The organism is Flavobacterium chuncheonense (genome assembly GCF_042686145.1).
Lineage (GTDB): Bacteria > Bacteroidota > Bacteroidia > Flavobacteriales > Flavobacteriaceae > Flavobacterium > Flavobacterium chuncheonense.
Genome location: NZ_JBHUPC010000013.1, coordinates 115,343 through 173,013, shown reverse-complemented (window position 1 = coordinate 173,013; position 57,671 = coordinate 115,343). Strand labels below are relative to the sequence as shown.

Annotated in this window: 52 protein-coding genes and 1 tRNA gene (1 of these 53 cut by a window edge); 30 read left to right on the top strand and 23 right to left on the bottom strand. The window is 33.0% G+C overall.

The features are described from left to right. Positions 1-46: 46 nt before the first annotated feature. Entirely contained in the window at positions 47-499 is a 453-nt protein-coding gene (locus ACFS5J_RS08345) for a 6-pyruvoyl trahydropterin synthase family protein (RefSeq protein ID WP_379811640.1), read from the bottom strand. 99 nt (positions 500-598) lie between these two features. Between ACFS5J_RS08345 and ACFS5J_RS08340 the strand changes: the two genes are divergently transcribed. Continuing rightward, positions 599-1,216 carry a 2OG-Fe(II) oxygenase gene (locus tag ACFS5J_RS08340; protein ID WP_379811639.1) on the top strand — a complete coding sequence of 206 codons (618 nt, stop codon included), beginning with the start codon at positions 599-601 and terminating at the stop codon, positions 1,214-1,216. On the opposite strand, the gene ACFS5J_RS08335 is transcribed toward ACFS5J_RS08340, so the two are convergent. The 4 genes from ACFS5J_RS08335 to ACFS5J_RS08320 all read right to left on the bottom strand — a co-directional run bounded on the left by ACFS5J_RS08335 (position 1,217) and on the right by ACFS5J_RS08320 (position 9,093). After that, positions 1,217-1,384, bottom strand: a complete 168-nt coding sequence (locus ACFS5J_RS08335; RefSeq protein ID WP_379811638.1) for a hypothetical protein — start codon at positions 1,382-1,384, stop codon at positions 1,217-1,219. Continuing rightward, positions 1,385-2,140 carry an enoyl-CoA hydratase/isomerase family protein gene (locus tag ACFS5J_RS08330; protein ID WP_379811637.1) on the bottom strand — a complete coding sequence of 252 codons (756 nt, stop codon included), beginning with the start codon at positions 2,138-2,140 and terminating at the stop codon, positions 1,385-1,387. After that, positions 2,140-5,628 carry a T9SS type B sorting domain-containing protein gene (locus tag ACFS5J_RS08325; protein WP_379811636.1) on the bottom strand — a complete coding sequence of 1,163 codons (3,489 nt, stop codon included), beginning with the start codon at positions 5,626-5,628 and terminating at the stop codon, positions 2,140-2,142. The genes ACFS5J_RS08330 and ACFS5J_RS08325 overlap by 1 nt, the downstream gene beginning before the upstream one ends. Before the next feature lie 66 nt (positions 5,629-5,694). Further along, positions 5,695-9,093: a hypothetical protein gene (locus ACFS5J_RS08320; RefSeq protein ID WP_379812256.1), complete on the bottom strand. Its 3,399-nt coding sequence runs from the start codon at positions 9,091-9,093 to the stop codon at positions 5,695-5,697. 193 nt (positions 9,094-9,286) lie between these two features. Here ACFS5J_RS08320 and ACFS5J_RS08315 point away from each other — a divergent pair, with 193 nt between their 5' ends. From ACFS5J_RS08315 to ACFS5J_RS08285, 7 genes are all read left to right on the top strand, one after another. Next, on the top strand, positions 9,287-9,961 hold the full coding sequence (locus ACFS5J_RS08315) for a response regulator (protein WP_379811635.1): 675 nt from the start codon (positions 9,287-9,289) through the stop codon (positions 9,959-9,961). Between the two features lie 134 nt (positions 9,962-10,095). After that, complete coding sequence (locus ACFS5J_RS08310; RefSeq protein ID WP_379811634.1) at positions 10,096-10,359, top strand: hypothetical protein; 264 nt, start codon at positions 10,096-10,098, stop codon at positions 10,357-10,359. 100 nt (positions 10,360-10,459) lie between these two features. Further along, positions 10,460-12,202, top strand: a complete 1,743-nt coding sequence (locus ACFS5J_RS08305) for a hypothetical protein (RefSeq protein WP_379811633.1) — start codon at positions 10,460-10,462, stop codon at positions 12,200-12,202. Between the two features lie 5 nt (positions 12,203-12,207). After that, positions 12,208-13,146, top strand: a complete 939-nt coding sequence (locus ACFS5J_RS08300) for a hypothetical protein (protein WP_379811632.1) — start codon at positions 12,208-12,210, stop codon at positions 13,144-13,146. A 146-nt stretch (positions 13,147-13,292) separates the two neighbouring features. Continuing rightward, positions 13,293-14,396 (top strand): grasp-with-spasm system SPASM domain peptide maturase, encoded by a 1,104-nt coding sequence (gwsS, locus tag ACFS5J_RS08295; RefSeq protein WP_379811631.1) that lies wholly within the window; start codon positions 13,293-13,295, stop codon positions 14,394-14,396. Further along, positions 14,389-16,587, top strand: coding sequence for a peptidase domain-containing ABC transporter (locus ACFS5J_RS08290; RefSeq protein WP_379811630.1), 2,199 nt, complete (start codon positions 14,389-14,391; stop codon positions 16,585-16,587). The genes gwsS and ACFS5J_RS08290 overlap by 8 nt, the downstream gene beginning before the upstream one ends. A 1-nt stretch (position 16,588) precedes the next feature. Beyond that, a complete protein-coding gene (locus ACFS5J_RS08285) occupies positions 16,589-17,872 on the top strand; it encodes an HlyD family secretion protein (protein WP_379811629.1) in 1,284 nt (427 codons plus the stop codon). Between the two features lie 31 nt (positions 17,873-17,903). Here ACFS5J_RS08285 and ACFS5J_RS08280 read toward each other — a convergent pair whose 3' ends face one another. Together ACFS5J_RS08280 and ACFS5J_RS08275 are read right to left on the bottom strand one after the other, a co-directional pair. Further along, complete coding sequence (locus ACFS5J_RS08280; protein ID WP_379811628.1) at positions 17,904-19,157, bottom strand: aspartate kinase; 1,254 nt, start codon at positions 19,155-19,157, stop codon at positions 17,904-17,906. Position 19,158: 1 nt separating this feature from the next. Further along, complete coding sequence (locus ACFS5J_RS08275) at positions 19,159-19,638, bottom strand: GNAT family N-acetyltransferase (RefSeq protein WP_379811626.1); 480 nt, start codon at positions 19,636-19,638, stop codon at positions 19,159-19,161. Between the two features lie 125 nt (positions 19,639-19,763). On the opposite strand from ACFS5J_RS08275, the gene fbp reads away from it, so the two are divergent. Next, on the top strand, positions 19,764-20,768 hold the full coding sequence (gene fbp / locus ACFS5J_RS08270) for a class 1 fructose-bisphosphatase (RefSeq protein ID WP_379811625.1): 1,005 nt from the start codon (positions 19,764-19,766) through the stop codon (positions 20,766-20,768). A gap of 47 nt (positions 20,769-20,815) precedes the next feature. Here the strand turns inward: fbp and ACFS5J_RS08265 are convergent, their stop codons facing one another. Continuing rightward, a complete protein-coding gene (locus ACFS5J_RS08265) occupies positions 20,816-21,247 on the bottom strand; it encodes a tellurite resistance TerB family protein (protein ID WP_379811624.1) in 432 nt (143 codons plus the stop codon). 137 nt (positions 21,248-21,384) lie between these two features. Between ACFS5J_RS08265 and ACFS5J_RS08260 the strand changes: the two genes are divergently transcribed. From ACFS5J_RS08260 to ACFS5J_RS08250, 3 genes are read left to right on the top strand one after another with little or no spacing between them, the layout of a single operon-like run. Continuing rightward, positions 21,385-21,978: a HupE/UreJ family protein gene (locus ACFS5J_RS08260; protein WP_379811623.1), complete on the top strand. Its 594-nt coding sequence runs from the start codon at positions 21,385-21,387 to the stop codon at positions 21,976-21,978. A 1-nt stretch (position 21,979) separates the two neighbouring features. Further along, the gene (locus ACFS5J_RS08255) at positions 21,980-22,405 is read left to right on the top strand and encodes a deoxycytidylate deaminase (protein WP_379811622.1); all 426 of its coding nucleotides are present in this window, start codon (positions 21,980-21,982) and stop codon (positions 22,403-22,405) included. Between the two features lie 4 nt (positions 22,406-22,409). Then, positions 22,410-23,972 carry a S41 family peptidase gene (locus tag ACFS5J_RS08250; RefSeq protein ID WP_379811621.1) on the top strand — a complete coding sequence of 521 codons (1,563 nt, stop codon included), beginning with the start codon at positions 22,410-22,412 and terminating at the stop codon, positions 23,970-23,972. On the opposite strand, the gene ACFS5J_RS08245 is transcribed toward ACFS5J_RS08250, so the two are convergent. Genes ACFS5J_RS08245 through ACFS5J_RS08235 form a run of 3 tightly spaced genes read right to left on the bottom strand, consistent with a single transcriptional unit; the run spans position 23,969 to position 25,365 of the window. Beyond that, entirely contained in the window at positions 23,969-24,580 is a 612-nt protein-coding gene (locus tag ACFS5J_RS08245; protein ID WP_379811620.1) for an FAD-dependent oxidoreductase, read from the bottom strand. The two genes, ACFS5J_RS08250 and ACFS5J_RS08245, sit on opposite strands and share 4 nt — an antisense overlap. A gap of 4 nt (positions 24,581-24,584) precedes the next feature. Further along, positions 24,585-24,782, bottom strand: coding sequence for a hypothetical protein (locus ACFS5J_RS08240; RefSeq protein WP_379811619.1), 198 nt, complete (start codon positions 24,780-24,782; stop codon positions 24,585-24,587). Between the two features lie 10 nt (positions 24,783-24,792). Continuing rightward, positions 24,793-25,365 (bottom strand): MarC family protein, encoded by a 573-nt coding sequence (locus ACFS5J_RS08235; protein ID WP_379811618.1) that lies wholly within the window; start codon positions 25,363-25,365, stop codon positions 24,793-24,795. 212 nt (positions 25,366-25,577) lie between these two features. Here ACFS5J_RS08235 and ACFS5J_RS08230 point away from each other — a divergent pair, with 212 nt between their 5' ends. From ACFS5J_RS08230 to dgt, 5 genes are all read left to right on the top strand, one after another. Further along, the gene (locus ACFS5J_RS08230; protein WP_379811617.1) at positions 25,578-26,144 is read left to right on the top strand and encodes a DUF3109 family protein; all 567 of its coding nucleotides are present in this window, start codon (positions 25,578-25,580) and stop codon (positions 26,142-26,144) included. A gap of 268 nt (positions 26,145-26,412) precedes the next feature. After that, the gene (locus ACFS5J_RS08225) at positions 26,413-27,390 is read left to right on the top strand and encodes a ribonucleotide-diphosphate reductase subunit beta (RefSeq protein WP_379811615.1); all 978 of its coding nucleotides are present in this window, start codon (positions 26,413-26,415) and stop codon (positions 27,388-27,390) included. 222 nt (positions 27,391-27,612) lie between these two features. Beyond that, positions 27,613-30,003, top strand: a complete 2,391-nt coding sequence (locus tag ACFS5J_RS08220; RefSeq protein WP_379811613.1) for a ribonucleoside-diphosphate reductase subunit alpha — start codon at positions 27,613-27,615, stop codon at positions 30,001-30,003. Positions 30,004-30,113: 110 nt separating this feature from the next. Next, a complete protein-coding gene (locus ACFS5J_RS08215) occupies positions 30,114-30,347 on the top strand; it encodes a hypothetical protein (RefSeq protein WP_379811612.1) in 234 nt (77 codons plus the stop codon). A 4-nt stretch (positions 30,348-30,351) separates the two neighbouring features. After that, the gene (gene dgt / locus ACFS5J_RS08210; RefSeq protein ID WP_379812255.1) at positions 30,352-31,695 is read left to right on the top strand and encodes a dGTP triphosphohydrolase; all 1,344 of its coding nucleotides are present in this window, start codon (positions 30,352-30,354) and stop codon (positions 31,693-31,695) included. Positions 31,696-31,725: 30 nt separating this feature from the next. Here the strand turns inward: dgt and ACFS5J_RS08205 are convergent, their stop codons facing one another. Together ACFS5J_RS08205 and ACFS5J_RS08200 are read right to left on the bottom strand one after the other, a co-directional pair. Then, positions 31,726-32,679 carry a DUF3078 domain-containing protein gene (locus ACFS5J_RS08205; protein WP_379811611.1) on the bottom strand — a complete coding sequence of 318 codons (954 nt, stop codon included), beginning with the start codon at positions 32,677-32,679 and terminating at the stop codon, positions 31,726-31,728. Between the two features lie 40 nt (positions 32,680-32,719). Next, a complete protein-coding gene (locus ACFS5J_RS08200) occupies positions 32,720-34,477 on the bottom strand; it encodes a 1-deoxy-D-xylulose-5-phosphate synthase (RefSeq protein ID WP_379811610.1) in 1,758 nt (585 codons plus the stop codon). Between the two features lie 39 nt (positions 34,478-34,516). Here ACFS5J_RS08200 and ACFS5J_RS08195 point away from each other — a divergent pair, with 39 nt between their 5' ends. Together ACFS5J_RS08195 and ACFS5J_RS08190 are read left to right on the top strand one after the other, a co-directional pair. Next, entirely contained in the window at positions 34,517-34,957 is a 441-nt protein-coding gene (locus ACFS5J_RS08195) for a nucleoside deaminase (protein WP_379811609.1), read from the top strand. Positions 34,958-35,036: 79 nt separating this feature from the next. Next, positions 35,037-35,807: an SIMPL domain-containing protein gene (locus ACFS5J_RS08190; RefSeq protein WP_379811608.1), complete on the top strand. Its 771-nt coding sequence runs from the start codon at positions 35,037-35,039 to the stop codon at positions 35,805-35,807. Between the two features lie 67 nt (positions 35,808-35,874). Here the strand turns inward: ACFS5J_RS08190 and ACFS5J_RS08185 are convergent, their stop codons facing one another. Then, complete coding sequence (locus ACFS5J_RS08185) at positions 35,875-37,422, bottom strand: Rne/Rng family ribonuclease (protein WP_379811607.1); 1,548 nt, start codon at positions 37,420-37,422, stop codon at positions 35,875-35,877. A 314-nt stretch (positions 37,423-37,736) separates the two neighbouring features. Next, on the bottom strand, positions 37,737-38,048 hold the full coding sequence (locus ACFS5J_RS08180) for an HU family DNA-binding protein (protein ID WP_379812253.1): 312 nt from the start codon (positions 38,046-38,048) through the stop codon (positions 37,737-37,739). Between the two features lie 114 nt (positions 38,049-38,162). Between ACFS5J_RS08180 and mutY the strand changes: the two genes are divergently transcribed. The 4 genes from mutY to gldD are packed head-to-tail and all read left to right on the top strand — an operon-like array spanning position 38,163 to position 41,571. Then, entirely contained in the window at positions 38,163-39,206 is a 1,044-nt protein-coding gene (mutY, locus tag ACFS5J_RS08175; protein WP_379811606.1) for an A/G-specific adenine glycosylase, read from the top strand. A 40-nt stretch (positions 39,207-39,246) separates the two neighbouring features. After that, complete coding sequence (locus ACFS5J_RS08170; protein ID WP_379811605.1) at positions 39,247-39,690, top strand: single-stranded DNA-binding protein; 444 nt, start codon at positions 39,247-39,249, stop codon at positions 39,688-39,690. 24 nt (positions 39,691-39,714) lie between these two features. Then, positions 39,715-41,007: a gliding motility-associated protein GldE gene (locus ACFS5J_RS08165; RefSeq protein ID WP_379811604.1), complete on the top strand. Its 1,293-nt coding sequence runs from the start codon at positions 39,715-39,717 to the stop codon at positions 41,005-41,007. A 15-nt stretch (positions 41,008-41,022) separates the two neighbouring features. Continuing rightward, on the top strand, positions 41,023-41,571 hold the full coding sequence (gene gldD / locus ACFS5J_RS08160) for a gliding motility lipoprotein GldD (RefSeq protein ID WP_379811602.1): 549 nt from the start codon (positions 41,023-41,025) through the stop codon (positions 41,569-41,571). A gap of 54 nt (positions 41,572-41,625) precedes the next feature. On the opposite strand, the gene ACFS5J_RS08155 is transcribed toward gldD, so the two are convergent. Beyond that, positions 41,626-42,141 (bottom strand): heavy-metal-associated domain-containing protein, encoded by a 516-nt coding sequence (locus ACFS5J_RS08155; RefSeq protein ID WP_379811601.1) that lies wholly within the window; start codon positions 42,139-42,141, stop codon positions 41,626-41,628. Positions 42,142-42,245: 104 nt separating this feature from the next. Between ACFS5J_RS08155 and ACFS5J_RS08150 the strand changes: the two genes are divergently transcribed. After that, positions 42,246-43,115, top strand: coding sequence for a DMT family transporter (locus ACFS5J_RS08150; protein ID WP_379811600.1), 870 nt, complete (start codon positions 42,246-42,248; stop codon positions 43,113-43,115). 61 nt (positions 43,116-43,176) lie between these two features. Here ACFS5J_RS08150 and ACFS5J_RS08145 read toward each other — a convergent pair whose 3' ends face one another. Together ACFS5J_RS08145 and ACFS5J_RS08140 are read right to left on the bottom strand one after the other, a co-directional pair. Then, positions 43,177-45,228: a M16 family metallopeptidase gene (locus tag ACFS5J_RS08145; protein WP_379811599.1), complete on the bottom strand. Its 2,052-nt coding sequence runs from the start codon at positions 45,226-45,228 to the stop codon at positions 43,177-43,179. 9 nt (positions 45,229-45,237) lie between these two features. Further along, positions 45,238-46,563 (bottom strand): M16 family metallopeptidase, encoded by a 1,326-nt coding sequence (locus ACFS5J_RS08140; protein WP_379811597.1) that lies wholly within the window; start codon positions 46,561-46,563, stop codon positions 45,238-45,240. A 178-nt stretch (positions 46,564-46,741) separates the two neighbouring features. Between ACFS5J_RS08140 and rplU the strand changes: the two genes are divergently transcribed. The 3 genes from rplU to ACFS5J_RS08125 all read left to right on the top strand — a co-directional run bounded on the left by rplU (position 46,742) and on the right by ACFS5J_RS08125 (position 47,862). After that, on the top strand, positions 46,742-47,362 hold the full coding sequence (rplU, locus tag ACFS5J_RS08135) for a 50S ribosomal protein L21 (protein WP_379811596.1): 621 nt from the start codon (positions 46,742-46,744) through the stop codon (positions 47,360-47,362). Positions 47,363-47,394: 32 nt separating this feature from the next. Next, positions 47,395-47,655: a 50S ribosomal protein L27 gene (rpmA, locus tag ACFS5J_RS08130; protein ID WP_379811595.1), complete on the top strand. Its 261-nt coding sequence runs from the start codon at positions 47,395-47,397 to the stop codon at positions 47,653-47,655. A 125-nt stretch (positions 47,656-47,780) separates the two neighbouring features. After that, a tRNA-Leu gene (locus ACFS5J_RS08125) sits at positions 47,781-47,862 on the top strand. Between the two features lie 75 nt (positions 47,863-47,937). Here the strand turns inward: ACFS5J_RS08125 and ACFS5J_RS08120 are convergent. The 5 genes from ACFS5J_RS08120 to ACFS5J_RS08100 form a co-directional block, all read right to left on the bottom strand. Further along, the gene (locus tag ACFS5J_RS08120; protein ID WP_379811594.1) at positions 47,938-48,375 is read right to left on the bottom strand and encodes a LexA family protein; all 438 of its coding nucleotides are present in this window, start codon (positions 48,373-48,375) and stop codon (positions 47,938-47,940) included. After that, complete coding sequence (locus tag ACFS5J_RS08115; RefSeq protein WP_379811593.1) at positions 48,369-49,625, bottom strand: Y-family DNA polymerase; 1,257 nt, start codon at positions 49,623-49,625, stop codon at positions 48,369-48,371. Before ACFS5J_RS08115 ends, ACFS5J_RS08120 begins: the two co-directional genes overlap by 7 nt. A gap of 88 nt (positions 49,626-49,713) precedes the next feature. Beyond that, a complete protein-coding gene (locus ACFS5J_RS08110; RefSeq protein ID WP_379811592.1) occupies positions 49,714-53,949 on the bottom strand; it encodes a T9SS type B sorting domain-containing protein in 4,236 nt (1,411 codons plus the stop codon). A gap of 122 nt (positions 53,950-54,071) precedes the next feature. Beyond that, on the bottom strand, positions 54,072-55,868 hold the full coding sequence (gene lepA, locus ACFS5J_RS08105) for a translation elongation factor 4 (protein ID WP_379811591.1): 1,797 nt from the start codon (positions 55,866-55,868) through the stop codon (positions 54,072-54,074). 150 nt (positions 55,869-56,018) lie between these two features. After that, positions 56,019-56,150: a hypothetical protein gene (locus tag ACFS5J_RS08100; protein ID WP_379811590.1), complete on the bottom strand. Its 132-nt coding sequence runs from the start codon at positions 56,148-56,150 to the stop codon at positions 56,019-56,021. Between the two features lie 169 nt (positions 56,151-56,319). Between ACFS5J_RS08100 and ACFS5J_RS08095 the strand changes: the two genes are divergently transcribed. The 3 genes from ACFS5J_RS08095 to dusB all read left to right on the top strand — a co-directional run. Then, positions 56,320-56,658 (top strand): hypothetical protein, encoded by a 339-nt coding sequence (locus ACFS5J_RS08095; protein WP_379811589.1) that lies wholly within the window; start codon positions 56,320-56,322, stop codon positions 56,656-56,658. Between the two features lie 52 nt (positions 56,659-56,710). After that, on the top strand, positions 56,711-57,085 hold the full coding sequence (locus ACFS5J_RS08090; RefSeq protein ID WP_379811588.1) for a hypothetical protein: 375 nt from the start codon (positions 56,711-56,713) through the stop codon (positions 57,083-57,085). 80 nt (positions 57,086-57,165) lie between these two features. Beyond that, positions 57,166-57,671 carry the 5' portion of a tRNA dihydrouridine synthase DusB gene (dusB, locus tag ACFS5J_RS08085; protein ID WP_379811587.1) on the top strand. The gene runs 490 nt beyond the window's last position, so 506 of the gene's 996 nt are visible here — the first part of the coding sequence; it begins with the start codon at positions 57,166-57,168; its stop codon lies off the right edge, out of view.

The window sequence follows — 57,671 nt, the reverse complement described above, 5'->3', positions numbered from 1 at the left end:
ACAAACAATAAAGAAAAAGCCCTAAAACTAAGTTTTAGGGCTTTTTTTATAGGTTATCAGAAGCGAACCATTCTGCAAACGAAGATTCGGTTTCTTGTAATCGTAAAGAGTGTAATTTAATGTGTTTTGGGAGCCTGTTTTTAATTTTAGATGCAAAATCAATAACCATATTTTCACTGGTTGGTTGATAGTCAACTAAAATCACATGATGTCCTCTGTTTTTTAATTCTTCTGCTAGTTCTACATGAGGGGTGTTTTGATTGAAAACAGTTGCATGATCAAAAAGATCAACAATTTCTTCCTTTACAATTTTTTTCAAATCACTAAAATCAATTACCATTCCGTATTTTACATTAGAGGTATCGGTAATAGGTTTTCCAATAACGGTTACCGATAGTTTGTAACTATGTCCGTGTACATTTTTACACTTTCCATCATACCCGTATAAGGCATGTCCAGTTTCAAAAGTAAATTGTTTGGTGATTCTTATATTGCTCATTTTTCGAAGTTGTATTTTATACAAATGTAATAAAATTAATAAAGCGATTTTTGTATTGTCTTTAAGTGTATATTTGCGCACTTTTTTCACGGATAATTTATGAGCGATTTTTTTTTAAATCCTAAGTATGAAAAGGTTATAGATGATCTTTTAGTGCAACAGTATAGTGTAGTTGATGATTTTTTTTTACCAGAAGAAGTAGAAGCTTTGCGCGAAAGCTTGTTGGTAAAATATGAAGAAGATGAATTTAAAAAATCGGCCATAGGTAATCAGTTTACAGAGAAAGTAGTAAAGACTATTAGAGGCGATTTTATTTCTTGGTTGGATGAATCAAATTTGAATGAAGCAGAAAATTTTTTCTTTTTAAAAATTGATGACTTTACTAATTATTTGAACCGAACTTGTTTTTTAGGAATTCAAGATCGTGAATTTCATTATGCACTGTATCCCATAGGTACATTTTACAAAAGGCATTTGGATACTTTTCAAAATGACGACAGTAGAAAACTCTCTATTGTTTGCTACTTGAATGATGAAGATTGGTCTCCAGAATACGGAGGTGAACTTGCTATTTATAAAGATGATGAAACAATCAATATTTACCCTTTAAAGGGGCGAATGGTAGTTTTTGAGAGTCAGGTGCTCGAACATGAAGTTAAGCCTGTAAAACGCGAGCGTTTGAGTATTACAGGCTGGTTGAAGACGCGTAAGATTTAGTTAATTGCGTTTCTTATTCTTTTTGGCAAAGTAATAAAGCAAATATGCAACTATGACTAAAATCACAAAGGGTAAATAGCTACCAATTAGTAATCCTATTTGGTAGCCATTATCAGGTGCGTTTTTTACTTTTTCTTCAATGTCGAGTTGTTGTAAAGTTAAAAACATTTATTTGGTTTTAAATTGATTTAAGGCATTAATTGTAAAATCAGATAAAACTAATTTTCCGGAAATTGCTGCTCTTTCGTAAAGTAGTTGTTCCCAATGTTCCGTTCCTTCCCATATCACTTTTTTAATTTCATTCAATGCTTCAGGGTTATAACTTGAAAGATTTTCTGTAAATGAATTTAAAGCTTCGTCTAGTTCGGTTGTAGTTTCAAAAGTTTTGGTAAATAATCCATTTTCTTGTGACCATTCTGCACTTTTCCATTCCGTTGCAGCTAATGTCATGCCTGTCATAGCTGTTTTTCCAATTTTGCGTGAAACTGCTGGTTCGATAACAAAAGGACCTATTCCAATTGCTAATTCAGATAATTTTGTAGCCGCATTGTTGGTTGCGAAAGTATAATCACAAGCTGCAACAATTCCGACACCACCCCCTACAGCTTTTCCATGAATACGTCCTACAATTAATTTGGGACAGTTTCGCATGGCATTGATCACATTGGCAAAACCCGAAAAGAACAGTTTGCCTTCTTCTAAATTGGATACGGCTAATAATTCGTCAAATGAAGCTCCTGCACAAAAGGCGCCATTACCTTCACTTTTTAGAACAATGATGCTTACTTGTTCATTTTCTCCTGCTAAGCGAATAGCATCGGTTAATTTTTGTAGTTGTGTACTAGGAAACGAATTACTTGCTGGGTGATAGAATGCTATAGTTGCAATTTTATTTTCAATTGTTGTATTGATTGTTCCTTCCATTATCTTAATAAACTGAAATGTGATTTGAATATTTTGTTTTCGCCTTTTTCTGTATAACTAATTGTAAACCAATAATCGGTTGCTGGTAATTGTACACCATTATAAGTGCCGTCCCATCCACTTCTGTTGGGTGTAATTTGTTGTATTAATTTACCATAACGATCGTAAATCGTAACTAGTGCATTATAGCTTTTGTCTAAATCTGTAATGTTCCAAGTATCATGGAAACCATCACCGTTTGGAGTAAAATATTTTGGATAGGTTACCGTAAACAAATCAGCTACATATTTTACGCCACATTTGTTTTGATCCCTTACATAAATGGTGTACGTGCCAAGAGGTAAACCTTCAAATTGGTTACTAGTTTGCCAATTACTACCGTTAATACTATATTCGTATTCACCATAACCTCCCTCAGCTATACCTAATATCGCTGTAGTATTTGATGAAAAAGCAGGGCTAGTTACTTCAGCTGTAAAATTAGCGGGTTCTGACGAAAAAGATACTGTGATACTATCGGTATTTTGGCAGTTTGTAATGTCGTTTGTAACTGTTACATAATAAGTCCCTTCATTAGAAACGAGATAAGTTGCATTAGTTTGATTGCTTAAGTCTAAACTAGCAATGTTTGTTGACCATTGGTAACTGTAATTGCCATTAGTTGATGGACTAGCGTTAATTACTTGTGAACCAACTCCCGTTACAGGGTTAACACAAATGGAAAAATCTGCACCAAGTTCAACATCTGGTATAGGATTCACTTTTAAAGTCAAATAGGCACCTAAGCCTACACACTCGTTGTTAATATCACTATCGATGCGTACCCAAATCGTTTGAGTGTTTGGAATTGTATTGGTAAAACTTTGTGGATTTGAAATAGCATTTTGTTCAGCTAACGCATCTGTAGCATTTTCATAATAACTAAAGGTATACGATTGCCCACTTGGAAAATTAGAATTTGACAGAATATAGTTTTCAATTTCCGTTAAATCGAATGTGTCAATGCCATCTGTATCTGTATTTGTTGCATTTAAGTAATTATCACATGTGTTTAAAATAAGCGGGTAGCTTCCTGCTACTACTGTCGTTGAAACTACAAGATCTACTTTTACGACTCTGAGACAACCTGTTGTCGTGTTTTCAATCCTTGCCCAAACGATTGATCCATTTGCAGCGGTATGATTTGTGATGTCATTTACAAAATCAGTTAAAGTCAAAGCTCCATTTTGTGAGTTATGGTAGGTTAAATTGATATTTGTTTCTGAAGAAATCAGTAGGGTTGCTTCTGTTAAATTGAAACTTGTAATAGCATCATTATCAGTGTCACATTGTTTTAGTATAACATCATTTGCAACTGGCAATGGATTTACAATTAATTCAAATGAGCCTATGGTATGACATCCGTTTTCATCCGTAATTCTGAAGTAAATTATTTCTCCTGTAACAGCACGTATTGTGTTGATATTGTTTACAGCATTATTTTCAGCATCAGTTATTAATTCGTAATATTTGATATTTAGAATATTACTACTGTTGCCAACAATCTCTAAATCTTTATTCGTAAGTATAAATAACGATTCACCACTAGTATCCCCATCAATACTGTCATCACATGTTTCTAGAGGAGTTATGGTATTAATTGTTGGGCTTTGATTTACTGTAACACTAACTGTAACTGAAACCTCTTGACAAATACCATTTGTAAATATAGTGTATACATAATCTCCGGAATTATCTGATGCAGGGTTTAATATTCCATTAGGCCTTGTTGTCCCATTGTGGCTCCATATCCCGGTTGTGTTTGTGGTATTAAGCAATGAGAATAAATCAACAGCTGTATCAGTTGTACAAAAAGAAATTGTTGCATCTGAACCAACATCAGGTGCTTGTTCGAAAGTTACAGTAATATCAACACTTTCAGACACTGTAATTCCATCGCAGGTAATATTATAATTATAAATATAGGTTCCTTCCATGTCAACACTTGGGTCAAACATGTTTGTGCCACTAATTAGAGCAGGTGACCAAGTTCCGCCATCGGAAGGATTTCCCTCTATTGCTTCAAGAAGATCAATTGTAGTATTGGAACAAATGGTTATGTTAGTATCTTCAGGTTCACTACCAAATCCAGAAAAATAGCCTCCAAAACCTGCGGCATCCCCATCGGTACCAAAAACACCAACAGCAAGTGCACCCGTAGATTCAACAGCTATATTGCCATTTAATCCTGATACTTTATAGGTCTCCCATCCAAGATTTCCTTGAACAGCTTGGGGTGTGGCTGTTATTGGACTGTTATTAATAGTAACTTGTGAATTTACTTCGGTTACAATGATAATTCTGCTTTGGTTGTATAATACGTTCCCAATCTTGTTAAAATCAGGTATTAAATCAACATTTCTCTGCCAATAACAACTTAATGGAGGGATGAAATTTAATCCTGAAGTTGCATCATTTGTATTACCAGCTAGAATTTGGTAAACATAGATTGGTTTAGAGCTTTCAATGTACATGTTTGGATTGGGAAAACCTTGATAGTTTAGACTAGGTATCAAAAAGTAATCTCCAGCATTTAAAGTTGCAATTGGACTTGGATTTCCGTTGGTATAAACGTCCGTATTATCTTCTGTAGCAATAATTAAAGGCTTTTCTGAATTTGCACTACCATTTCCTTTTACAACAATATATTTTGTACCAATTTGATTAAAAGGGACTATCTGGTCTAAGTTAAAGTCTTGTCCAGAATTTCCATCTCCTGGGTCTGGACCTGCCCCACCTGTTGCATTTCCACTATTAACCACTATTGGTTTGTTAGAAGTTAATAAGGCACCAATAAAACCGGTAAAGTTAGCAGCTACATCTGTGTATCCTGAAACGACTACACTTTGTCCAGCATTTAATGTGAAAGTTTGACTGTTTAGTGTAATGTTTCCACTTCCAGATACAAACACTACACTTGGGTTGTAATCAGTTAAATTTACAGTTGTATTGTCTTCTGTTGCCATGAAACTTGATACAAAGTTTCGGATACTGCTGTCATATAGTTGTGGGACACTTCCTAAGCGGAAATTAGTTCCTTTAGCAGTCTTTCCTTTAGATACTAATATCTCAGCATGATTTGCAGAACGAATCCTAAAACTTACATAAAAATCTTTTGAACCTTCTAAAATTAGTCCTTTATCTGATTCAACAGTGTTTACATCATTAACATCGAGAAACATTGGTGATGGTTGTGTGTTTCCAATGAAAACACGAACTGGGTTTCCCTGTGATATTGTGAAAGGAGAACCAGCTATAGGTGTGCCGTTTCCTGTTGTGATTGTTACAGCAAAAGCAGTAGGTGAAGGGGTTGATAAATAAACATAATGATCTGCAACAACATCACCATTTCTGGCGTGTAAGGGTGGAATCCAGTGTTTGTTACTTAATTGAGAGAATGAAAATATCGAGAAAAGTAATAAGGTTAATGCAAGTAAAGCTTTCTTCATGGTTTTGAGGCTGAGAAATTTGAGTCGTAAAAGTAGCTATTTGATGTTATAAATCTAAAAAATTAACTAAAAAAACGCTCTTAATTGAACATTACCTGTGTGAATTATTTTACTAGTTTCGGATTTACGGCCTTGATAATTAATGTTGATATCTAAATATTGAGTAATGTTTTTCTGTAGTAGCAGATGCCATACGCTATTTTTACCCGCTTGTAATCCCTGTAGCATTTGAAAGGCTACTGGGGAAAGTTGGTCACCCGAAAAGGCATTGTTGAAAAATGAATATTCAGCATTAAGTGAAAAACCTTTTTCACTGTTTAATGTAAATGAGGTGCCTAGCTTATTTTGTTTAAGCACTTCTAGATTATTGATGGTGTTTTCTTGATTTTGGAATTCATAGAAGATGTCCCAACTCGTATTTTTTGAAAACAGATAGGATAATTTTGGATTTACACTATACGTATCAATGTTGTAATTTCTAGTAGCATAATTCTCCGATTCACTTGTTGTTTTTGCAATACTTGTTTCAAAATGGAATAACCAACTCTTTTTAAGCAAGTGACTGTATTGTAATTGGTGCGATTGTATTTTGTTTTCTTGTGAACCTACATTTAGCAGTGTTTGTACTTGATTGTTTAAAAAAGTATAGGTTGTGCTATTCTTTTGTTTGCCTCGGTTGTAAAACAAACTATTTCTAAAACTATTGTTTAAGCCCACAATGTCCTCGTTGTTTGAAAACGGATTTAAGTCAAAATTATCTTCATTACGTAATATTTTTCTCTCTACCAATAAAGATGTTTGGTTGTAAAAATGGGAGATGAACTTTTTAAAACCTATTTCATTTTGCCAAATCGAACCATTAAAATTTAATGCTTGTGAAAATTTATTTTGATGGGTTCTTAAGAATACTTGGTTCGGTAAAAACACACGTACATACTTGGCTTGATCGGGGTAGGGTGCAATTTCAAATTCTTGTAATTCCTGAATGCCGTTACCGTTATAATCGTTCCAAGTGTAAACTCCTTGACCTGCTTCAACTTCCAAATAGGTAAATTCTTGTTGTGCAATGGTACCCGAAGAAGTTTCGTAAGTAGTAGTGCTTTGTAATAATCGGTTAAAAAAATTATCACTATACAGAATTCTCGAATTCAATGAAGGTTCATCTTTTTTCAAGTCATCCTCATATCTCAAATTTCTATAATTAATAAAAACGCTTAAATTCGATTTTTCGGTTTTAACCAATTGTGATTTTAAATAATACGAATCCGATTGGTTTACACGAGTTAGTAATTGATTTTGAATACTATCGTTTACACGGTTGAGATAACCAATTTCTACAAAAACTTTGGTAGAATCACCTCGTCCAACAAATGCACCAAATTCAGAAAAACGTTGACTCAAGTTGCTTAATGCTTGGGTTTCATTTAAGGTTTCTTGATTGTTTTCGTGACGAAAACTACCGCCCACCCAGTTTTTAGAAAAGTGATGTTTTAGTTGGGTTTGATTTCTTGTAAATTTTGAATCGGCATAATCTCCCGAACTTTTCAAAGCACTAAAATTGTTTGAAAAAGTAGTGTTATTAAATTTCAAATGGGTTTCTAGAATATGACGATTTCCCGCAAAGTTTTCACTAAAATCGAGTTTTTCAAATTGGTACTTGGCAACTCCATTTTTTTTCAAATTTAAATCAGCACCCGTAATCAGTAAACTCTGATTGCCTAGTGGGGTTGTTAAATTCCAATCACGGTTGAATTCAATATTATACAAACGCTCAATGGATTTAAAATCTTTTTGAATCAACTGAAAATTAGCAAAAGCATCGATATTGATGTTACCACTGTAAACACGTTGTTTTGCATTCAATTTACCAGCCCAACCTTTATTGTTGTTGTCGTCAATATTGGAGTATAAATTTTGATCATTATTGCTAATTGCTGCTTCAAAATCAACTAATGTTTTCTCGGAAGGATTATAATTTCCTAAGATTGTCGCAATTTGAATTTTTGTAGGTGCAATTAATGGAATTATCGGTTCAAAATTTCCTTGTGGAACTCCGGCAACAGGTGGAACATATTCGTATATTTTACCAATAGTGTTGTTGTTGGCAATTACATAATTTCCTTGATTCTCTCCTACAAAACTGAAGCGAACGTTGTACAATTCATCGTCAGGATTGTTGGAATACTCAAATATTTCAGTGGTTCCAAAAAACGTTTTTCGGTATAGCACTTTGTTTTCCGAATAGGTGTCTAAATATGCAGAAGGGGCAGTCATTAAGTTTTGATTGTCGCCAGCGTCTTGTAAAATAGCAACCTGTTCTTGCGAAAGATTTTGTTGCAAGGGTTGGTTTTTAATATCATTTTCGGAATAGACAAAGCCACCAATTTTAAATTTTTCGGCTTCGTGCATTGCACCACCATAGGCGACAAATCGAGTAAAATTTCTGTCGGTAAATTGATATTCGACGTTAATTCGCATTTCAGAAGTTATCGGAAACAACGAGGTAAATATAATTTCTCCTGCATTGTAATCGATAATATAGTCGTTGTTTTCTCCACGTTCCAACAAAATACCGTTCACATAAACGCGCTCGGAACCCGAAATTACCAAAACGTACAATTCGCCATTATTACCTTTAAGTTTATAAGGACCTTGATTACCTTCCTGACCTACAAAGGTACTCCTAGCATATTGTCCTCTTACCAAAGCAGTAGCAGCAAAAATGTCGGTTTTGTTTTCTGGAGTACCCAGAGTAAACTTGGTCGACAAACCTTGAACCTTTTTATTGAAATTTAAAAATTGAGAGGTGCGGTTTTCCAAAAATAAATCTCCGGCTCGAATGCTCCATTTGTCCGAGAATAACTCAATAAAAATTTGATCAAATTCATCAAGTTTTTGCGAATATCCGCCTTCTTGAATGGGAATGTTGCTATCTTGAATGGAGGCTCTCAAACTTATTTTGTCGGATATTTTACCAGTAATTTGTAAGTCCAAATTGGAATTGACAACGGTATTCTGATTGTTACCAATGGTAATCCCGCGAGAGATACTTCCTGAAGTTGATAAGCCATCAAACGGTTTGTAATTAGTTTGTTTGTCTTGTTTGATCACAAATAGTTTTCCAGCTTCATTAGGCACCACTTTACTGTCGTCATAAATGGAATATTCTTTGGTAATAAAATCCGGGAATTTTAAATATTTTACTTCTAGGGTGTCTTTTGAAGTAAAGTTTTCTTTAAAAAGTAAAGTTCCTTTTTGAAAGTCAATCTTGTAGAACGAGGTGTCAATAGAAATACTATTTTTATCCAGTATTTTGAAAAAGGCTTTGTTGATACTCACTTTTTCTAGTACAATGGTATCGTTAGTAGCTACAATTTTTTTGGACTTATATGGCGTTTCTATCTCCTGAGCATAAATACCCGAAATTGAAAATAACAAAATCCATAAAAACCACTTGTATGCCATAAATACTATAACTCTCAATTTTCAAAAGTAGTATTTATAGCTTAATATAAAAGTGCATTTCTTAGAAAGTAATAAAACGTGTTTTTATCTAGATAAGATATTAAATAATTAACATTAAAAGCATTTTTTTTTAAATATATAACAATATAAATTCTCAAACGTTATATATTTGGATTCCAAATTTAGCTTATTAATGAAATCTAGCCTCACTATCCTTATTGTAGACGATCATCCAATGCTTCAGGATGCTTATATTAATATATTAAATTGTACGGTAGAAGATTATACTTTTAATTTTATTAAAAGTACTAATGCTAAAGAAGCTTATAACCTCATAAAAGTTAACTACAACGAAAATAACAAAATCGACATTGCTATTTTAGACATAAGTATACCTGAATATAGCGAAATGAGTATTTATGACGGTATAGATTTGGCTTTAGATTTCAAGAATAAATTTACCGATGCTAAAGTTTTAATGATATCTATGCATGCTGAAGGTTGTGTAATTAATAAGATATTTAAAGAATTAAAACCTGATGCAATAGTAAATAAGTCTGACATTAATTTTGAAACTTTTTCAGAAATCTTTTCAAAGGTTTTAAATGGAGAGTTTTTTGTTTCTGAAATTATGCTAGATGCTTTACACCAATTTAATCAAACGAAATTTAAATTTGACGATATTGATAGTGAAATTATTAGACTCCTTGAAAGAGGAGTAAAAACAAAAGACTTGCCAGGTTTTATAGGAATTTCATTAAGTGCAATAGAAAAAAGAAAAAAAGAAATTAAATTTCATTTACTTAATGGAGAAAATGGAAATGATAAGGATTTAATTGAGAAAGCTAAGATTATAAAATTAGTTTAAATTTAAAACCACACCTTTTTTGAATAAAAGCCGTAAAAAAGATATTTTATAATCCGTTATTTTTGATATTCACAATAATAAAGCGCGCAAAATTATTATTGCTATAATTATTATTAATATCTAAATTTTTAATTATGAAATTAGAAAGTTTAAAATTAGAAAAGTTTAAAGAAAATGCTTTAAAAAAAGAACAATTATTTGTTTTAGGTGGGCAAAACACAGTTACTCCTGCAGGGAGTGGTTGTGGAATTGGTACTTCTGCATCCAACCCAGATACAATTTATAAGTATGACTACGGTTATGACGTAGATAGAGGAGATGGTTTTATTACTTACCATAATAGAACAAATGTTAGTATAATTACCGCTGAGGAATGTAATAATTATTTAAACGGATAATTGATTTCCTTTTTTTCTCAAGACCTAAATTAATTTAATTTAGGTCTCTATTTTTAATTAATTACAATCAGATTAAAAAGATTTGTTATCACAATAAAAAATGAAAAACATAATTTCAATAATTTTTTTTCTCTTTTTTACACTTTTAATTAATCATTCCGCTAATAGCCAAAGTGATAGATTAAGCAAGAATTATTCTAGTAAAGATTTTGAAAAAAACAAAGTTTTTGATCAAACGTATAATTTATGGCAATATAAAAATAAGTTGTTCCCTAATAAAAATGATACTTTGCCACATCCCTATTTTGTGGATGACAGAAATTACAAAGGCATAATTAATTATGGTATAAAATTTCGAAGTAAAGATTACAGAAACTTTGATTTCATTGAGAATCATTACATGTATTTTTTAAAAATTGATTTTGAAAAAGTATTATTTAACTCAAAAGATAGTATAATAGAAATTGAAGGATATGTGTCTGGTGGATGGGGTGATTTAGTCAGTGGTAAAAAAGAAAGTAGTATTGAAAACAAGATTGATGTATTTTTAGGGAGGAAAGAAGACACCATTAAGAAATTATATTACAGTAGAGTTGTTAATGAGGAATTTATTGAGGTAACATTAAATAATCAACTAGTAGATCAGACCACAATATTAGATTCTTTTCCTGCTTTTTATTTTGAAAATTATTCTCACTTTAGAACGAAAGAATCTAAAAGAAAAAGATTTTTTAAAATTAAAGGTAAAATTACAAGTAATACCTTGCTTGCATTTGGAGGTAGAAATTGTTACGCAGAAATTTTTGATATAGGTTCAATGGTTTTTTATCCAAACAAAAACAAACGAAAAAAAATAAAAAACGAGAAAAAGCCAGCCTACAAGACACTTATAGCTAATAACGTATTGTTATCGAAAAAAGAAGAAGTTAAAGAAGTAAATTATTATACTTACACAAAAGAAGCCGAAAATTATATTATAAAAAGGCAATATGCAAAAGCAAAAGAACAATACTTAGCATTACATAAAAAGTATCCTATATTGTTTGCTAGAGACCTTCATAATGCCATACGTTGCGCTGTATTTTCAAGAGATTATGAAAATGCTTTCTATTGGGCTGAAAAAATAGCAAAAAAAGGAGTAAGTATTAATTATTTTAACGCAAAAGTATTAGTACCGCTAAAAAGGAATAAACAATGGGATAGCTTTAGTGAAAAATACGATTCTATATACAATGAATTCCAAAATAATAAAAACACTAAATTAAAACAGGAAATTGAAAAATTAGTTAACGAAGACCAAGCAGATTATGGGTTAGCTAATAGAAAAGGACCAAAGATATTGTTTGAAACAACAGAAAGAGTTACAGACAAATTAATTGCATTATTAAAAAATGAAGGTTACCCTTCTGAAGAAAAAATAGGTGTTTATACAAAAAATGATACCATATTAATTCAATCACCTGAATTTCAAGTATTAATTAGACATGCAATACAGCAAAACCCAAAAAACCTAGACGACTTAAAAAGTTTATTGGATATAGCTATCAAAAATCTAGAGTATGACAATGAAAGAAGTGCAAATAACATATTATTTAATAACTCTTGTTTTCACATTTACAAAGGTAATTTATATAATTCAAAATCTTGTGGAGATAATGAATTAATGGTTGGGCAAATGAAATTCATGTTTAACAATCCGTATAATTTTATTATACATAATAATAATTTTATTGTAACCGAATATAATAAAGAGAACCCTGAAGAATATGACACTTTTTACAAAGAACAATTTAATTTTATTATGAAACTTACAGATGATTGGGAGTTTTATTTGAATAACTAAATTATATGATCCTAATTTATAGTAAAGATATCGATGATTTTGTAAATCAAGTTGTTGATTGTTTAGGCACTAATTTTATTCGTTTTAATGAAACCGACAAAGTTGAAATTAATAAAATGGAATTTTCTAATGAAGAGAACTCTTACGTTATTAATACCACCTTTCAAAAAAACATAGAGTTAGAAAAATTAAAAAGTATATGGTTTAACGGGGGTGGTCTTAATTCTTTTGGAGGGAACTATGAAGATAAGTGTTATGAAATTTTAAACGATGCCTATTTATTACAAAAAACAGTATATAAATTAGGTAAGAGAACTTCTGATTTTGAGTTTAATAGATTAGATGTAATGTTAGAAGCTAAAAATCAAGGATTAAAAATACCACATACTTTGATTACAGGTCACAAACAAAAACTTGAAGATTTTTATGCTTTATATGAATCAAAAAATGGAATAGTGTCCAAAAGAATAATGGACAGTTATATTTATGAAGATGAAGAATATTCATATAATTTTAATTTAACATTTTCTATAACACCTGAAGTTTTACAGAAAACCACTAACGACTTTGCAATTTCGTTATTTCAAGAGAGAATTATAGCAGATTTTGAAATTAGAGTAATTTATATCGATGAAATAATATATGCGGCCTGTATTTATAATTTTGACAACAATATAGATTATAGAACAAAACTTTTGAATATGAATAATTTAAGAATTATATCATTTAAATTACCTATTGAAGTTGAAAGTAAAATAACTAATATTTTTAAAAAATTTAATATAAATTATGGATCAGCCGATTTAATGTATAAAGCCGATGAATATTATTTTCTTGAAATTAATCCAACTGGGCAAATTAGTTTCATAAACAACACATGTAATTTTTATATTGAAAAAGTAATAGCTGAAAAATTAATTTATGATGATAAAAAAGCCAATTAATATACACAATGGGCTGAAGATGGAACTTAATGAAACTGCAAAACTTAAAAATAAACCAAAAAGTAATCTTATAGCAATTAATTTTTACCAAAATTCAAAGAATATTTCTAAACCATTTATAAAACCAATATCTAAAATAATCTAATTTGGAAAAATCTAATTTTGTTCTTTTTACTGATTGTATTCCTGTAAAAGGTTACAATAGAAGTATAATCGCCGACACACAAAATAATACTTATTTTTTTATTCCAAACGGGCTCTATGAAATATTAGAAAAATACAATGGGAAAACCATCCTAGATATCAAGAAAGCTTATAATTATGAATATGATGAAATTATAGATGAATATTTTAATTTTTTGATGGATAATAAATTGGCTTTCTATACATTAAATCCTAATCTCTTTCCAAAGATATCTCTTGAATGGAGTTCTCCATGTGAAATAACAAATTGTTTAATAGATTTTGATGAGAGTCATTATGATTTAGTAAATATTTTTAATCAATTAGAGATTTTAAAATGTTCCTACCTACAAATACGTTTTTATAGTGAAGTTGATTTTAACTATATTAAAGAAATTGTACAAGAATTAAACAGAATGAACTCTAGAATTGTTTCAATAGATTTTATTTTACCATATTTGGAAAATAATGAATTAGATAACTTAAATTCATTTATAAAAGAACATAACAGAATTCATTCGATAATTTTTTATAACGCTCCAAAAGACCAAAACAACCCTTCTTTAAATGTTGGAATGGGTTATCTAATGTTTGTTAAAAGAAATGTGCTTAATGAGAAAAATTGTGGAGTTATAAATTTTGAATATTTCTATTCAAATATTAAACTTCATTCGGAATCTCAACATCATAATACTTGTCTAAATAGAAAATTAGCAATTGACAAAAATGGATACATAAAAAATTGTCCATCAATGCCACAAAGTTTTGGTAACATAAAAGATACTACTTTAGTAGAAGCACTCAATCATCCCGATTTTAAAAAATACTGGAATGTAACTAAAGATATGATTGAAGTTTGCAAAGATTGCGAGTTTCGTCATATTTGTACAGATTGTCGCGCTTATACAGAACGCTCAAATTTTAAAGGAGAAATAGATTTATCTAAACCCTTAAAATGTGGATACAATCCTTATACAAATGAGTGGGCAGAATGGAGTACCAATCCATTAAAACAAAAAGCAATTGAATATTACGGAATGCAAGAATTAATACAAAAAGATGCTTAAAAAGTCGTTTCCATTCTATAAACAAGCAGATTTTAAAGATTGTGGCCCCACTTGCCTAAAAATTATTGTCAAGCATTTCGGTAAAACTTTAAATATACAAACCTTAAGACAGTTAAGTGAAACTACACGTGAAGGCAGTAATTTACTAACATTAAGTGAGGCAGCAGAGCAATTAGGTTTTAGAACTTTAGGAGTTAAAATTTCATTAGAAAAATTATCAGAAGCACCGCTTCCATCTATATTACATTGGAATAAAAATCACTATATAGTTTTATATAAAATTAAAAAAGGTAAATATTTCATATCTGATCCTGCACATGGGTTATTAGAATATTCAAAGGAGGAATTTTTAAAATTTTGGATTGGAAATAATGCTACTTCTGAAACGGAAGAAGGAATAGCTTTATTGTTGGAGCCAACCCCAAAGTTCTATCAAAACGAATGGGATGATAAAGAAGAAAAGACTTTCCGGTTTTCGTTATTAACAAAATATATTATTCCATACAAATCATTTGTGGTTCAATTAGCAATTGGCTTATTGGCTGGGAGTTTATTACAGCTAATTTTTCCATTTTTAACCCAAAGTATAGTAGATGTAGGTATCCAAAATCAAAATATTCATTTTATTTATTTGGTTTTGTTTGCACAGCTATTACTGTTTTTTGGTAAAACCGGATTAGAATATATTAGAAGTTGGATTTTATTACACCTTTCTACAAGAATTAATATTTCACTCATTTCTGATTTCTTTATAAAGCTGATGAATTTACCTATCTCGTTTTTCGATGTCCGAATAACAGGAGATATTATGCAACGTATAAATGACCACAAACGAATAGAAAGAATTTTAACGACTTCTTCTTTGTCCGTTTTATTTTCAATGGTCAACATGGTTATAATGGGTGGTGTTTTGGCTTATTATAATTTACAAATATTTCTTGTTTTTTTTATTGGCAGTATTTTGTACTTCTTTTGGGTAATACTTTTTCTTAAGCGGAGAGAGGCTCTTGACTATAAACGTTTTTCTGAAGTTTCACAAGAACAAAGTAAGGTAATGGAGCTTATTAATGGGATGCAAGAAATTAAATTGCACAATGCAGAAAAACAAAAGCGTTGGGGTTGGGAATATATTCAAGCACGTTTGTTCAAAGTTTCAATGAAAAGTTTGGTCTTAGAACAAACACAAAACATTGGTTCAAACTTTATTAACGAATTTAAAAATATTTTCATTGTTTTTCTATCCGCTAAATTAGTAATTGATGGTCAAATTACTTTAGGTATGATGATGGCAATATCAAGTATTGTTGGAAGTTTAAACGGTCCAGTTTTACAATTAATCGGTTTTATAAGAGAAGTTCAAGATGCTAAAATTTCATTAGCAAGACTTTCTGAAATACACGATAAAGAAGACGAAAGCGAACAAGAACAACATCAAACCAGTGATATACCTTTAAATGATGATATAGTTTTAAAAGATGTTTCTTTTAGATATATTGGTTCAGATAGTTTAGTTTTAAATGAATTAAATTTGACTATTCCTACCAATAAGGTAACAGCAATTGTTGGAACAAGTGGAAGTGGTAAAACCACTTTAATGAAGATGTTATTAAAGTTTTACGAACCACTTTCTGGGTCAATTTCTATTGGAAAATCCGATTTAAAAAATATAAAACAAAAATCTTGGAGATTTCATGTAGGTACTGTTATGCAAGAGGGCTATATTTTTAATGATACTATTGCTCATAATATTGCTATCGGTCAAGATATTATTGATAAAAAAAAGCTTTTATATGCGACTGATGTAGCAAACATAAAATCATTTATAGAAGAATATCCTTTAGGTTTTAATACAAAAATTGGTCAAGAAGGTATTGGAATGAGTACTGGTCAAAAGCAACGTTTATTAATTGCGCGGGCAGTATATAAAAATCCTGAAATGTTATTTTTTGATGAGGCCACTTCTGCTTTAGATGCTAATAATGAAAAAGAAATTATGGAGAAATTAAATATCTTTTTCAAAGATAAAACGGTTGTGGTTATAGCACATCGATTAAGTACGGTTATGAATGCTGACCAAATAGTAGTTTTAGAAAAGGGTAAAATTATAGAAGTTGGTAATCACGAAGAATTAGTTGCCAAAAAAGGGAACTATTATGAGTTGGTTAAAAATCAATTACAATTAGGGGGTTAATATGCCAGAATTAAATAATATTGAGTTAAGGAGCGAAGAAGTACAAGATGTTCTAACTAAAATCCCAAGTTGGATTTTACGTTGGGGGTCAGTTGTGATTTTGTCTATTATCCTTATCTTATTTGCAGTATCCTATTGGGTCAAATATCCTGATACCATCACAACAGAAATAACAATAACTACTTCAACTCCACCTGAAAAATTAATTGCTAAAACAAGTGGTAAAATTGATAAAATATTAGTTCAAGATAAAGCACTAGTTAAATCAAACACTCCACTTGCAATTATTGAGAATTCAGCAGATTATAAAGAAGTCTTTAAACTAAAATCCGTTTTAGATACCATTAATTTAGACGAAAGTAAATTTCCTTTAAAACTATTTATTGGAGCAAATTTAGGAGATTTGGAAGCGCCATTTGCACTTTTCCTAAAAGAATATATCACAAGTGATTTGAACAAACAGTTAAAACCATTTCAAGTTGAATCATCTGCGCAATCATTTGAAGGTAAACAATTAAATGAACGATTAAATTTACTAATTAATCAAAAAGAAATTAACAAAGCGGAACTACAACTTCAAAAAAAAGATATTGATCGATACGAACAATTATTTAAAAAGGGAATAATTTCTGCTCAGGAAATAGAAAAACAACGTTTACAATATCTTCAAGCTGAAAAAGCGTATCAATCTCTTTTAAGCTCTATCTCACAGTTAAGATCATCTTTAAATGATTTAAATCGAAATAGTCAAGTGACAAAGATTAATGAAAATAAAGAGAATGTGAATTTAGAACGAAGTGTTTTACAGTCATTCTATCAACTAAAAAAAGCTGTAAAAGATTGGGAATTACAATATGCTTTTATTGGTTCAATAAATGGGAAAGTGAGTTATTTACAAGTTTGGAGTGAAAATCAATTTATCCAATCTGGAGAAACATTATTTTCAATAGTTCCAACTGAATCCAATAGTTTTATAGGGAAATTAAAAGCTCAAGCTCAAAATTCAGGTAAAATTAAAGTTGGACAAAAAGTAAATATCCGTTTGGCAAATTATCCTGATAGAGAGTTTGGAATAATTGAAGGAAAAGTAAAAAATATATCACTCACACCAGATAAAGAAGGAAATCTTTTAATTGATATTGAACTACCAAAAGGTTTACAAACCTCTTATAAAAAAGATATTGATTTTCAACAAGAAATGATAGGGACAGCGGATGTTATTACTGAAGATTTAAGACTAATTGAAAGGCTATTATATCAGTTTAGAGATGTTTTTAGGCGATAAATAAAAACCCTGCATTTGCAGGGTTTTTTATTTATTCTTTTGTAATGATTTGAAGTGTTTCTCTCGAAATTTGTTTTAGTAAAACCGTTTTGTTGGTTTCCACTACTTTTATCGAGTTTTCATCGAAATGACGAATGGTATACAATGAAACATTTTCGTTATACGACACTTTGAATTTCTTCGCTAAGATTGATTTTAATTCTCCAAAATTGTTGAATTTGTCTTCAATACAAACCGAGAAACTAATAGCCGTATTTTGAATCAAATTCACTTTCAATTTGTATTGGTGAAATAAAGCAAAAATCTCGCTGATGTGGTCTTCCATAATAAAAGAGAAATCCAATGACGAAAGCGAGAGTAATAATTGGTTTTTCTTAACAATGAAACACGGCGAATGCGGTTCAAGGTCAGCACCTTTTGATACGCTTGTTCCATTCAATAATGGATTAATAAATGATTTTACATACAACGGAATTTCTTTTTTCTGAAGCGGTTGTAATGTTTTTGGGTGAATAACACTCGCGCCGTAGAAAGCCAGTTCAATAGCCTCGCGGTATGAAATTTGGTTCAATAAAATTGCATTTTCAAAATAACGCGGATCGGCATTTAATACCCCAGGGACGTCTTTCCAAATGGTTACACTTTGTGCACCCATACAGTAAGCAAAGATAGCGGCAGTATAATCAGAACCTTCTCTTCCTAAAGTGGTCGTAAAGTTGTTTGGATCAGAACCAATAAAACCTTGTGTAATGTACATGGTGTTTTTGGCAACGTTCTTGGTAATCAATTGTTGTGTTTGATTCCAGTCCACATTGGCATCACGGTAGTTGGTATCGGTTTTAATAAAGTTACGCACATCCAACCAAGTGTTTTTTAAGCCTATTTCATTGAAATAGTGACTTACAATAGTTGTAGAAATAATTTCACCATAGCTGATAACTTGGTCGTACACAAAGTTGTAGTTTGGCGATTTGTTGCTACGGATAAAATATTCCAAATCATCAAAATGACTGTTTATATCGAAAAACACGTCGTGCTCTTCGTTGTCAAATAAGTCAATAAGAATTTGATTGTGGTATTTACGAATTTCTTGTAAAGAAGCGTTTAATTCGTTCGATTTATCGAAATAATTATGGACAACTCCTTCTAATGCATTGGTGGTCTTTCCCATAGCAGAAATAACCAATAACGTTTTATCATGGCCTACTTGTGCTAAAACAGAGGCGACATTTTTTACACCTTCAGCATCTTTAACTGATGCTCCACCAAATTTGAAAACTCTCATTTTATTTGTCTAAACTATTTAAAAATATATCAATTCCTTTCTCATCCATTTGCACAAGGTGCCAATTTTTTAATACTTGCGCACCGCTTTTCTCGTAAAAATTAATAGCATTGGTGTTCCAATCTAGGACATTCCATTCTATGCGTTTTACATTATCGCGTTTTCCTTGTTTGATAACTTCTTTGTACAAAGCAAAACCTGCACCAATACCACGTTTGTCTTCATTCACAATTAAATCCTCGAGGTGAATGGTTTTTCCTTTCCAAGTAGAATAACGGTAATAATAAAGTGCAATGCCCACAATCTCATTTTCTACTTCCGCAACAAAGGTTTGGAATAATGGATTTTCAGAGAAACCGTCGCGTATTAAATCGTCTGCTGTAATTACAACAGCATCAGGCTCTTTTTCAAAAATGGCCAATTCTTGTATCAACTTCAAAACCGAAGGCATATCCTCTGGTGTTCCTTTTCGAATAATCATAATTGTTGTAAAATGAGCGTTATACGTTTGCAAAAGTACATCTAACGGAAACAACTTTCATAAATAATTTATTCATTTCACAAAAAAACCGATATTTGTAGCTGAAAACAACTGCATCATTTGAAATGGAAGAAAAAAACACAACTTTAGGAGAATTTATTATTGAAAACCAAGCTTCTTTTCAATATTCTACTGGAGAATTATCAAGAATTATTAATTCGATTCGTTTAGCCGCAAAAGTGGTTAATTATAAAGTAAATAAAGCTGGACTTGTAGATATCGTTGGCGCAGCTGGAGAACAAAATATTCAAGGAGAAGATCAGCAAAAATTAGATGTGTACGCGAATGAAGTTTTTATTCAAACGCTTATAAATCGTGAAATTGTATGTGGTATTGCTTCTGAAGAAAATGATGATTTCATTACTGTTGCGGGTGCTGATAATGGACACAATAATAAGTATGTGGTGTTAATGGATCCGCTTGATGGATCTTCAAATATTGATGTAAATGTTTCTGTAGGAACAATTTTCTCGGTATTTCGTCGTGTTTCGCCTGTAGGAACTCCTGTAACTACGGAAGACTTTTTACAACCGGGTACAGCGCAAGTGGCTGCAGGGTATGTGATTTATGGTACTTCAACAATGTTGGTTTATACAACAGGTGCTGGGGTTAATGGATTTACTTTGAATCCAGCAATAGGAACATTTTATTTGTCTCATCCAAACATGAAATATTCGGAAGATGGAAAAATATATTCTATCAACGAAGGGAATTATATTCATTTCCCAAAAGGAGTGAAAGATTACTTGAAGTATTGTCAAGCTGAAGAAGGAGATCGTCCGTATACTTCACGTTATATTGGAAGTTTAGTTTCTGATTTCCATAGAAATATGATTAAAGGAGGAATTTATATTTATCCAACAAGTTCAAAAGCGCCAAAAGGTAAATTGCGTTTGTTGTATGAATGTAATCCTATGGCTTTCATTGCTGAACAAGCTGGTGGTAAAGCTACAGATGGTTTTAGTAGAATTATGGAAATAAAACCTACAGAATTACATCAAAGAGTTCCATTTTTCTGTGGAAGTAAAAATATGGTGGAAAAAGCGGAAGAGTTTATGCGCAATGCATAAGGGAAAGAAGATAAGATAAAAAAAGCTCCTAATTTAGGAGCTTTTTTTTATTTGTACATGTTTTTCATTTCGTAGATGAAGGTGTCTAAGTCAACATTTAATACCAATAATGATAAAGCTTTGTCAACAATGTACCCAGCGTTGCTAGGTGTGAAACCTAAAGCTAAAGTAAAACGTGTTAAAATTTGTTTTTGTTTTGGACCTAAAATGTGGTCAGCATAAACCATACGTGCTAAATCGTATAAACGCTCAAGTCTGTGTACGTGAAGTACCGGAGGGTTTACAGGATATTTTGCTGGGTTTTCTAATATTTCTTCATACTCCTCATTTGAAATTTCAAGACGAATAGCTAATTTGTCTAAAAAGTCTTTTTCTTCTGATGTAATTTCGCCATCTGATAATGCAACTCTTACAATTGCAGCAAAATGACCTTTGTTTCTATTTTTAAATTCGTTATCGAATAAATCTGAAAATGACATACTTTCTTTTTTTATGTTATGCAAATATACTTTTATTTCGATTTTTAGAAAATAATTTAAATGCTTTTCTTTTACTACAATTCATTATTTCTAAAATATGTTGTAAGTTTGAGTTTCCCTAAAAAACACTATAAATTATGACGGAATTCTGGTTGTATTTTAAACTTGGTTTGAACCATGTGCTTGATATTCATGCTTATGACCATGTGATGTTTTTAATCGCTCTTTTGATACCTTATGCGTTTAAGGATTGGAAAAAAGTATTTCTACTCGTGTCGCTTTTTACTATAGGACATACTTTGTCGTTATTATTATCAGTGTATGGTATAGTAACGGTGAATCCTACCTTAGTTGAGTTTCTGATTCCGATTACCATTTTGACAACGGCGGTTTTTCATTTGTTTACAGCTGGAAAGTCTGGGAAAAATGAGAGTATCTCCTTTATGGCAATAGTTACGTTGTTTTTTGGCGTTATACATGGCTTAGGCTTTTCTAATTATTTTAAAGCAATTTTGCCAGGAAAAGCCTCTGATAAGTTATTGCCACTATTGGAATTTGCTTTAGGTATTGAAGCAGCGCAATTAGTAGTGGTTTTGGTAGTGTTGATTTTAGCTTATATAGTGCAAACTTTTTTTAGATTTTCAAAAAGAGATTGGGCTTTGGTAATGTCGGCATTTATAATTGGTGTAGTTTTACCAATGCTAATTGAAAGTGAAATTTGGAACAGATAAGATGCCAGAAAAGTTAAGAAAATACGATAAGGCTTATTTGCGAATTGCGAAAGAATGGGGGCAACTTTCTTATTGCAAACGTAAGCAAGTTGGCGCAATAATTGTAAAGGATAGAATGATTATTTCCGATGGTTACAATGGGACACCATCTGGATTTGAAAATTGTTGTGAAGACGAAGATAATTTGACAAAATGGTATGTTTTACATGCTGAAGCTAATGCAATTTCAAAAGTAGCACGTTCTACACAATCATGTGAAAATGCTACGTTATACATCACATTATCGCCTTGTAAAGATTGTTCCAAGTTGATTCATCAATCTGGGATTAAAAGAGTGGTTTTTCATGAGCAATACAAGGATACTGCTGGAATTGATTTTTTAATTCGTGCAGGTGTTGAGGTTGAATTGTTAGAAGATTTGGATTAAGAAAATGAAAATTAATAAGTTATACTTGCCTATTGTTTTTACAGGTGCTATAGCCTTAGGTCTCGTTTTGGGAAGTAAGCTAGGTGGTCCTTCATTTGTTTCCAAAACAGATGGGAAAAGCAAATTAAATGAACTTATTGATTTTATTGACAGAGAATACGTTGATGATGTTAATACGGACTCAATTGTTGATATTACGGTAGATCGTATTTTGGAGAATCTCGATCCACACTCGGTTTATATCAACCAAGAAGATTTAGTTTCGGTTAACGAAAACATGCGCGGCGATTTTGTAGGGATAGGTGTAAATTTTTACATGTACAAAGATTCTGTAGCGGTAATTAAGCCTTTGAAAGATGGGCCTTCAGAAATAGCGGGGATTAAGGCAGGGGATCGTATCTTGTATGCTGATAAATACCAATTGTTTGACAAGAATTTACCGAATGATTCATTGTATCCACATTTAAAAGGTGAAATTGGTTCGGAAGTTAACTTAACGGTTTTCAGAAAAACAGAAGGTAAAAAGTTAAAGATTAAAGTAAAACGTGACGTTGTGCCTATCAAAAGTGTAGATGTTGCTTTTATGGTTTCTGATGATTTGGGTTATATCAAAATAAACCGTTTTGCAGAAACAACTTACGAAGAGTTTCATAGAGCCTTGTTGAAGTTGAAAAGCAATAAGATGAATCGTCTTATTATCGATTTACGAGATAATGGAGGAGGGTACCTAGAAGTTGCAAATGCTATAGCCGATGATTTGTTGAAAGAAGGCGAGTTAATCGTTAAAACTAAAAACAAGCGAGGACGTGAAGATGTTTCCAAAGCAACGGCAGATGGCGATTTTGAAGAAGGTAATGTGTATGTGTTGATAAATGAGAATAGTGCTTCAGCAAGTGAAATTTTAGCGGGTGCAGTACAAGATAATGATAGAGGAACTATTGTTGGTCGACGCTCTTTTGGAAAAGGATTGGTACAGCGAGAAATGCCTTTGGGTGATGGATCCGCGATTCGTTTAACTGTTGCGCGTTACTATACGCCATCTGGAAGATCTATTCAAAAACCTTATGAAGATAAAGGTGAGGCTTATTTTAACGAATTTGAAAAGCGTTTCGAAAGTGGTGAATTGTATGAGGCTGACAGTGTTCATATAGCTGATAGTTTGAAATACAAAACCAAAAAAGGAAGAATTGTTTATGGTGGAGGCGGTATTACTCCTGATGTATTTGTGCCATATGAAGCAAAGCATGGTGAAGAGGGGACTTACATGATTATGCAATCTGGTATTGTGAGTTACTTTGTTTTTGAGCAATTGGATCAAAAAAGAAATTTTTTCAATGGGCTTTCATTATCGGAGTTGAAAAAAGAAGTTTGTGATAAAAATAATTACCTAATGGCTTTTCAAAAGCATATTGCAGATGGAGGTATTATCTTGAATTTTTCAGACAAAGCAAAAATAAAAAAGTATTTATATGCAGAGTTCGTGCGCCAACTTTTTGATGACGAGCATTATTATGAAGTGGTATTGTCGGAAGATAAAATGGTAAAAAAAGTACTTGAACTTAATTAATCTTTATCGACAGCATCGTGTACTTGTGCATGGTTGCCGTCATTCCATAGGGTTAAAATATCACCGGCTACACTCGCACCACTTCCTGTAGCAATGCTCAATTGACTACGATGTCCTGCTAAGGTGCCAATTACATATAAGCCTCCGGTAACCAGATGGTCATTATTCTGTAGTTGAATTCTATTTTTTTGAGGTAATGCTTTTTGGTGTGGCATCACAAAAGGTTCGAGTCCTTCAATCGTTAATGGATTTCCAGAGCCAATTCCAATAATAGCAATTTTTGTAGTATAGGTGTTTTTGTTGGTTACAACTTCAAAGTAATTTTCAAGTTTGTTAATGCTTAGTACTTTTTCGTTTTTAATTTGTAAAACATGCGGGTATAAGGTAGCTAAATGCGTTTTGCTTTCTGTTAATAACTCACTACCCAATTTACCAGGAGTAATTCCGTATGCGTTGTTGTAAATTCCGTTTTGTAATGATGATGCTTTTTGGTGTGCGATTATTCCGATTTTCTTTTCGGAAGCAAAAGGTTTTTTGTACGCTGATCCAAGGACAAGCGCACACGACATACTTGAAGCACCACCGCCAATAATTAAAGCATCAAACATAAGTCTACTTTTTTGTTTTTTCCTCAATAATTTTTGACATTCTAAAGACCAAGGTCAAAACAATTGCGCAAAAGCCGGAAACTATTCCTATTAATGCAATAGTACTATTTCCTTCAAAAGGTTGGTTGAAATCAACTTGCGTAATGTTGAAAACGATTAATCCGATGGCAATTGCAATAATAATATAACTAAAAATTTTCATTCCTTATTTTTTAAATAAATAATCCTTTAACATTGGTGGCGAATAATTTTACTGCGATTGCCAATAAAATTACGCCAAAAATTTTACGAATAATGCCTAGTCCGTTGGCTCCTAATGCTTTTTCAATTTTCCCTGAAGCTTTCAAAACGGCATAAACTACAATCACATTAATAATGATAGCTACAATTATGTTGGCTATTTCATATTCTGCGCGAAGTGATAAGATGGTTGTCATAGTTCCTGCTCCAGCAATTAATGGGAAAGCGATAGGAACAATTGAAGCAGTTGTTGGGTTGTCTTCTTTGTACAAACGTATTCCTAATATCATTTCAAGTGCTAGGAAAAACAATACAAACGAACCTGCAACAGCAAAAGAGTTTACATCAATGCCTATCAATTTTAAGATTTCTTCACCCACAAATAAAAAGGCTATCATGATACATGCGGCAACAATTGTTGCTTTTTCCGATTGTATGTGGCCTACTTTACTTCTTAAATCTACAATTATAGGAATACTGCCTACTATATCAATTACAGCAAACAAAACCATGCTGATGGTCAAAATCTCTTTCCAGTCAAACATCTGTAAAATTTTATGCAAATATACTTATTCCTTGATAAGTCTGTTTTTTATTTAACGTTCCCTTAGATTTTTAATTTGAAAGATACTTCTGGTTATTTTATTTAAAGTACGCTTTAATCGCTACTGAAATCTTAGTTCTTGTTTATTTAGGGTGTTGTTGGATGATTTCTATTTTAAAAAATGAGTATCTTTGCACTTTAAAGAACACATATATGTTTCAGCTTGATAAAACCATAATTTCTGAGGAAATTTTAGAGAAAGAGTTTGTTTGTAACTTGAATGCATGTCATGGAGCGTGTTGTGTGGATGGTGATGCTGGTGCACCTTTGGATGAAGAAGAGACAAGGATTTTAGCTGAAATTTTCCCAAAGGTGAAACCTTTTTTAAGGCCTGAAGGAATCGCGGCTATTGAAGCGCAAGGTACGCATGTGGTTTCAGATTTTGGAGAATTGGAAACTCCTCTTATTGATGGGAAGGATTGTGCTTATGTGATTTTTGATGGCAAAACGGCACTTTGTGGAATCGAGCAGGCCTATAATCAAGGTTTGGTGAGCTGGAAAAAGCCTGTGTCGTGTCATTTATACCCTATACGTGTAAAAGAATATTCAGATTTTGCAGCAGTAAATTATCACAAATGGCATATTTGTACAGATGCTTGTGCTTTAGGTGAAGAATTGGGTGTTCCAGTTTATCAATTTGTAAAAGAAGCACTAATTCGTAAATTCGGTCAACAATGGTTTGATGAATTGGATAGAGTAGCTCAAGATTTAAAAAAATAACTCCATAAAATTTTAGGTCAAAAACAACGGTTAGTGAATGTGTTTGCTGCTATTCACGCAGATTTTGCTGCTCTTTTGTTTGGATTTAATGTATTGGTTTTCAGTATATTGTGATTTCAAGGAATAGTAGGAAAATTTGTATTCGTTGTTAAAAACTTGGCCAAATTGTGAATAAGTTTGACTTTCATTTTTCATTTCAAATGACAAACTTTGTAATCAGGAATCAAGAATATATTTCAAATAGTAATACAATAAAAATCAAATAAGTATGTCAGTAGTCGAGCCAATATTGCAAGAAAACAAAGACCGTTTTGTAATTTTTCCAATCAAACATCATGATATTTGGGAATGGTACAAGAAAATGGAGGCTAGTTTTTGGACTGCTGAAGAAATTGATTTGCATCAAGATGTTACCGATTGGAACACAAAGTTAAATGACGATGAAAAATATTTTATCAAACATATTTTAGCTTTTTTTGCTGCTTCAGATGGTATTGTAAATGAAAACTTAGCGGAAAACTTTGTTAACGAAGTGCAATATGCCGAGGCAAAATTTTTCTATGGTTTCCAAATTATGATGGAAAACATTCATAGTGAAACGTATTCGTTATTAATTGATACTTATGTTAAGGACGAAAACGAAAAGAATAAATTGTTTCATGCAATTGAAGTTTTTCCAGCAATTAAGAAAAAAGCAGAATGGGCATTAAAATGGATTGAATCTGATTCTTTTGCAGAGCGTTTAATTGCGTTTGCTGCTGTAGAGGGAATCTTCTTTTCAGGTGCATTTTGTTCTATTTTCTGGTTGAAAAAGCGTGGTTTAATGCCAGGTTTGACTTTTTCAAATGAATTGATTTCTCGTGATGAAGGTGTACACTGTGATTTTGCAGTGCATTTACACAACAATCATCTTGTAAATAAAGTCCCTAAATCAAGAATTAAAGACATCATTATTGATGCGCTAAACATCGAAAGAGAGTTTGTAACGGAGTCGCTTCCAGTGAGTTTAATTGGAATGAATGCAAAGTTAATGACGGAGTATTTAGAGTTTGTAACCGATAGATTATTGGTAGAATTAGGATGCGAAAAGGTGTATAATTCATCTAATCCTTTTGATTTTATGGATATGATATCGCTTCAAGGAAAAACTAATTTCTTTGAAAAACGCGTTTCTGAATATCAAAAAGCCGGTGTTTTGAACAACGATACTGATGCAAACAAAATTAGTTTTGACGCTGATTTTTAATAACCTAAAAGTATTTTGTTTTAAAATTAGAAGCATTTAGTTTCAATTTTACTATTTTAATAATGTGCTACATGTGTTTCGTGACATCGAATGATATTAATTGTTCAGGTGTTTTTATGCGAGGCAAAATGTATGTGCAGTGAAATAGGTTGTTATTCCTCTAAAGAGCTAGGAAGTAAAAAAAGGGGCTCTGTTAATTAACCAAAAATAAGTAGTTGTAATATGAATGTAGTAAAAAGAGACGGTAGAAGAGAACCGGTAATGTTTGATAAAATTACCGACAGAATTAGATTTTTATGCTATGAATTGAACGAATTGGTTGATCCGGTTAAGGTTGCCATGCGTGTAATTGAAGGTTTGTATGATGGGGTTACAACTTCTGAATTGGATAATTTAGCGGCCGAAACCGCTGCCTCAATGACAGTTACACACCCAGATTATGCACAATTAGCAGCACGTATTGCAGTTTCAAACTTGCATAAAAATACTAAGAAATCGTTCTCAGAAACCATGACGGACTTGTATCAATATGTGAATCCAAGAACGGGACAAGATGCACCTATGATTTCTGATGAGGTATACCAAGTGATGATGGATAATGCAGAACGTTTGGATTCTACTATCATTTACAACCGTGATTTCAACTACGATTACTTTGGGTTTAAAACATTAGAACGTTCGTATTTATTAAAGATAAACGGTAAGATTGCCGAGCGCCCACAACATATGTTGATGCGTGTTTCTGTAGGGATTCATCTTAACGATATCGATTCTGCAATTGAAACGTATGAATTAATGTCGAAGAAATTCTTTACGCATGCAACACCTACATTGTTCAACGCAGGTACACCAAAACCACAAATGTCTTCTTGTTTCTTGTTAACAATGCAAGATGATAGTATTGATGGAATTTACGATACGTTAAAGCAAACAGCTAAAATTTCGCAATCTGCAGGAGGAATTGGTTTATCTATTCATAATGTAAGAGCTACAGGTTCTTATATTCGTGGAACAAACGGGACTTCAAATGGAATTGTGCCAATGTTACGTGTGTTCAATGATACGGCACGTTATGTAGATCAAGGTGGAGGAAAGCGTAAAGGTAGTTTTGCTATCTATATTGAACCTTGGCATGCAGATATCTTTGATTTCTTGGATTTGAAGAAAAACCATGGAAAAGAAGAAATGCGCGCGCGTGATTTATTCTTCGCAATGTGGATGTGTGATTTGTTTATGAAGCGTGTAGAGGAAGATTCTACTTGGACGTTAATGTGTCCAAATGAATGTCCTGGTTTGTATGACGTATATGGTGAAGAGTTTGAAACTTTATATACTTCGTATGAAGCAGCAGGAAAAGGAAGAAAGACCATCAAGGCACGTGAGCTTTGGGAAAAAATATTAGAATCGCAAATCGAGACTGGTACGCCTTATATGTTGTACAAAGATGCGGCGAATAGAAAATCAAATCAAAAGAATTTAGGTACAATTCGTTCATCGAATTTATGTACTGAAATTTTAGAATATACATCGGAAGATGAAATTGCAGTTTGTAACTTGGCGTCTATTTCATTGCCTATGTTTGTAGAAGACGGGAAATTCAATCACCAATTTTTATTCGATGTAACAAAGCGAATTACGCGTAACTTGAATAAGGTAATTGATAGAAATTACTATCCTGTTAAAGAAGCTGAAAACTCAAATCTTCGTCACCGTCCAGTTGGATTAGGAGTGCAAGGTTTAGCAGATGCTTTCATTTTATTGCGTTTGCCTTTTACAAGTGACGAAGCAAAACAATTGAATCAAGAGATTTTTGAGACGATTTATTTTGCAGCAGTTACAGCTTCTATGGAATTAGCAAAAGAAGAAGGTCCATATTCTACATTTGAAGGTTCTCCAATTTCACAAGGGGAGTTCCAATACAACATGTGGGGATTAAACGATTCAGATTTATCAGGAAGATGGGATTGGGCTTCACTTCGTAAAGAAGTGATGGAAAATGGTGTGCGTAACTCATTATTATTAGCACCTATGCCTACAGCTTCAACTTCTCAAATTCTTGGAAATAACGAAGCATTTGAGCCTTATACTTCAAATATTTACACACGTCGTGTATTGTCAGGTGAGTTTATTGTAGTAAACAAACACTTGTTACACGATTTGGTAGCTTTAGGTCTTTGGAATGATGGTTTGAAACAAGAAATCATGCGTAATAATGGTTCTATTCAAAATATCGATGTGATTCCTCAAGACATTAAAGAATTATACAAAACAGTTTGGGAGTTGAGTATGAAAGATATTATTGATATGTCACGTCAACGTGGATATTTCATTGATCAATCGCAATCATTGAACTTGTTTATGGAAGGTGCTACTATGGCAAAATTAACGTCAATGCACTTCTATGCTTGGAAATCTGGATTAAAAACAGGAATGTATTATTTACGAACGAAATCAGCAGTAGATGCTATTAAGTTTACTTTAAGTAACGATAAAAAAGCACAACCAGTTCCAGTAGCGGTAGAAACACAGGAAATGTCAGAAGATGAGTTTAAAGCCATGTTAGCACGTGCTAAAGCAGCTGGGCCAGACGACTGTGAAATGTGTGGTTCTTAATCTAAAATAAAGAAAATTAATATTTAAAACAGCCGTCATCAGATGGCTGTTTTTGTTTATAGTAATATTACCCAGCATTTCGTACATTTGGGAAAACAAATAGAAAAAGCATGTCGAGAGCAAATAAAGGGGTTTATACTGGTATTATTGAGAAAGATGAAAAAGGGAATTATTTCTGTGGCGAATACTTATTGGATTATAAATACACCGAAGCCAAATTTAAAATAGGCGATGAAATTACTATTAAATCGGTAATAGAAAATCCAAGTGATATTAGTTATGGAGTATATCCTAAAAAGTCACGAGATTTCTTTTTAGCCAACGATAAACCTGAGTACAAATAGAATGATGAAGTGGGAAGAATTGATGTCGCTTAAACGTCAAGGTGATACAAGCAAGCGATTACGTAAAGAACAAGACGATACCCGATTGGGTTTTGAAGTCGATTATGATCGTATTATTTTTTCTTCGGCATTTAGAGGGTTGCAAGATAAAACCCAAGTAATTCCATTGTCGAAAACCGACTTTGTGCATACGCGTTTAACGCACAGTTTAGAAGTTTCTGTTGTGGGACGTTCGCTCGGACGTTTGGTAGGAAAACAAATTTTAGAAAAATATCCGTATTTAACTGAGATTCACGGTTACCACATGAATGATTTTGGTGCTGTAGTTGCGGCAGCAGCTTTATCGCACGACATTGGAAATCCCCCTTTTGGGCACTCGGGAGAAAAAGCGATTGGCGAGTATTTTAAGACCGGAAACGGACAGCGTTTTAAAGCAGCGCTTTCAGATAAAGAATGGCAAGATTTTATTGATTTTGAAGGTAATGCCAATGGATTTTCAGTTTTAGCTTCCGACAGAGAAGGAGTAGAAGGTGGATTGCGCATTTCGTATGCAACTTTGGGAGCATTTATGAAATACCCAAAAGAGAGTTTGCCTAAAAAACCAACATCCAAAATATGCGATAAGAAATATGGTTTTTTTCAGCAGGACAAAGCTTTTTTTGAAGATGTAGCCAAAGAAGTTGGACTAATTGCTAATAAATCGGTAGGCGATATTGGTTTTGAGCGCCATCCTTTAGCGTATTTAGTTGAGGCAGCCGATGATATTTGTTATACAATTATCGATTTTGAAGATGGTATCAATTTGGGTTTAATACAAGAAGAATTTGCTTTGGAGTATTTAATCAAATTGGTAAAAAAAGGAATTGATCCTAAAAAATACAATGAGTTAACTACTAAGGAAGATCGTATTAGTTATTTACGAGCTTTGGCTATTGGTAGTTTGATAGGTGATGCTGTTAAAGTATTCATGGAAAATGAGGAAGCTATCCTGAATGGCAATTTTCCATTTTCTTTGATGGACAAGTCACAATACAAAGCACAAATGGAAGACATTATTCAAATAAGTATTAAAAATGTTTACCAAAGCAAAGAGGTTATTGAGAAAGAAGTGGTAGGCTATCAGGTTATCAATACACTATTGGATAAGTTTTGTACGGCGTATATTAATAAAACCAATGGTATAGCATCTAATTATGATAATTTGATGTTAAAGTTACTCCCTGAGCGTTTCCAGGTGATAAAAGACGATACTATGTATCATAAATTGTTACATATTTGTCATTTTGTTTCGCTTTTAACAGACGGGAAAGCCCTTCAACTATTTGATACTATAAATGGTAAGAAATAAAAAAGGAGGTTGTAATAACCTCCTTTTTTATTAAAATGTGTATACAGCACCGATTCCTAAAATTTGTTTTAATTGTATTTTTGGTCCTACAGTTATTTGCTCACCATTAACATCTTTCTTCGCTTTAATGTCGTCGTCATAAAGCAATGCAGTCCCTATGTTGGCTTTTACAAACTCGTTTACGGTCATTTCCAATTGCATTTGCCAGTCAATATCGATATTGCCAAATTTATTTAAATAATCGCTATACAAACTAATGCGGTTTTCGAATTCAATATTTTTAAGGATTTCTTTTTCCCATTGACTGGTAACCAAGACACCCACTTCAGTTTTAGTCTTTTTTCCTCTACGAATCATATTGCCATCAATGTCATAAACAGCGGCTTCAACACCATAAGAGCCTGAATTAGCTAACCTGCTGTCCAAAACAAAAGTGGTTTTTTGTGTAAGAGGCGATAAGTAAACTTTTAGCTTGTGTTCTTTATTGTCGTATTCCGCACCAACCCCAAAAAAGGTGTAGGCGGGAGCAAAAGGTTTTGAAATGGCAACATCCGTATTCGGATAAGAATAACCGTTGTAAAACTGAGTATTGAAGTTAAACTTACCACCAAAGTACCATTTTGATATGGTGTCTCTTCGAAAACCAAAAGTAGAGTTTAGCTGTATTTGATCGTCAGTTTTTCGTAACTCTTGACCATCTTGTTTATTTAAACCATAGCGTAGAATAAGTTCGGTATTCCACATAGTATTTTTTCGTTCATATGTTCGAATGAAATTTCCTTTTGCTAAACCCGATATTGAATTATTTCCACCGGCATTCCAATTGACAAATGAAATTTGAGAAATATCTAATCCTACTTTATTCTTTTTAGTCCAATATGAAATGGTGTCAGGTAAGGTAGTTCTAATTATATTTTGAGAAAACGATACTGCTGTTACAAATAAGAAAATAAGGGTTAGAGACAAATGCTGTATCCTGTTCATTTTTACTGTTTTGGTTAATTTGCTGCAAAAGTCATTAATTTCAATAACTTGAAAAAAATTTTATTAAACTATTAACGTCCAGACCACAAAATTGTTGCTGTTCTTCAACAGTTGCATGTTCAATAAATTCATCTGGAATACCTAGATTGGTAATTTTTCTTGTTGTAATGTTTTTTGCAATAATAGTACCAAAACCTCCAATTAAACAACCATCTTCAATAGTAATAATGGAATCATGATTATTCTCTATTTCTTCTATGGCTGATTTGTTAATTGGTTTTATAAATGGGAAATGATAATGAGAAAATAATTCCTTGTTTTCAATTTGAGTTAAAGCTTTAGTAACATTATTTTCAATTGTCCCAGTAGATAAAATAGCGACTTTGGATCCTTTTTTTAGTTGTTTTATTTCTCCAATTGTAATGTTTTCAAAAGGTTGTTGCCAATTTACCATTTCGCCTCTTCCTCTTGGATAACGAATGGCAATAGGATGTTCTAGTCCATTTTGTGCTGTGAACATAATATTGCGCAGTTCAACTTCATTACAAGGAGCTGCAATAATCATATTTGGAATGCAGCTTAAAAATGCTATGTCATATACACCATGATGAGTAGCGCCATCTTCACCCACTAATCCTGCTCGGTCTAAACAAAATATTACGGGTAAATCCTGTAAAGCCACATCGTGGATAACTTGGTCGTAAGCACGTTGTAAAAAAGTAGAATAAATATTGCAAAAAACTACCATTCCTTGTGTAGCCATTCCGGCAGCTAAGGTAACGGCATGTTGCTCTGCAATTCCTACATCAAAAGCTCTTTCTGGAAAAGCTTCCATCATAAATTTCATAGAACTACCAGTAGGCATTGCTGGAGTAATCCCAATGATTTTGGGATTTTCTTTAGCTAATTCTACTAGTGTGTGTCCGAAAACGTCCTGAAATTTAGGCGGTAGGTTATCTTCATTTTTTTTGTGAATTTTTCCAGTTTTCGCTTCAAATTTTCCAGGGGCATGGTATTTTACTTGGTCTTCTTCAGCCAATTGTAAACCTTTACCTTTGGTTGTGATAACATGTAAAAACTTCGGACCTTTTATTTTTTGTAAACGTTGTAATTCTGAAATTAATTTTGGTAAATCATGACCGTCAATAGGACCAGTGTAGTCAAAATTCAACGATTTAATAATATTGTTTTGTTTTGGGTTTTTACCGTCTTTTACAGCTGTGAGATAGTCTTTCAAAGCACCAACACTCGGGTCGATACCAATTGCATTGTCATTTAGAATAACTAATAAATTTGCATTAGTAACACCAGCATGATTCAAACCTTCAAAAGCCATTCCACTAGCAATTGAGGCGTCTCCTATAACAGCGATGTGTTGTTTTGTTGTGTCTCCTTTCAGATTGGAAGCAATAGCCATTCCTAATGCAGCTGAAATAGAAGTAGAGGAATGTCCTACACCGAAAGTGTCGTAGATGCTTTCACTTCTTTTTGGAAAACCTGAAATGCCATTTTTTTCTCTATTAGTGTGAAAATTTGTTCTTCTTTCCGTTAAAATTTTATGTCCATACGCTTGATGACCAACATCCCAGACTAGTAGATCATCAGGTGTGTTAAAAACATAATGTAATGCAACTGTAAGTTCAACAACTCCTAAACTGGCGCCTAAATGGCCTCCTTTTTGCGAAACAACATCAATAATGAAGTTGCGTAATTCATTGGCAACTTGTGGAAGTTGATCAGGAGTGAGTTTCCTTAAATCATAAGGCGTTGTTATATCGGAAAGTAAATTTTCTTTCATCTTACAAAAGTAAGAATTGGAAATCGTATTTTTGTGCTTATGGAAAATATTTTCACCGACGAATACTTTATGAAAAAAGCACTTCAAGAGGCAGAAATGGCTTTTGATAAAGGCGAAATTCCTGTAGGTGCTATCGTTGTTATCGATAATAAAGTAATTGCTAGAAGTCATAATTTAACGGAGTTATTAAACGATGTAACGGCGCATGCTGAAATGCAAGCCATAACGAGTGCCGCAAATTTCTTAGGAGGAAAATATTTGAAAGATTGTACGCTTTACGTGACTTTAGAACCTTGTCAAATGTGCGCAGGAGCTTTATATTGGAGTCAGATTACGAAAATAGTTTATGGAGCGTCTGACGAAAATAGAGGTTTTTCAAAATTAGGGACACAACTACATCCTAAAACCAAAGTGGTCTCTGGGGTTTTAGAAAATGAATGCGCCATATTGATGCGTGCTTTTTTTAGAACCAAAAGATAATTTTTTTGTAAGTTTTTCTTTAAGTAAATATTCTTATCTTTAAAGAGTTAGATTTATTTATTCTTTAAAAAAGATTATTATGACTAAAATATCGGATAAAATTAAAACTAGTTTTATTGTTGGTTTTGCAATAATTGTTTCTGCATGGCTTTTGGGTACAGCATTTAAAAATAGAAATGAACATTTAGATTCAATTTCAGTAGTCGGTTTGGGGACAAAGGATTTTGTGTCGGATGAAATTTTATGGTCGGCTAGTTTTACAACGAAAAATGTGGAGATAAAGGAGGCATACAGTAAAATGATTTCAGATCAGAAAGTTGTAAAAGATTTTTTTGTGAGTAAGGGGTTTAAGGAGAGTGAATTTACGTTTGGAGCTGTTAAGTTTCAAAAAAGGTTTCGAGAAATTAGACAAGAAAATGCTGAAAATCCTTATAATGTAAAATATGAGCAAGTTTTTGATGGTTATGAAGCTTCCCAAACGATAATTTTTACTGCAAAGAAGAATCCGGAGTTAATGAGGAAAATTGAAAATGTGTCTAGTAAAACGTCTGAACTTATTAATTCAGGTATTGAATTAAATTCGAATGCTATTCAATATACTTATTCTGATTTACCAAGTTTAAAGCAGAGTTTGATTGAGAGTGCTACGCAAGATGCTAAAGAAAGAGCTGTAAAGATTGTTACAACGGGTAGTGGTGACTTAGGGAAGTTAAAGAATGCTTCAATGGGAGTTTTTCAAATTACAGGTCAAGGTTCAACAGAAGATTATAGTTATGGTGGGATTTATGACACTTATAGTAAGAATAAAACTGCTAGGATAACGGTTCGACTAGAATATGAGTTGGATTAGTTTTTGTCAATAAAAAAAACCGCTATTCTCTCGAGTAGCGGTTTTTTGTTTTTAATTGAATTTTCAATTATAATTTAATCTCATTTCCTTCTTTGTCAAAGAAATGGTATTCAAGATACGTGTAAGCGTCACGAGGTATGATTTTCACCCATTTTTTATGTTCAAAAAACCATTTTGAACGTGTTGATGGAAAACCTTTAGTTAGGTATGCTGCCACAAATGGATGTGCATTTAATACAATCTTTTTGTGGTCTTTTATAATTCTTTCAAGGTCAGATGCAATCTTATCAATAATTAAAATCGGAGCTTCAATCTCTCCGTTTTCATTCGGATCTTCTTCTCTCGTTTTAATATTGACTTCTGGTCTAACTCTTTGTCTAGTAATTTGAATTAATCCAAATTTACTAGGAGGCAAGATTTTGTGCTTGGCCTTATCGTCACTCATTTCTTCTCTTAAGAAGTCGTAAAGCTCTTTTCGGTGTTCGGCATTTTGCATATCGATAAAATCGACTACAATAATACCTCCCATGTCTCTTAGTCGTAGCTGTCTTGCAATTTCTGCTGCTGCAATTAAGTTTACTTCTAAGGCTGTTCCTTCTTGAGTTTGCGCTTTATTTGAACGGTTACCACTGTTTACATCAATTACGTGCAAAGCTTCAGTGTGTTCTATAATTAAATACGCTCCTTTGCTCATGGAAACGGTTTTCCCAAAAGAAGTTTTAATTTGTCTTTCGATGTGATATTTCTCAAATAGAGGTAATTCTTTCGATTGATAGTGTTTGACGATAGACACTTTATCCGGAGCTATTTCTTGCAAATAGTCCTTCGTTTGTAAATACAATTCTTCATCGTCAACCATAATACTGGTGAAAGAATCGTTGAAAACATCTCTTAAAATAGAAGATGCTTTGTTCAATTCGCCCAATACTTTGGAGGGATGATGTGCTGTTTGTAGCCTTTTACACATGGCTGACCAACGGTCAAGTAATGTTTGTAAATCTTTATCAAGTTCAGCTACTTTTTTGCCTTCGGCTACTGTACGAACAATAACCCCAAAACCTTTTGGTTTAATAGACATTACCAATCGCTTTAGTCGGTCTTTTTCTTCTTTAGATTCGATTTTTTGTGAAACCGAAACCCTGTCTGAAAAAGGAACTAATACCACATATCGACCTGCTAAAGAGATTTCCGAACTAATTCGGGGTCCCTTTGTTGATATGGGTTCTTTAACGATTTGTACAAGTAAGGATTGATTGGCGCTTAAAATATCGCTAATCGCTCCATCCTTGTTAATCTCTGGTTCAAAAGGAAAATTTTTGAGTGAATAATCTTTTAATTTACCTGCGCTTACAAGTTTAATAAATTTCATTAAAGAGGAAAGATTGGGGCCTAAATCATGATAATGCAAAAATGCATCTTTTTCATAACCTACATTTACAAAGGCCGCATTTAGTCCGGCAACAGGCTTTCTAATTTTGGCAATAAAAATATCGCCAACACTAAAATTGTTGCCTTCTTTTTCTTCTTCTTTATGTAATTCGATTAGTTTTCCATCTTTTAATAAGGCAAAATCTACAGCTTCTGAACCTGAACGAATAATTAATTCTTTGTTCATGCGGTACATTTTTATCCATACTTTAAAAATTCTAAGTCTAACTGCTAAAAAAATGAGAAGTTTTAGGAGACTTTAAATTTTACAGGTATAGATGGATTAAACATTAATTTTTTACAGGTATTTTACCCGAAAATCAGTATTAAACTGATTCATTTCAAAGAACTTTAAAAAAAAGAAAAGTAGTTTAAAACTACTTTTTCTTTTTGTGACGGTTAGCTCTCGCTCTTTTTTTACGTTTGTGAGTTGCTACCTTATGTCTTTTTCTCTTTTTACCACTTGGCATAACGTTGTTGGTTTAGATTAATAAATTATTTTTATACTGTAACTTCTGTTTTCGTTTTTACACTTTCTACAAAAACTTTTGCAGGTTTAAATGCAGGAATGTTGTGAGCAGGAATCTTAATAGTTGTATTCTTTGAGATGTTTCTTCCAGTCTTTTCAGCTCTAGTTTTAATGATAAAACTACCAAAACCTCTTAGGTAAACATTGTCTCCTGTTTCAAGAGAGTTTTTTACTTCTTCCATAAAAGACTCTACAGTCGCTTGAACGTCAGTTTTTTCAAGACCCAATTTTTCAGAAATTTTCGCTACGATATCTGCTTTCGTCATTTTCTTTCGTATTAATATTTTGTGTACTTTTTTTGAGTGTGCAAATATACAAATTAAAAAAACAATTAATCAACCTTAATTAATTAAATTTTAAGTGCTAATCTTTTTATTTTTGCTTTTCAAACCTAAAAAATGAATTTTTCTAAGTCGTTAATTGATTGGTATTTACAAAACAAACGCGATTTGCCGTGGCGAAAAACTACTAATCCATATAATATTTGGCTCTCTGAAATTATGCTTCAGCAAACACGAGTAGCACAAGGATTACCTTATTATGAAGCGTTTATTTCTTCATTTCCAACCGTTTTTGATTTGGCAAATGCTTCCGAGAACGAGGTGTTAAAGTTGTGGCAAGGTCTAGGTTATTATTCCAGGGCTCGTAATTTACACGCTACTGCAAAATACATTGCTTATGAGTTGGATGGTGTTTTCCCAGAGACTTATAGTTTGTTATTGCAATTAAAAGGAGTTGGTGAGTATACAGCTGCTGCTATAGCTTCAATTGCTTATGGAGAAGAGGTGCCGGTTGTTGATGGTAATGTGTTTCGTGTTTTGTCGCGTTATTTCGGAATTGAAGATGATATTTCACAGCCTAAATCCAAGAAAGTTTTTAGGGATTTGTCTAATGAATTGTTGCCAAAAGGGAAGGCTTCATTATATAATCAAGCATTAATGGAATTCGGTGCTTTGCAATGTGTGCCTAAAAGCCCCAATTGTTCACAATGTGTTTTTAATGTTTCTTGTTTTGCATTGCAACATAATAGGGTGGGAGGACTGCCTTTAAAACTGAAAAAGACAAAAGTAGTTAACCGGTATTTGAGCTATTTGGTTCAGCGTGATTGCAATGGTGATTTTATGATTCAAAAGCGAGAAGGAAGGGGAATTTGGCAGAATTTATTTGAGTTTCCTTTTTTAGAATTTGATGCTTCAAAAAGAGATGAAGAGGTAGTAAAGTGTATCACAAAACAATTTTCCCCAAAAATGCTTACATTGATGAATGAAAACACCATTGTTCATAAGTTGTCCCATCAGCATTTGCATATAAATTTTTACGAGTTGACTTTTGATAAAGTGATTCTTGGCGCCCTGCCTTTGGATGAAGTTTTAAAACGTCCGTTCCCAATTGTTATACATAATTTTATTGAATCAAATTACGTTTCATATAAGGAAATATAGTATATTTGGTTAGTCCAAAAGCTTAATAAAAATACACGCCATGAACGGAACATTAAACAAAGTGTTATTGATAGGTCATCTGGGAGATGAGGTGAAAATGCACTATTTTGAAGGAGGGAACTGCATCGGTAGATTTCCTTTAGCAACTAATGAAGTTTATATTAACAAGACGACGGGAGAAAAAATAACTTCAACTGAATGGCATAACATTGTAGTTCGTAATAAGGCTGCAGAAATATGTGAAAAGTATTTAACTAAAGGCGATAAAATCTATATTGAAGGTCGTATAAAATCGCGTCAATGGCAAGGTGAAGATGGTAATACAAAATATACAACTGAAATTCAAGTTACCGAATTTACTTTTCTGACAACTAAAAAAGATACAGAAGTAGCTGCCAAGCAAAACTTTAAAGGAAATGAAATGGAATCCTCAAAAAACACTAATTTTGACGATTCTAATGGTAATGATGATTTACCATTTTAATATGTTTAATTAATACCTAAGATATTGGACCCAGACCCTTCCAGTTTTTTAAATACAATTGATTTTGAATTACTACTAGGTTTAGTAGCTGTAGTTTTACTGTTAATTTGTTCAGCGTTTATTTCTGGTTCAGAAGTTGCGTTGTTTTCATTGTCTCAGAAGGATATTGACGATTTGGTAGCTGAGAATGATAATACCGGAAATTTAATTTCTCGTTTATTAGAGCGTCCTAAGAAATTATTGGCCACAATATTGGTAGCAAATAATTTCATTAATATTGCAGTAGTAATTATCTTTTCGTCTATAAGTGAAAAAATATTTGGAGTAATTCAGTCGTATTTTTTACGATTTGCATTAGAAGTTGTTGTAATTACCTTTCTAATATTACTTTGTGGAGAAGTTTTGCCAAAGATTTATGCTAATCGGAATAATGTTTTGTTTTCAAAAAAAGTAGCATTGCCTATTTCTATTTTGGATCGCTTGTTAACGCCTATAACTGTTCCAATGCGCAATATAATTTTGTATGTTGAGAAGAAGTTCAGTGTTCAAAAAACAAGTTTTTCAGTGGATCAATTGTCACAGGCTTTAGAGTTAACAAATAATGCTGAAACAACACAAGAGGAACAAAAAATTTTAGAAGGAATTGTTACTTTTGGGAATACCGACGTTCGTCAAGTGATGAGTCCGAGAATTGATATTTTTGCTGTAGATATTTCAGAAAAGTTTTCGGAAGTAATGCCTAAAATTGTGGATAAAGGGTATTCTAGAATTCCTGTATACAAAGATAATATTGATCAAATTGAAGGTGTATTGTTTATCAAAGATTTGATTCCTTACATTGATAAAAAAGAATTCGATTGGCAAAATTTAATTCGTGAACCTTTCTTTGTGCCTGAAAACAAAAAGCTAGATAATCTTTTAAAGGAGTTTCAAGGGATGAAAAATCACTTGGCTATTGTAGTTGATGAGTATGGAGGTACTTCTGGATTAGTTTCTTTGGAAGATATTCTAGAGGAGATTGTTGGAGATATAAGTGATGAATTTGATGATGAAAATATCATTTATTCGCAAATTGACGATAAGAATTTTCTTTTTGAAGGAAAGATAAGTTTGAAAGATTTTTATAGAATTGTTGATGTTAATGAATCGGCTTTTGAAGAGAGCAAAGGGGAGGCGGAAACATTGGCAGGTTTTATTTTAGAAATATCGGGTAACTTCCCTAAGAAAAATCAAAAGATTGCTTTTAAGAATTGTTGGTTTACCATTGAAAGTTTGGATAAAAGAAGAATAAAACAAATTAAAGTTACGTTAGAGTAAAAGATATTATAAATTATGCGAAATATACTTTTGGGATTATTGGCATTTTCGTTATTTTCCTGTGGTGAAGATACGCTTCCAAAACCTAAAGCACAGCTGAGATTGGATTACAAGGATGCGAAATACGGTTTTTTTGATAGTGGATGTTCGTATCAGTTTGAAGTAAATGAAATGGCAAAAGTAAGTTCAAAAAACGCATGTTCATTTGAATTGCATTACCCTAAGATGAAAGCTACATTGTACTTGACGTATAAGCCTGTAAATGGGAATATTGATACCCTTTTAATAGATGCTCAAAAATTGACATATGAGCATGTGATAAAAGCAGATGATATTACTACGCAGCCGTATTTAAATTATGAAAAGAGAGTGTATGGTATGTTTTCTGCTGTAGGAGGTGATGCAGCTACAAATGCACAATTTTATGTTACAGATAGTACAAAGCACTTTGTGGCAGGAAGTTTATACTTTTATGCAAAACCTAATTACGATTCTATTTTGCCTGCCGTGAATTACGTTAAAAATGACATGAGACATTTAATGGAGACTATAGAATGGAAATAAAAATATATGCATAAAAAAAGGATTGCTTAGCAATCCTTTTTTTATGCAGTAAAATTATATTTTACTTGATTCTTTTTTAGTTTCTGATTTTTTTTCAGCACTACAACTTTTTTTGTCTGTTTTGCTTTCAGAAGAGCATGATTTGCTTTCTTTAGATGTGTTGCTGCAACATCCTTTTTTCTTTTCTTGGTCAAGTATTGCTTTATCGCTTGAAGTCTTAACATCAGCTACTTTGTAAAGATCTCCACCAGCAACACCTTCAACAGTAGACACAATGCTTTCAGTAGATAGTTTTGAAGCGTCAAACTTTACTGTAGCAGTTTCAGTTTCAAAATCAACAACTGCTTCGCCTACACCATCAAGACCAGCTAGTTTGTTTTCGATTGTTTTTGCACAACCCATTGCACAAGTCATTCCTTCAATTTTAAAAGTTGTTGTGGTTAAGTCTGCAGTAGCAATTTCTGTAGTGTTTGTATCTGATTTTAATTCTGTGTTTACTGCTTCATTTTTACAACTTACCATTGCAATAGTTGTTAGTGTAACTAAAGCTAGAGTCTTTAAGTTTTTCATTATTATTTTTTTTAAATTTCTGTTTTTAAATGGATTACAAAATTAAGAAAAATTTGTGCCGTTTTTGAAAATAAAGTCGGAATTTTGAATGAAGAAAATTGCTTATGGAAAATAATAATTCAAAATGGTATTTGTTGGGCTTTCTAGGTTGTGTTTGGGGAAGTTCTTTTATATTAATGCAACTCGGGTTAAAAGGCGTGAATTCGATTCAGCTAGGGAGTTTACGGATACTTTTTGCGGCTATCTTTTTACTAATTGTGGGCTTTAAGCAGATTGCTAATATTCCACTTTACAAATGGAAGTATATTGCTTTAACATCACTTTTTGGAACCTTTATGCCTGTTTTTTTGTTTGCATTAGCATTATCAAAAATTGATGGTTCTATAAGCTCCATTTTGAATTCATTGACACCTGTGAATACCTTGTTAATAGGGTTGTTGTTTTTTGGTTTATCGGTACAGCGAAGGCAAATATTTGGTGTAATTATAGGATTTATAGGTTGTGTTTTATTGGTACTATTTGGAAAAGGAGGTAATAATACAGAGAATTATTATTACGCATTATTGATACTTTTGGCTTCATTATTCTATGGGATTAATGTAAATCTGATTAAGAAATATTTATCGGATATAAAGCCATTAACGATAAGTGTAGGGAATTTTAGCGTTATGCTTGTTCCTGCTTTAATAGTGCTTTATTGTTCAGGTTTTTTTGATATTGTAGAACAAGAAAATGTTCAAACGTCATTATTTTTTATTGCTATTTTAGGAGTAGTAGGAACAGGCTTGTCTAATATTTTGTTTTTTAAATTAATACAATTGTCTTCACCAGTTTTTGCGTCATCTGTAACTTATATCATTCCGGTTGTGGCTATTATGTTGGGATATTTTTTTATGGGTGAAACATTAGGAATTGTACAAGCTTTAGGGGCTTTAGTAGTTTTAATAGGTGTTTATTTTTCGAGTAGGAAATAGTTTTAGTTTATATAAAAAAAGCGACTCATTTGAGTCGCTTTTTTATTAATGTGATTTTTGATTATTGAAAATCTGCAGCTGTAACACCTTCGTTGATTTTTACTTCAGAAGTAGTTAACTCGATTTCGATACCAACATTCATTATTGTTTTATAAGGGAATTTTAGACCTTTTACATCTTTGTAATCTTCAAAGTATGTTGTTTGTGTCATTTTTTGTCCCATTTGCTCTAATTCTACAGATTCAGCAACTTTATATCCAGATTTTACATCATAGTATAGAGTAGTGTCTCCAGAAACTACTGCATATGCATCAGCATCTTTTATTGTTTCAATACCCTTTAAAGTAACATCATTGTTTCCTAAAAGTTTTAATTCTTTAAAAGTACCTGCCATCTCTTGTATTTGTGCTAAATCGTCACCTGTAAAGTCTTTTCTTTGACCTTGTTGTGTTGCATAAGCACCTTTTTCATTAACAACTTGTTTTGACACCACATTACCCATAACTTTTGTTTCAACAGACATTTTTTTATCGGCAAATTTTTGGTGTAATTCTAAAGTCATACCCTGAACAGTTCCAGAAGCGATAACATAAATTGTTTTAACTGCTTTAACCGCTTTTTCTCCACCAATAGCATTGATGTATTTGTTCAATACAGTTTGAGCTGTTACACCTGCAGGAACATCTTTTTTAACAACTGGTTTTTCTGTTGGGTTACCAAATTTATCAAAGTAGAAAATAGGTAATTTTTCTCTTTTGCTCATTTTTTCTAAACCAGGTAAAACATCAGCTGCTTTTCCAACAACAACAACTCTTGAGTGGTCTGCTAAGAAATATTTTTGTGCTGCGTTTCTGATGTCTTCTGCTGTAACTGCATTGATGTTTTTAATGTAGTTTTCGTAGAAATCATCTGGTAAATTTTGTGTTTTGGTTTGTAAAGCATAGCTTGCTACAGTAGCAGGTTTTTCAATTTGCATTACAAAGTTACCTACGTATTTTGCTTTTGCGTTACGTAATTCTTCAGGAGAAACTAAGTCGGTTCTGATTCTCTTTAACTCGTTGAAAATTTCAACAATTGCACTATCTGTAACGGTGTTACGAACAGCAGCTGTAGATCTGAATTTACCAATGTATTTGTTTGCTCTAATTGAAGAGTAAGAACCGTAAGTCCATCCGTGTGCTTCACGTAAGTTTAAGAATAATCTTCCTTCACCACCACCACCAAGAATTTGATTTGCTAAAATAGTAGCAAAGTACTCCTTGTCAGTCATTTTTAAGTTTGAAAGATTTACAACAGATACTTCTGATTGTACTGCGTTTGGAACATCAATAAAGTTAATTTGACTGTATTGTACATCTATTGGGTTTGAATATGATAAAGCTGGCGCTGTTTCTTTTTTCCATTTCCCAAATAATTTTTCAACAGCTTTTTTTGTAGCTTTATAATCAACATCTCCAACGATTACTAGGTATGCGTTTGATGGTACAAAATAAGTGTTGTAGTTTGATTTAACGTCAGCCAAACTGATGTTTTTTAAAGTCTCTTCGCTAGTGTACTCACCAATATAGTGATCTTTACCAAAAGTAAGTAAGTTTTCAACTCTACCAGCGATAGCTTTTACGTTTTTCTCCTCACTTTTTAAACCTTCAAGAGCTTTTTCGATTTCTTTTTCAAATTCTTCTTGAGTGAAAACTGGATTTAAAGCTCCGTCTGCCATTAATTCTAATAAACGACCAGAGTATCTTGATAAACCGCTAGCTGAAGCTCCAGAATCCCAAAAGTTCATGCGCGCTCCTAAGAAGTCAATTTCTTCGTTAAACGCGTCTTTAGGGGTGTTTACGGTACCGTTACCAATCATTGCACTCAAAATTTCAGAAACTCCTTTTTTGTTTCCTTCTGCGTATGGTGCATTGTCTAATGTAAGCGTGTACGATACACGTGGTAATTTATGATTTTCAACAATCAAAACTTTTAAACCATTTTTTAAAGTAAAGCTTTCAGGTTTGTTGATGTTTACCGTAGGCGATGGTCCTGGTTGAGGTTGCTTTCTATCTTGTGCTTGCATTGTTATTGTTAGTAATAAACAGGCTGCTATATATACTATTTTTTTCATCGAATAATCTTAGTTTTGAGTTTTTTCTTTAGCAGGAATATAGTCTAAAACCATTCTTTGGTTTGGTTTTAGATATTTGTTTGCAACTTCTTTAATTTCTTCTCTTGTAATTGAGCGGTAAATTTCAATTTCAGTGTTGATTAAATTGATGTCGCCGTATAATAAATAATAGGTAGCTAAGTTGTCAGCGATACCTTCTACGCTAGCATTGCTGTTTACGTATTGATTCTCAAATTTATTTTGTAACTTTTGGTAATCTTTTTCAGAAATTAATTCATTTTGAAGTTTTGCAATTTCAGTATCAATCTCGCTTACTAAAGTTTCAGAAGTAGTTTGGCCCATCGGCAATCCGTAAATTAAATACATTCCGTAGTCCTCTTGGCTATAATTGAAAGCTCCAATTTGTAAAGCCATTTTTTGATCGTCAACTAGCTTTTTATATAGTTTAGAGCTTTTTCCATCTGATAAGTAAGAAGAAATCATATCCAAAACTCTAGCATCACGTGTTTTCATTGATGGCGTTCTGTAGCAAGTTACCATCATTGGGATTTGGATGTTTGGGTCTTCCCAAGTTGCTTTGAAGCTTTCTGTAATAGGAGCTTCTTCATATTTTTGACGCGTTACAGGAGTTCCTTTTTGGATAGATCCAAAGTATTCTTTAATCCATTTTTTTGCATCTGCTTTTTCAAACTGTCCAGCAACTACTAAAACAGCATTGTTAGGAATGTAGAATTTTTTGTTGAAAGCTTGGAATTCCTCAAGTGTAGCGGCATCTAAGTGTTCCATTTCACCGATAGTTGTCCAGCGGTAAGGGTGAACTTTGAACATGTTTTGCTTCACAGCTTTAATTAAGTTTCCGTAAGGTTGATTGTCGCTACGTAGTCTTTTTTCTTCCTTTACTACTTCATTTTGAGTGTCAACACCAATTTGATTGATAACTGGGTGCATTAAACGTTCCGATTCCATCCATAACGCTAACTCAAGGTTATTTGAAGGAAATACTTCGTAGTAGTAAGTTCTGTCGTCTGTAGTGTTTGCGTTATTTTGGCCACCATTTGATGATACCAACTTAAACCATTCTCCGCGCTCAATATTTTTTGTTCCTTCAAATAAAAGGTGTTCAAAAAAGTGTGCAAAACCAGTTCTATCTGGTTGCTCGTCTTTAGCACCTACGTGGTACATTACCGAAGTGATTACTACTGGTGCAGAATTGTCCTGATGAAGTACAACGTGTAGTCCATTGTCTAAATCATATTCTTCAAATGTTACTTTTTGAGCTGAAGCGGTTCCGCCTAAGATAAGTGCAGTGCCCAAAGCCATTAAAGATTTTTTCATAAGTTAATATTAATTGTTTTTGAATGAAATATGTCGCAAGTTCTTAATTTTGTTACATATATAAGGTGTGTTTTCTGTAAAATATTTAAGTTCTTAAATTTTAGTAGAATAGTTATTGCTTGATAAATAAATAGTTGTATATTTGCAGACTTGAAAAATTAACTAAATTCATATTCGTATGTATGCAATCGTAGAGATAGCAGGGCAACAATTTAAAGTAAGCAAAGACCAAAAAGTTTACGTGCACCGTTTAGGAGAAGAAGAAGGAAACAAAGTTTCTTTTGATAAAGTTCTTTTATTAGACGATAATGGTACAGTAACTTTAGGCGCCCCAGCTATAGAAGGAGCTTCTGTAGAAGCTACAGTTTTAAGACACCTTAAAGGTGACAAAGTAATCGTTTTCAAAAAGAAAAGAAGAAAAGGTTACAAAAAGAAAAATGGTCATAGACAAGCTTTGACTCAAATTATCATTGAAGGTATCGTAGGTTCAGGTGCTCCTAAAAAAGCTGCTGCTCCTAAGAAAGCTGCTGCTTCAAAAGCAAAAGGTGATGATTTAAAAAAAATTGAAGGAATAGGTCCTAAAGCTGCTGAAGTATTAGTAGCTGCTGGAGTTGATACTTTCGCTAAATTAGCTTCAACAGATGCTGCAAAAGTAAAAGAGATTTTAGATGCTGCAGAAGCTAAAGTTCAACATTTAGATCCAACTACTTGGGCGCAACAAGCACAATTAGCTGCAGATGGTAAATGGGATGAATTACAAAAATTACAAGATGAATTAAACGGTGGTAAAGCTGTTTAATTTTAATATTAACTTAAAAAACTTATAACGTCATGGCTCACAAGAAAGGTGTCGGTAGTTCTAAGAATGGTAGAGAATCAGAATCGAAACGTTTAGGTGTTAAGATTTATGGTGGACAAGCTGCTATCGCAGGTAACATCATTGTTAGACAAAGAGGTTCAAAACACAATCCAGGTGAAAACGTTTACATGGGTAAAGATCATACTTTACATGCAAAAGTTGATGGGATTGTTAAATTTCAAAAGAAAAAAGACAATAAATCGTATGTTTCTATCGAAGCATTCGAAGCATAATTATTGTTTTATAGTATAGTAAAAAGCCTTTCTGAAAAGAAAGGCTTTTTTTATGTGTATTTTTTTAAAAAGTATTTGGAAATATAATACAAATACCTATATTTGCACCACAATTACAAACACACGCGGGTGTGGTGAAATTGGTAGACACGCCAGACTTAGGATCTGGTGCCGCAAGGTGTGAAGGTTCGAGTCCTTTCACCCGCACAATAAAAAGCCGAACATTTGTTCGGCTTTTTAATTTTATATTATTTTCGTTATTTTTTATTGCTGGGTTTTTGGTTATAGTTTCTTTATAACATGTGTTACGATACCCCAAATAATCAAGTCGTTTTCTTCTGTTACGATTATAGGTTCGTAACTTTCGTTTTCAGGAACAAGTGAAATGGAGTTTTTTTCTTTTTTGATGCGTTTTACCGTAAACTCTCCGTCAATGAAACAAACTGCAATTTTTCCGTCATTTGGCTCAAGACTGCGATCTATAACCAAGATGTCGCCATCGTTAATAGCCGCTCCAATCATTGAATTACCGTTTGCTTTAGCATAAAATGTTGTTTCTTTATTTTTAACTAATAAACGATCTAGGCTTACTTTGGTTTCTTCAAAATCTGCTGCAGGTGATGGAAATCCGGCCTTTATGCCTTGGTCGATAAACGAAACTTTGATTTCTGATTCAAAATCAGGTTTAAAAAAATCTAATTTGTTTTTAGGTCTTAACATTTTACTTCCATTAATTCATTAATGCAGGTTGTGTAGCGTTTGGACAAATGGTTTTGTTTCATTTTCCACGTGCGCTGTAAATCTTGATTGCCCAATCGAATTTTTCGTTCACCTATTTTGGCGTGATAGTTGTCGATTACTTTCATCAAAAGTTGATGTTTTGGGTTTTCTTCATCAAAGAGTTGCAATTGTTTTTGTTCCTCTGGAATTATTTGTGAAACAATAACTCCAGCCTTTTTATAGACTCCACCTTCCTGATAGATATCATCGAGCATTTTAATAGCAAGGTTGCTTAGTGTGATACTAGAATTGCTTGCATAAGGTAATGTGTGTATCGTTTGAAAATGATACTTTGCGTCTTGAAATCGATCCTTTTGTATGAAAAGAATAAGTGTGTAACAACAGGATTGTTGTTTTCTAAGTTTTTCTGCACAAACTGAAGCAAAGGTTGATACGCGTTCTTTAAGTTCGTCAAATTGTGATATGCTCTTTTCAAAACTTCTCGTTACGGCAATGTTTTTTTTGGGTTTTGTTTCTTCTTGTTCCATCACGGGTAAACCTTGAAGTTCACAAATTAGACGTAGTCCAACAACTCCCATTTCTTTTTTTATATAGGCTTTATTGTGTTCTAATGTAAAATCATATGCATTTAGAATTTGTTGGGCTTTCATTTTTTTAGATAGCCTACGTCCAATTCCCCAGACATCTTCAATTTTAGTCCATTTTAATGCTTTTATACGCTTTTCTTCGGTGTCGATTACATGTGTGCCTTTTGTGTGGTCAAAAAACTTTTTAGCAATTCTATTGGCAATTTTAGATAAGGCTTTCGTTGGTGCAATACCTACACAGACTGGTATGCCAATCCATTTTAAGATTCGTTTTCTTATTTGTGCGCCGTAATCGTTATAATCGGGAATATTTTGACCTTTAAAATTTAAAAAGGCTTCATCAATACTATAAACTTCTACGTGTGGTGTGAAATTTTCTAGTATACGCATTACCCGCCCACTCAAATCGCCATAAAGGCTATAGTTTGAAGAGAAAACGCTTACGTTGTGCTGTTGCAACATGTCACGGAATTTAAATTCAGGAGCTCCCATAGGAATTCCTATTGCTTTGGCTTCTTCACTACGCGATATGACACAACCGTCATTATTGGATAAAACCACTACGGGTTTTCCGATAAGCTGAGGCTGAAAAACGCGCTCACACGAAACATAAAAATTATTACAATCTACAAGTGCATACATTTTGTAAAATTACTTTTTTTGAAAACAGCTTAAAAGTGCAGGACTGTTAATGTTAATAAAAACCTATGAGAAGCAATACGCTTTATAGTTAGCGTTTTAAGGAAAAATGTGCTTTAAATTGACGTTCTTCTCCATAGTAGCTGTAGTCAACTACAAACCAATAATCGGTTGAAGGTAATTTCTCACCATTGTAAGTTCCGTCCCATCCATTGCCTTTAGGTTGGACTTGTGTGATTAATTTTCCATAACGATCGAAAATTGAAATTATGGCATCTGGATGTTCATCTCGTAAATCCCAAATGTTCCATGTGTCATTTGTGTTGTCTGCATTTGGGGTAAAATATTTAGGATATTTGATAATCGTTGCGTTTAGTAAGATGTCGCCACAATTGCCAAATACATCACGTACCGTTATTGTGTGATCGCCAGAACCAACATCATAAAATACATTGTCGGTTTGAAATGGCTGGTTGTCCAATTGATAATTGTAAATTCCGAATCCTATGTCAATATTAACAGTAACAATTGCATAATTTTCGAAAGGAGATGAAATACTAACCGATGCGACTGCTGTGCTTGACTGTTCTACACTAACGGTTGTTGGGACATATTCACAATCAGGTGCGTTTTCAGGTGTGGTTTTTATTGGAACTACAGTATAAGTTCCTGCATTGTATGCTAAATAATTTGATCCTGTGCCAACTAAAGCTCCGTTTAAATACCATTCAACAGTATGATTAAATGGATTTAAACCGGAGGAAAGTAATATTGGTTGTTCTGCAATTTGAGTGATAGGGTCAACACAGATGATGCCTCCTTCTATTGAAAATTCACGTTTTGGATATATGGTAAATTGAAAGTGTTCTTCATTGTTACAGTTACTATTGTTTGTTGCTGAACCATATAACCAAACCTGAAAAGTTTGAGGAGTTGAGCCAGCGTTTACTGAATAGATGTAATCGGATGGATTTATGATGTCCGCTGTATTTCCTCCTGGTTGTGAATAATAATTTAGGTCGTAGTTGACTGTAGGTAGTGTTGGTAATGTAAAACTACCGCAATATGATGTGTTGTTGTATACAGTGTAATCGGGGACAATAGGTGTTTCAGATACAGTTATAATAAATGTATCTTCTTCGTTGCAAATAATTCCGAAACGACCTTGATTCTGTGCATATACGTATACCGTTGTAGTGCCAGGAGTGTTAAAAATAGTGCCGCTTGGAATAATGGTGTCTCCAATGTTGTCATTATCAGTATCAATATAGTAGTTGATAGTATAAGAATTCGTTGGAGAAGGTGGTGTATGGGTTAATGGTGGTAAGGCGTAATTTTCACTATCACAAATAGTAATATCTGGATAATCGGGTAAGTTTATACCGTTGTAAAAAACTGTAAATCGGATGTCTGCTTCACAGTTTGTGATAGGGTCAAAATTGTAAATGTAAAAGGTGTTGTCGGCATTAAAAACTTCTGTAGAATCCACAATTGTTCCTGATCCATTTGGGCCTCCTAGTTCAGTGTAATATGTTCCGTTTGTTGGTGTAGGTAAACTATACGGATTACACTCTATACGATCGATAACGGGATCGGTTGGTGGTAAGGCGGTAATTGTGATGGTGAAGGCCCACTCGTTTGAACATCCGTTGCTGTCAGGTCCATTGTAAACATAATATGTTCCAGGATTTAGTGATGTTCCAGATAAATCAATTACCTGATTAGCATATAATGGTGTTTGGTTTGGAGCTGTAGGGCCTCCAGGTAGCATGTAATAATTACCATTAGTTAATGCCGGTAAAATGTATTCCCCGCAATAGTTGTTGCTTTCGATTTCGTCAACTAGCGGCAAGGGTGTTATCGTAATATTATAATTTAAATTGTTGGTACAGTTAGGCGTTTCAGTAGTGTTAGTATAATAGTAAACAATTTGCGAAGTTGTTATCGGAATTGTAGGGTCAATTGAATTGCCTTGTCCCATTGGTTGATCAAAGTATCCGCCGTAAGCAATAGGTGGTAACATGTAGCTGCCACAGGATTCCAGTGGTACAAAAAATGAAGTATTTACTAAGTTGACTTGAAATTCAGTTTCATTCGGACAGAAACCGGGAGAACCATTCGAACTTGTATGAGCAAGTTGATTGTATATGTAATAAGTCCCGGGGTAATTAGGTCCGTTTACACTAATGATATCGCCTGGGTTTAAGACTGTTCCGTTTCCTCCTGATTGCGAATAATAACTCCCGTTGGTTAAACTTGGTAATGTATAACTATTACAGTAAGTTACATCGTTTAGCGTATCTATCAATGGAATGCCATGTATGTAAATGTCAATGGGTTCGTCTCTACATACAATTCCGTCTACTTCTGCGTAAAAGTAGATAGTTTCGATTACGGTTGCTTGTGTGTTATTGGTGTATGTTGTTCCTGCAGGAATAAGGGTTCCATTTCCGTTTGGTCCTCCAGCTTCTGTATAAAATGCTCCTATGTTGTGAGTAGGGGTTGGTACTATAAATTCGCCACAATGATTGTTTGCAGGATAATATTCATCCACCAAATAGATCTCAAAGCTAGACTCATTGGTACATCCATTGGTATCTGGTCCAGTATGAATGTAGTAAACGCCTCCTTCATCTATAAAGTCACCATTATTATATTGGGTTCCTGTGGCATTTGGTCCTGAGTAATAGGTTCCATTGTTTATTGCGGGTAATGTGGTATTGTTACACTCTACTATTAAATCGAGTGTGTCAACAATAGGTGCCGGATTAATTGTAATGACAACATTGGTTGTGCTGAAACAATTAGGGTTTAATTCGTTCTCAATACGTATCCAATATGTTGCCGTCCCAGTTCCTGTAATTATAACGTTTGGATTAATGGGGTTGCTGTCATTTTGTGCATCGCTTTGGGTGTTGTGGTAGGAAATGGTATAGTTTCCTGTTTGTCCATTAATTGCGGCAGCTTCGTGTTGTGTTAAATCGTAGGGAGTTGAGTCATTTTCGCATATTTCTCCAATGATGTTGGTTCCGGGAGTTATAGGGGCTGTAATAATTAAACTAAATTGGTATACGGCATCACAAAAGTTGTTGGTGATGGTATTGTATAGTTTGATATAGATGGTACCTCCAGGACTAAGATAATCGGTTAAATCTCCTGTAATAGGATTATTTGGAATATCCGATAGATTTTCAAAATATTGGACATTGTAGTTACTGTTGTTTATGCCTAATTGATTTTCATTGTTTAAAGTTAAATTGAAACTTGAAAATGGTGTTCCATTATCACAGGCATAAAGATTGTCAGGTGAATTTGTAACTAATGGGTCAAATGTGATAGTGTCTTCAATATGGCAAGTGCCTTTGTCAATAATTACATGATAAATTCCAGATTGTGTTACGGTATAAGTTGGTGAAGTCTCATTAGGAATGGTGCTTCCGTTTAATTGCCATTCTATAGTGTACGTGTTGTCTAATCCTGTATCTAATAAAAATGAATCACCGTTACAAATAGATTGATTGGATCCTAAATCAAAATCGGTTACAAAACTTCCTGCCGCTATGAAAACTGCAGAATCGTAATCGGAATCTCCATAGTCGGCTATGGATAGTCGTATTCTATATGGTGTATTTGGTGTAACTTGTGATGCTGCGGTCATAACAACAGTATGTCCACGCATGTTTAATGTTGAGGCTGCAGGATTGTTAGGGTTATAGATACTAAAAAGTCCTGGATTCGTTGAATTACAATTTGAGTTGTATGCTGCATTTCTAATGTTTTTTACCGAGACAGGATTGTTTGTTCCGGGTATTACAGCAAGATTAGTGGTTATACTAGTGTTTAAATCGGTTAAAGCAAATGCAAAAATATCATTTGAAATACACTGAAATTGACCGTACTCGTTTGAAGCAAATAAGAAATCGAAACTGAACGAGTTGGAAGTTGGAATAAAATCAAATTCTAAAAAGGCTACATCTACAATTGGAGTAGTTTGCCCGCTACTCGTGTTACTTAGGTTTTGTAGATATGTGTCGCTACTAGTGCTTATTGTGGAGCTTAAATTGGCTCCCGTGTATTGACCTTGCGTGAATATTGTATTTCCGTTTCGAATGATAATGCCTTCCGTAATTGGGAAAGTGGTGCCATTTTGATTGAAGTAGGCTACTGATTGGCTGGCTGACATAGTGGTATTAGTTACTTCAAGGCAAGAGTTGTTAAGTACTAATTCGACAAGTTCATTTGCGCTATAGTTGGGGTCTACAGTTATACTTTGCGAAAAGGTAAAAAACGGCAAAAGAAATACTAATATTTTGACTATGAATTTCATTCAAAATGAGGTGATTAATAGCCTATTAAAATTAGTGAATATATTTGACTTTTAAGGTGTTAAAATAAAAATGGTTAAGATTTACTCAATCTTAACCATTTTGTATGTTTTTTGTAAAAATATTAATCGTTCAGTTTTAATACTGCCATGAATGCTTCTTGAGGAATTTCAACGTTTCCTACTTGGCGCATTCTCTTTTTACCTTTCTTCTGTTTTTCTAAAAGTTTACGTTTACGAGAAATATCACCTCCATAACATTTTGCGGTTACGTCTTTACGCAATGCTTTTATCGTTTCACGAGAAATAATTTTAGCACCGACTGCTGCCTGGATTGGAATATCAAACTGTTGTCTTGGTATTAACTCACGAAGTTTTTCGCACATTTTCTTACCGATGTAATATGCATTGTCTTCATGAATTAACGCCGATAAAGCATCTACTTGATTCGCATTTAACAGAACGTCTAACTTAACAAGTTTTGACTGACGCATACCAATAGGATGATAATCAAAAGAAGCATATCCTTTTGAAACTGTTTTTAAACGATCGTAAAAGTCGAAAACAATCTCTGCTAATGGCATGTCAAAATTTAATTCAACTCGCTCTGGAGTTAAATAGGTTTGATTGGTGATAACACCTCTTTTTTCAATACATAAACTCATTACGTTTCCGACGAAATCGGATTTTGTAATGATGGTTGCCTTAATAAAAGGTTCTTCTACTCTGTCTAACTTTGAAGGTTCTGGTAAATCTGATGGGTTATTTACAATAATCGCAGTATCCGGTTCTTTTTTAGTATAAGCTAAATATGACACGTTGGGTACCGTAGTAATAACCGTCATATCAAATTCACGTTCTAAACGCTCTTGAATAATTTCCAAGTGCAACATACCTAAGAAACCACAACGGAAACCAAATCCTAATGCAGCAGAGCTTTCTGGCGCAAAAACTAATGAGGCATCGTTAAGTTGTAACTTTTCCATTGAAGCACGTAAGTCTTCAAAGTCTTCCGTGTCTACTGGATAAATCCCTGCAAATACCATTGGTTTCACGTTTTCGAAACCTGTAATCATATTGGTAGTTGGATTTTTAGCATCTGTAATAGTGTCACCCACTTTTACCTCTTTAGCTTCTTTAATACCCGAAACTAAGTAGCCAACATCACCACTTGATATTTTTTGTTTAGGAACTTGGTTTAATTTTAAAGTTCCTACTTCGTCTGCGAAATATTCTTTACCAGTAGCCATGAATTTAATTTTCTGACCTTTGGTAATTTCACCATTGATAACACGGAAAATTACCTCAATACCTCTAAAAGGATTGTAGTGTGAATCGAAAATCAAAGCTTGAAGTGGTTCGTTTGGATCTCCTTTTGGAGCAGGTATTTTTTCAATAATCGCTTCTAAAATTTTATCAACACCAAAGCCTGTTTTACCAGAAGCGTGGATAATATCTTCCAAATCACAACCTAATAAGTCAATGATATCATCACTTACTTCTTCTGGATTGGCACTAGGTAAATCAACTTTATTTAAAACAGGTATGATTTCCAAGTCGTTCTCTAAAGCTAAATATAAATTTGAAATAGTTTGTGCTTGTATACTTTGCGCAGCATCTACAATAAGTAAAGCTCCTTCACAAGCTGCAATAGAACGAGAAACTTCATATGAGAAATCTACGTGTCCTGGGGTATCTATAAGATTTAATATATAATCTTCTCCTTTGTATTTGTACTCCATTTGGATCGCGTGACTTTTGATTGTGATACCACGTTCACGCTCTAAATCCATATTGTCTAATAATTGCGCCTTTTCTTCACGAGCCGTTACGGTTTGTGTTGCAGCCAAAAGTCTATCAGCCAAAGTACTTTTACCGTGGTCAATATGCGCAATAATGCAAAAATTTCTTATTTTCTTCATCTTCTATGTCTGTCAATTGTATGAATAAATACAAGTGTATTTAATCTGCAAATATAAGTTAAAGTTTGTTGGTTTAGGGTTATTTGGTAAAAAAAATAGCCTGATACATCAGGCTAAAATTTGGTTTGTAATTCGTTAAGAAATACAGGGTTAAGAAAATATTTTTGATAAGATACCTTTCTTTTTAGCTTGTAATCCATTTTCAGTTCGGTATTTTCTAAACTCAACAAGTTGTTTGTCTAATTTTTTTTCTAATTTTTCTAAAGAAATGTTCTTTTTCATAATTATGGGTTATAAAATGTTTTAGTAATTGTTTCTGTAAATATAAAATGTATTTACAAAAATATAACATAAAATGTAAAATTATATGAGTTTTTATATAAAAAAATATTTTGTTATAAAATAACGTCTCGCTATATTTGGTGATATCATAATTTAAAAACAAATAAGGATGTCACGAAAAGTAAATTTAGAAATGTTAATAGATGATATTGACGTTGAATGCGGGTTTGTCTTTGATTCTGAGGGAGTTTTAGATAGATCACTTTATTTAGATTTAGCAGAAAATTTTGCCGCAATGTCTGGGATGATTACCACAATGTGTAAGGAGATAATGGAAGATTTTAATTTAGGAGAACTTGATGAGATTATCTTGAATACTAATTCAGGCTTGTTTTTTGTGAAAAAAATTCAAAACAATGAATATTTAGGTATAGTGACTAAAGATTCTAGTAAGCTTGCATTGATACATATGAAATTACAAAATTTATTAAAAGAAGTTGCAGCATAGTTGTAAGGTCTAAAATCAATAATAATAAACTAACCAATTAAACTATAGAAAAATGTCTGATTTTTTAAACACCTTTGTAAATGATTTGAAAAACAATCTAAGTGGATTTGTTGCAGTAGCTGTGACAGAAGTTAAAACAGGAATGTCTTACATTTCGAATACTGTCGATTCAAATTTTGATCCTGAATTAGCTTCGGCTTATAATTTAGAAGTGGTAAAAGCAAAATTGAATGCTATACGTGCTTTAAACTTAAATGAAAAAATTGATGACATCTTAATTACGTTAAGTTCACAAATTCATATTATTAGTTTATCAAACAATGGGGAATACTTTATCTATTTAGCGGTAGATTCAAATAAAGCTAATTTAGGAATGGCTAGAGCGACTTTAAGAAGATATGCTTCTGATATTGCTGCTAAAATGTAGAAAATTAGTATCTTTGCAAATTATAAAGCTGTATATAATACAGCTTTATTTGTTTGTAAACGTTTTAAGATTTTTGAAAAATGCCCAAAATTGGCAACATAGTATTACCGGATTTTCCACTTCTGTTGGCTCCAATGGAAGATGTGAGTGATCCACCCTTTCGTCGTTTGTGTAAATTACATGGCGCCGATTTAATGTATTCTGAATTTATTTCTTCGGAGGGATTGATCCGTGATGCAATGAAGAGTAAACAAAAGTTGGATATTTTTGATTACGAGCGTCCTGTAGGAATTCAGATTTTCGGAGGAGATGAAGAAGCGATGGAAATGTCGGCTAAAATTGTAGAAACTGTCCAACCCGATTTAGTCGATATTAATTTTGGTTGTCCTGTTAAAAAAGTGGTGTCTAAAGGTGCCGGAGCAGGAGTATTGAAAGATGTCGATTTAATGGTTAGACTTACCAAAGCAGTTATCAAAGGGACTAGTTTACCTGTTACGGTTAAAACGCGTTTGGGTTGGGATGAAGAGTCAATTAATATTGATGAGGTGGCTGAGCGTTTGCAGGATATTGGTGTTCAAGCTCTGAC

Bases quoted from the DNA above. Each gene is read 5' to 3' on its own strand.
- ACFS5J_RS08345 (WP_379811640.1), bottom strand. From the start codon at position 499: ATGAGCAATATAAGAATCACCAAACAATTTACTTTTGAAACTGGACAT.
- ACFS5J_RS08340 (WP_379811639.1), top strand. From the start codon at position 599: ATGAGCGATTTTTTTTTAAATCCTAAGTATGAAAAGGTTATAGATGAT.
- ACFS5J_RS08335 (WP_379811638.1), bottom strand. From the start codon at position 1,384: ATGTTTTTAACTTTACAACAACTCGACATTGAAGAAAAAGTAAAAAAC.
- ACFS5J_RS08330 (WP_379811637.1), bottom strand. From the start codon at position 2,140: ATGGAAGGAACAATCAATACAACAATTGAAAATAAAATTGCAACTATA.
- ACFS5J_RS08325 (WP_379811636.1), bottom strand. From the start codon at position 5,628: ATGAAGAAAGCTTTACTTGCATTAACCTTATTACTTTTCTCGATATTT.
- ACFS5J_RS08320 (WP_379812256.1), bottom strand. From the start codon at position 9,093: ATGGCATACAAGTGGTTTTTATGGATTTTGTTATTTTCAATTTCGGGT.
- ACFS5J_RS08315 (WP_379811635.1), top strand. From the start codon at position 9,287: ATGAAATCTAGCCTCACTATCCTTATTGTAGACGATCATCCAATGCTT.
- ACFS5J_RS08310 (WP_379811634.1), top strand. From the start codon at position 10,096: ATGAAATTAGAAAGTTTAAAATTAGAAAAGTTTAAAGAAAATGCTTTA.
- ACFS5J_RS08305 (WP_379811633.1), top strand. From the start codon at position 10,460: ATGAAAAACATAATTTCAATAATTTTTTTTCTCTTTTTTACACTTTTA.
- ACFS5J_RS08300 (WP_379811632.1), top strand. From the start codon at position 12,208: ATGATCCTAATTTATAGTAAAGATATCGATGATTTTGTAAATCAAGTT.
- ACFS5J_RS08290 (WP_379811630.1), top strand. From the start codon at position 14,389: ATGCTTAAAAAGTCGTTTCCATTCTATAAACAAGCAGATTTTAAAGAT.
- ACFS5J_RS08285 (WP_379811629.1), top strand. From the start codon at position 16,589: ATGCCAGAATTAAATAATATTGAGTTAAGGAGCGAAGAAGTACAAGAT.
- ACFS5J_RS08280 (WP_379811628.1), bottom strand. From the start codon at position 19,157: ATGAGAGTTTTCAAATTTGGTGGAGCATCAGTTAAAGATGCTGAAGGT.
- ACFS5J_RS08275 (WP_379811626.1), bottom strand. From the start codon at position 19,638: ATGATTATTCGAAAAGGAACACCAGAGGATATGCCTTCGGTTTTGAAG.
- fbp (WP_379811625.1), top strand. From the start codon at position 19,764: ATGGAAGAAAAAAACACAACTTTAGGAGAATTTATTATTGAAAACCAA.
- ACFS5J_RS08265 (WP_379811624.1), bottom strand. From the start codon at position 21,247: ATGTCATTTTCAGATTTATTCGATAACGAATTTAAAAATAGAAACAAA.
- ACFS5J_RS08260 (WP_379811623.1), top strand. From the start codon at position 21,385: ATGACGGAATTCTGGTTGTATTTTAAACTTGGTTTGAACCATGTGCTT.
- ACFS5J_RS08255 (WP_379811622.1), top strand. From the start codon at position 21,980: ATGCCAGAAAAGTTAAGAAAATACGATAAGGCTTATTTGCGAATTGCG.
- ACFS5J_RS08250 (WP_379811621.1), top strand. From the start codon at position 22,410: ATGAAAATTAATAAGTTATACTTGCCTATTGTTTTTACAGGTGCTATA.
- ACFS5J_RS08245 (WP_379811620.1), bottom strand. From the start codon at position 24,580: ATGTTTGATGCTTTAATTATTGGCGGTGGTGCTTCAAGTATGTCGTGT.
- ACFS5J_RS08240 (WP_379811619.1), bottom strand. From the start codon at position 24,782: ATGAAAATTTTTAGTTATATTATTATTGCAATTGCCATCGGATTAATC.
- ACFS5J_RS08235 (WP_379811618.1), bottom strand. From the start codon at position 25,365: ATGTTTGACTGGAAAGAGATTTTGACCATCAGCATGGTTTTGTTTGCT.
- ACFS5J_RS08230 (WP_379811617.1), top strand. From the start codon at position 25,578: ATGTTTCAGCTTGATAAAACCATAATTTCTGAGGAAATTTTAGAGAAA.
- ACFS5J_RS08225 (WP_379811615.1), top strand. From the start codon at position 26,413: ATGTCAGTAGTCGAGCCAATATTGCAAGAAAACAAAGACCGTTTTGTA.
- ACFS5J_RS08220 (WP_379811613.1), top strand. From the start codon at position 27,613: ATGAATGTAGTAAAAAGAGACGGTAGAAGAGAACCGGTAATGTTTGAT.
- ACFS5J_RS08215 (WP_379811612.1), top strand. From the start codon at position 30,114: ATGTCGAGAGCAAATAAAGGGGTTTATACTGGTATTATTGAGAAAGAT.
- dgt (WP_379812255.1), top strand. From the start codon at position 30,352: ATGAAGTGGGAAGAATTGATGTCGCTTAAACGTCAAGGTGATACAAGC.
- ACFS5J_RS08205 (WP_379811611.1), bottom strand. From the start codon at position 32,679: ATGAACAGGATACAGCATTTGTCTCTAACCCTTATTTTCTTATTTGTA.
- ACFS5J_RS08200 (WP_379811610.1), bottom strand. From the start codon at position 34,477: ATGAAAGAAAATTTACTTTCCGATATAACAACGCCTTATGATTTAAGG.
- ACFS5J_RS08195 (WP_379811609.1), top strand. From the start codon at position 34,517: ATGGAAAATATTTTCACCGACGAATACTTTATGAAAAAAGCACTTCAA.
- ACFS5J_RS08190 (WP_379811608.1), top strand. From the start codon at position 35,037: ATGACTAAAATATCGGATAAAATTAAAACTAGTTTTATTGTTGGTTTT.
- ACFS5J_RS08185 (WP_379811607.1), bottom strand. From the start codon at position 37,422: ATGAACAAAGAATTAATTATTCGTTCAGGTTCAGAAGCTGTAGATTTT.
- mutY (WP_379811606.1), top strand. From the start codon at position 38,163: ATGAATTTTTCTAAGTCGTTAATTGATTGGTATTTACAAAACAAACGC.
- ACFS5J_RS08170 (WP_379811605.1), top strand. From the start codon at position 39,247: ATGAACGGAACATTAAACAAAGTGTTATTGATAGGTCATCTGGGAGAT.
- gldD (WP_379811602.1), top strand. From the start codon at position 41,023: ATGCGAAATATACTTTTGGGATTATTGGCATTTTCGTTATTTTCCTGT.
- ACFS5J_RS08155 (WP_379811601.1), bottom strand. From the start codon at position 42,141: ATGAAAAACTTAAAGACTCTAGCTTTAGTTACACTAACAACTATTGCA.
- ACFS5J_RS08150 (WP_379811600.1), top strand. From the start codon at position 42,246: ATGGAAAATAATAATTCAAAATGGTATTTGTTGGGCTTTCTAGGTTGT.
- ACFS5J_RS08145 (WP_379811599.1), bottom strand. From the start codon at position 45,228: ATGAAAAAAATAGTATATATAGCAGCCTGTTTATTACTAACAATAACA.
- ACFS5J_RS08140 (WP_379811597.1), bottom strand. From the start codon at position 46,563: ATGAAAAAATCTTTAATGGCTTTGGGCACTGCACTTATCTTAGGCGGA.
- rplU (WP_379811596.1), top strand. From the start codon at position 46,742: ATGTATGCAATCGTAGAGATAGCAGGGCAACAATTTAAAGTAAGCAAA.
- rpmA (WP_379811595.1), top strand. From the start codon at position 47,395: ATGGCTCACAAGAAAGGTGTCGGTAGTTCTAAGAATGGTAGAGAATCA.
- ACFS5J_RS08120 (WP_379811594.1), bottom strand. From the start codon at position 48,375: ATGTTAAGACCTAAAAACAAATTAGATTTTTTTAAACCTGATTTTGAA.
- ACFS5J_RS08115 (WP_379811593.1), bottom strand. From the start codon at position 49,625: ATGTATGCACTTGTAGATTGTAATAATTTTTATGTTTCGTGTGAGCGC.
- ACFS5J_RS08110 (WP_379811592.1), bottom strand. From the start codon at position 53,949: ATGAAATTCATAGTCAAAATATTAGTATTTCTTTTGCCGTTTTTTACC.
- lepA (WP_379811591.1), bottom strand. From the start codon at position 55,868: ATGAAGAAAATAAGAAATTTTTGCATTATTGCGCATATTGACCACGGT.
- ACFS5J_RS08100 (WP_379811590.1), bottom strand. From the start codon at position 56,150: ATGAAAAAGAACATTTCTTTAGAAAAATTAGAAAAAAAATTAGACAAA.
- ACFS5J_RS08095 (WP_379811589.1), top strand. From the start codon at position 56,320: ATGTCACGAAAAGTAAATTTAGAAATGTTAATAGATGATATTGACGTT.
- ACFS5J_RS08090 (WP_379811588.1), top strand. From the start codon at position 56,711: ATGTCTGATTTTTTAAACACCTTTGTAAATGATTTGAAAAACAATCTA.